The 56255-nt window shown below is 74.5% G+C and carries 50 protein-coding genes and 1 riboswitch (1 of these 51 running past the window's edge); of the genes, 24 read left to right on the top strand and 26 right to left on the bottom strand.

Annotated features, from left to right (window positions below):
- Window positions 1-1233: the 3' portion of a M18 family aminopeptidase gene (locus tag ACQZ2A_RS16155; protein ID WP_430213223.1), read on the top strand. Its footprint begins 45 nt before the window's first position; 1233 of the gene's 1278 nt are visible here — the last part of the coding sequence; the start codon falls outside the window, past its left edge; its stop codon occupies window positions 1231-1233.
- A gap of 19 nt (window positions 1234-1252) precedes the next feature.
- Here the strand turns inward: ACQZ2A_RS16155 and ACQZ2A_RS16150 are convergent, their stop codons facing one another.
- Both ACQZ2A_RS16150 and ACQZ2A_RS16145 read right to left on the bottom strand, forming a co-directional pair.
- Window positions 1253-2335, bottom strand: coding sequence for a lysylphosphatidylglycerol synthase transmembrane domain-containing protein (locus ACQZ2A_RS16150; protein ID WP_430213221.1), 1083 nt, complete (start codon window positions 2333-2335; stop codon window positions 1253-1255).
- The gene (locus ACQZ2A_RS16145) at window positions 2332-3180 is read right to left on the bottom strand and encodes a PIG-L deacetylase family protein (protein WP_430213219.1); all 849 of its coding nucleotides are present in this window, start codon (window positions 3178-3180) and stop codon (window positions 2332-2334) included. The genes ACQZ2A_RS16150 and ACQZ2A_RS16145 overlap by 4 nt, the downstream gene beginning before the upstream one ends.
- Before the next feature lie 18 nt (window positions 3181-3198).
- Here ACQZ2A_RS16145 and ACQZ2A_RS16140 point away from each other — a divergent pair, with 18 nt between their 5' ends.
- Window positions 3199-4347, top strand: coding sequence for a glycosyltransferase family 4 protein (locus ACQZ2A_RS16140; protein ID WP_430213217.1), 1149 nt, complete (start codon window positions 3199-3201; stop codon window positions 4345-4347).
- Entirely contained in the window at window positions 4344-5030 is a 687-nt protein-coding gene (locus ACQZ2A_RS16135; RefSeq protein WP_430213215.1) for an NUDIX hydrolase, read from the top strand. The genes ACQZ2A_RS16140 and ACQZ2A_RS16135 overlap by 4 nt, the downstream gene beginning before the upstream one ends.
- 7 nt (window positions 5031-5037) lie before the next feature.
- Here the strand turns inward: ACQZ2A_RS16135 and ACQZ2A_RS16130 are convergent, their stop codons facing one another.
- Both ACQZ2A_RS16130 and ACQZ2A_RS16125 read right to left on the bottom strand, forming a co-directional pair.
- On the bottom strand, window positions 5038-5376 hold the full coding sequence (locus tag ACQZ2A_RS16130; RefSeq protein WP_430213214.1) for a hypothetical protein: 339 nt from the start codon (window positions 5374-5376) through the stop codon (window positions 5038-5040).
- Between the two features lie 2 nt (window positions 5377-5378).
- Window positions 5379-6731: a PspC domain-containing protein gene (locus tag ACQZ2A_RS16125; protein WP_430213212.1), complete on the bottom strand. Its 1353-nt coding sequence runs from the start codon at window positions 6729-6731 to the stop codon at window positions 5379-5381.
- Window positions 6732-6847: 116 nt separating this feature from the next.
- Here ACQZ2A_RS16125 and ACQZ2A_RS16120 point away from each other — a divergent pair, with 116 nt between their 5' ends.
- The 3 genes from ACQZ2A_RS16120 to ACQZ2A_RS16110 are packed head-to-tail and all read left to right on the top strand — an operon-like array spanning window position 6848 to window position 9186.
- Window positions 6848-8095: an ATP-binding protein gene (locus tag ACQZ2A_RS16120; RefSeq protein WP_430213210.1), complete on the top strand. Its 1248-nt coding sequence runs from the start codon at window positions 6848-6850 to the stop codon at window positions 8093-8095.
- Complete coding sequence (locus ACQZ2A_RS16115) at window positions 8092-8805, top strand: LuxR C-terminal-related transcriptional regulator (protein ID WP_430213208.1); 714 nt, start codon at window positions 8092-8094, stop codon at window positions 8803-8805. The genes ACQZ2A_RS16120 and ACQZ2A_RS16115 overlap by 4 nt, the downstream gene beginning before the upstream one ends.
- A gap of 24 nt (window positions 8806-8829) precedes the next feature.
- Entirely contained in the window at window positions 8830-9186 is a 357-nt protein-coding gene (locus tag ACQZ2A_RS16110; protein WP_430213206.1) for a hypothetical protein, read from the top strand.
- A gap of 24 nt (window positions 9187-9210) precedes the next feature.
- Here the strand turns inward: ACQZ2A_RS16110 and ACQZ2A_RS16105 are convergent, their stop codons facing one another.
- Genes ACQZ2A_RS16105 through ACQZ2A_RS16095 form a run of 3 tightly spaced genes read right to left on the bottom strand, consistent with a single transcriptional unit; the run spans window position 9211 to window position 11661 of the window.
- Complete coding sequence (locus ACQZ2A_RS16105; protein ID WP_430213204.1) at window positions 9211-10194, bottom strand: quinone oxidoreductase family protein; 984 nt, start codon at window positions 10192-10194, stop codon at window positions 9211-9213.
- A 20-nt stretch (window positions 10195-10214) separates the two neighbouring features.
- Window positions 10215-10787, bottom strand: a complete 573-nt coding sequence (locus tag ACQZ2A_RS16100; protein ID WP_430213202.1) for a GNAT family N-acetyltransferase — start codon at window positions 10785-10787, stop codon at window positions 10215-10217.
- Between the two features lie 40 nt (window positions 10788-10827).
- Window positions 10828-11661, bottom strand: a complete 834-nt coding sequence (locus ACQZ2A_RS16095; RefSeq protein WP_430213200.1) for a uracil-DNA glycosylase — start codon at window positions 11659-11661, stop codon at window positions 10828-10830.
- Window positions 11662-11728: 67 nt separating this feature from the next.
- Here ACQZ2A_RS16095 and ACQZ2A_RS16090 point away from each other — a divergent pair, with 67 nt between their 5' ends.
- On the top strand, window positions 11729-12667 hold the full coding sequence (locus ACQZ2A_RS16090; RefSeq protein ID WP_430213198.1) for an NAD(P)/FAD-dependent oxidoreductase: 939 nt from the start codon (window positions 11729-11731) through the stop codon (window positions 12665-12667).
- A gap of 11 nt (window positions 12668-12678) precedes the next feature.
- Here ACQZ2A_RS16090 and ACQZ2A_RS16085 read toward each other — a convergent pair whose 3' ends face one another.
- The 5 genes from ACQZ2A_RS16085 to ligD form a co-directional block, all read right to left on the bottom strand.
- A complete protein-coding gene (locus ACQZ2A_RS16085) occupies window positions 12679-13953 on the bottom strand; it encodes a DUF1501 domain-containing protein (RefSeq protein ID WP_430213197.1) in 1275 nt (424 codons plus the stop codon).
- Window positions 13953-15245, bottom strand: coding sequence for a DUF1800 domain-containing protein (locus tag ACQZ2A_RS16080; protein WP_430213195.1), 1293 nt, complete (start codon window positions 15243-15245; stop codon window positions 13953-13955). Before ACQZ2A_RS16080 ends, ACQZ2A_RS16085 begins: the two co-directional genes overlap by 1 nt.
- Before the next feature lie 135 nt (window positions 15246-15380).
- Window positions 15381-16877, bottom strand: a complete 1497-nt coding sequence (locus ACQZ2A_RS16075; RefSeq protein ID WP_430213192.1) for a peptide MFS transporter — start codon at window positions 16875-16877, stop codon at window positions 15381-15383.
- A gap of 69 nt (window positions 16878-16946) precedes the next feature.
- The gene (gene arfB / locus ACQZ2A_RS16070; protein WP_430213189.1) at window positions 16947-17390 is read right to left on the bottom strand and encodes an alternative ribosome rescue aminoacyl-tRNA hydrolase ArfB; all 444 of its coding nucleotides are present in this window, start codon (window positions 17388-17390) and stop codon (window positions 16947-16949) included.
- Window positions 17390-18379, bottom strand: coding sequence for a non-homologous end-joining DNA ligase (gene ligD / locus ACQZ2A_RS16065; protein ID WP_430213186.1), 990 nt, complete (start codon window positions 18377-18379; stop codon window positions 17390-17392). Before ligD ends, arfB begins: the two co-directional genes overlap by 1 nt.
- A 113-nt stretch (window positions 18380-18492) precedes the next feature.
- Between ligD and ACQZ2A_RS16060 the strand changes: the two genes are divergently transcribed.
- Together ACQZ2A_RS16060 and ACQZ2A_RS16055 are read left to right on the top strand one after the other, a co-directional pair.
- On the top strand, window positions 18493-18837 hold the full coding sequence (locus ACQZ2A_RS16060) for a PadR family transcriptional regulator (protein ID WP_430213183.1): 345 nt from the start codon (window positions 18493-18495) through the stop codon (window positions 18835-18837).
- Window positions 18838-18847: 10 nt separating this feature from the next.
- Window positions 18848-19555 (top strand): hypothetical protein, encoded by a 708-nt coding sequence (locus ACQZ2A_RS16055; protein WP_430213180.1) that lies wholly within the window; start codon window positions 18848-18850, stop codon window positions 19553-19555.
- A gap of 6 nt (window positions 19556-19561) precedes the next feature.
- On the opposite strand, the gene ACQZ2A_RS16050 is transcribed toward ACQZ2A_RS16055, so the two are convergent.
- Window positions 19562-19870, bottom strand: a complete 309-nt coding sequence (locus tag ACQZ2A_RS16050) for a hypothetical protein (RefSeq protein WP_430213177.1) — start codon at window positions 19868-19870, stop codon at window positions 19562-19564.
- Between the two features lie 270 nt (window positions 19871-20140).
- On the opposite strand from ACQZ2A_RS16050, the gene pcrA reads away from it, so the two are divergent.
- Complete coding sequence (gene pcrA / locus ACQZ2A_RS16045; protein WP_430213175.1) at window positions 20141-22585, top strand: DNA helicase PcrA; 2445 nt, start codon at window positions 20141-20143, stop codon at window positions 22583-22585.
- Window positions 22586-22664: 79 nt separating this feature from the next.
- Here the strand turns inward: pcrA and ACQZ2A_RS16040 are convergent, their stop codons facing one another.
- Together ACQZ2A_RS16040 and ACQZ2A_RS16035 are read right to left on the bottom strand one after the other, a co-directional pair.
- The gene (locus ACQZ2A_RS16040) at window positions 22665-23444 is read right to left on the bottom strand and encodes a M23 family metallopeptidase (protein ID WP_430213172.1); all 780 of its coding nucleotides are present in this window, start codon (window positions 23442-23444) and stop codon (window positions 22665-22667) included.
- A gap of 252 nt (window positions 23445-23696) precedes the next feature.
- Window positions 23697-24626: an esterase/lipase family protein gene (locus ACQZ2A_RS16035; RefSeq protein ID WP_430213169.1), complete on the bottom strand. Its 930-nt coding sequence runs from the start codon at window positions 24624-24626 to the stop codon at window positions 23697-23699.
- A 195-nt stretch (window positions 24627-24821) separates the two neighbouring features.
- On the opposite strand from ACQZ2A_RS16035, the gene ACQZ2A_RS16030 reads away from it, so the two are divergent.
- The 9 genes from ACQZ2A_RS16030 to purH all read left to right on the top strand — a co-directional run bounded on the left by ACQZ2A_RS16030 (window position 24822) and on the right by purH (window position 36619).
- Window positions 24822-26870, top strand: a complete 2049-nt coding sequence (locus ACQZ2A_RS16030) for a M4 family metallopeptidase (RefSeq protein ID WP_430213167.1) — start codon at window positions 24822-24824, stop codon at window positions 26868-26870.
- 101 nt (window positions 26871-26971) lie between these two features.
- A complete protein-coding gene (locus tag ACQZ2A_RS16025) occupies window positions 26972-28441 on the top strand; it encodes a M28 family metallopeptidase (protein ID WP_430213164.1) in 1470 nt (489 codons plus the stop codon).
- 116 nt (window positions 28442-28557) lie between these two features.
- On the top strand, window positions 28558-30129 hold the full coding sequence (locus tag ACQZ2A_RS16020) for a M4 family metallopeptidase (RefSeq protein WP_430213160.1): 1572 nt from the start codon (window positions 28558-28560) through the stop codon (window positions 30127-30129).
- A gap of 176 nt (window positions 30130-30305) precedes the next feature.
- Complete coding sequence (gene sucC / locus ACQZ2A_RS16015; RefSeq protein WP_430213157.1) at window positions 30306-31484, top strand: ADP-forming succinate--CoA ligase subunit beta; 1179 nt, start codon at window positions 30306-30308, stop codon at window positions 31482-31484.
- A gap of 33 nt (window positions 31485-31517) precedes the next feature.
- Window positions 31518-32411 (top strand): succinate--CoA ligase subunit alpha, encoded by an 894-nt coding sequence (gene sucD / locus ACQZ2A_RS16010; protein ID WP_430213154.1) that lies wholly within the window; start codon window positions 31518-31520, stop codon window positions 32409-32411.
- 148 nt (window positions 32412-32559) lie between these two features.
- On the top strand, window positions 32560-33804 hold the full coding sequence (locus ACQZ2A_RS16005; RefSeq protein WP_430213151.1) for a cell division protein PerM: 1245 nt from the start codon (window positions 32560-32562) through the stop codon (window positions 33802-33804).
- Window positions 33801-34385, top strand: coding sequence for a phosphoribosylglycinamide formyltransferase (purN, locus tag ACQZ2A_RS16000; RefSeq protein ID WP_430213149.1), 585 nt, complete (start codon window positions 33801-33803; stop codon window positions 34383-34385). The genes ACQZ2A_RS16005 and purN overlap by 4 nt, the downstream gene beginning before the upstream one ends.
- A complete protein-coding gene (locus tag ACQZ2A_RS15995) occupies window positions 34376-34801 on the top strand; it encodes a pyridoxamine 5'-phosphate oxidase family protein (protein ID WP_430213146.1) in 426 nt (141 codons plus the stop codon). Before purN ends, ACQZ2A_RS15995 begins: the two co-directional genes overlap by 10 nt.
- A gap of 79 nt (window positions 34802-34880) precedes the next feature.
- A riboswitch (ZMP/ZTP riboswitch) is annotated at window positions 34881-34959 on the top strand.
- A gap of 31 nt (window positions 34960-34990) precedes the next feature.
- Window positions 34991-36619, top strand: a complete 1629-nt coding sequence (purH, locus tag ACQZ2A_RS15990) for a bifunctional phosphoribosylaminoimidazolecarboxamide formyltransferase/IMP cyclohydrolase (RefSeq protein WP_430213143.1) — start codon at window positions 34991-34993, stop codon at window positions 36617-36619.
- A 24-nt stretch (window positions 36620-36643) separates the two neighbouring features.
- Here the strand turns inward: purH and ACQZ2A_RS15985 are convergent, their stop codons facing one another.
- The 6 genes from ACQZ2A_RS15985 to ACQZ2A_RS15960 form a co-directional block, all read right to left on the bottom strand.
- Complete coding sequence (locus ACQZ2A_RS15985) at window positions 36644-37435, bottom strand: formate/nitrite transporter family protein (RefSeq protein ID WP_430213140.1); 792 nt, start codon at window positions 37433-37435, stop codon at window positions 36644-36646.
- Window positions 37436-37498: 63 nt separating this feature from the next.
- Window positions 37499-38083, bottom strand: coding sequence for a hypothetical protein (locus tag ACQZ2A_RS15980; protein ID WP_430213137.1), 585 nt, complete (start codon window positions 38081-38083; stop codon window positions 37499-37501).
- A 137-nt stretch (window positions 38084-38220) separates the two neighbouring features.
- Complete coding sequence (locus ACQZ2A_RS15975; protein ID WP_430213134.1) at window positions 38221-38892, bottom strand: DUF1989 domain-containing protein; 672 nt, start codon at window positions 38890-38892, stop codon at window positions 38221-38223.
- Window positions 38889-39659: a guanitoxin biosynthesis heme-dependent pre-guanitoxin N-hydroxylase GntA gene (gntA, locus tag ACQZ2A_RS15970; RefSeq protein WP_430213131.1), complete on the bottom strand. Its 771-nt coding sequence runs from the start codon at window positions 39657-39659 to the stop codon at window positions 38889-38891. Before gntA ends, ACQZ2A_RS15975 begins: the two co-directional genes overlap by 4 nt.
- Before the next feature lie 182 nt (window positions 39660-39841).
- Entirely contained in the window at window positions 39842-40969 is a 1128-nt protein-coding gene (locus tag ACQZ2A_RS15965) for a ring-opening amidohydrolase (RefSeq protein WP_430213128.1), read from the bottom strand.
- A gap of 2 nt (window positions 40970-40971) precedes the next feature.
- The gene (locus ACQZ2A_RS15960; RefSeq protein WP_430213125.1) at window positions 40972-41916 is read right to left on the bottom strand and encodes a carbamate kinase; all 945 of its coding nucleotides are present in this window, start codon (window positions 41914-41916) and stop codon (window positions 40972-40974) included.
- A gap of 173 nt (window positions 41917-42089) precedes the next feature.
- On the opposite strand from ACQZ2A_RS15960, the gene ACQZ2A_RS15955 reads away from it, so the two are divergent.
- The gene (locus tag ACQZ2A_RS15955) at window positions 42090-43022 is read left to right on the top strand and encodes a DMT family transporter (protein WP_430213122.1); all 933 of its coding nucleotides are present in this window, start codon (window positions 42090-42092) and stop codon (window positions 43020-43022) included.
- 10 nt (window positions 43023-43032) lie between these two features.
- Here the strand turns inward: ACQZ2A_RS15955 and ACQZ2A_RS15950 are convergent, their stop codons facing one another.
- Window positions 43033-44214, bottom strand: coding sequence for a CaiB/BaiF CoA transferase family protein (locus ACQZ2A_RS15950; protein WP_430213119.1), 1182 nt, complete (start codon window positions 44212-44214; stop codon window positions 43033-43035).
- Between the two features lie 97 nt (window positions 44215-44311).
- On the opposite strand from ACQZ2A_RS15950, the gene ACQZ2A_RS15945 reads away from it, so the two are divergent.
- The 4 genes from ACQZ2A_RS15945 to ACQZ2A_RS15930 all read left to right on the top strand — a co-directional run bounded on the left by ACQZ2A_RS15945 (window position 44312) and on the right by ACQZ2A_RS15930 (window position 50229).
- The gene (locus ACQZ2A_RS15945; RefSeq protein WP_430213116.1) at window positions 44312-45214 is read left to right on the top strand and encodes a hypothetical protein; all 903 of its coding nucleotides are present in this window, start codon (window positions 44312-44314) and stop codon (window positions 45212-45214) included.
- Between the two features lie 3 nt (window positions 45215-45217).
- A complete protein-coding gene (locus ACQZ2A_RS15940) occupies window positions 45218-46483 on the top strand; it encodes a methyltransferase (RefSeq protein ID WP_430213113.1) in 1266 nt (421 codons plus the stop codon).
- Window positions 46480-47109 (top strand): TetR/AcrR family transcriptional regulator, encoded by a 630-nt coding sequence (locus ACQZ2A_RS15935; RefSeq protein WP_430213110.1) that lies wholly within the window; start codon window positions 46480-46482, stop codon window positions 47107-47109. The genes ACQZ2A_RS15940 and ACQZ2A_RS15935 overlap by 4 nt, the downstream gene beginning before the upstream one ends.
- Window positions 47110-47316: 207 nt before the next feature.
- Window positions 47317-50229: a M36 family metallopeptidase gene (locus ACQZ2A_RS15930; protein ID WP_430213107.1), complete on the top strand. Its 2913-nt coding sequence runs from the start codon at window positions 47317-47319 to the stop codon at window positions 50227-50229.
- A gap of 151 nt (window positions 50230-50380) precedes the next feature.
- Here ACQZ2A_RS15930 and ACQZ2A_RS15925 read toward each other — a convergent pair whose 3' ends face one another.
- From ACQZ2A_RS15925 to ACQZ2A_RS15910, 4 genes are all read right to left on the bottom strand, one after another.
- Window positions 50381-51235, bottom strand: coding sequence for an SDR family oxidoreductase (locus ACQZ2A_RS15925; RefSeq protein ID WP_430213104.1), 855 nt, complete (start codon window positions 51233-51235; stop codon window positions 50381-50383).
- Window positions 51235-53235, bottom strand: a complete 2001-nt coding sequence (locus ACQZ2A_RS15920) for a hydantoinase B/oxoprolinase family protein (protein ID WP_430213102.1) — start codon at window positions 53233-53235, stop codon at window positions 51235-51237. Before ACQZ2A_RS15920 ends, ACQZ2A_RS15925 begins: the two co-directional genes overlap by 1 nt.
- Window positions 53232-55406 carry a hydantoinase/oxoprolinase family protein gene (locus tag ACQZ2A_RS15915; protein ID WP_430213099.1) on the bottom strand — a complete coding sequence of 725 codons (2175 nt, stop codon included), beginning with the start codon at window positions 55404-55406 and terminating at the stop codon, window positions 53232-53234. The genes ACQZ2A_RS15920 and ACQZ2A_RS15915 overlap by 4 nt, the downstream gene beginning before the upstream one ends.
- Before the next feature lie 91 nt (window positions 55407-55497).
- Entirely contained in the window at window positions 55498-56199 is a 702-nt protein-coding gene (locus ACQZ2A_RS15910) for a GH25 family lysozyme (protein ID WP_430213096.1), read from the bottom strand.
- Between the last annotated feature and the right edge of the window lie 56 nt (window positions 56200-56255).

The following is a 56255-nucleotide window of genomic DNA, read 5'->3' as shown; positions in this document are numbered from 1 at the left end:
GCGTTCGACGGGTACGTCACGGCCTCGCCCACGGCCTTCCACGCGGCGGCCGTGGCCCGCGACCACCTCGTCGCCGGCGGGTTCACCGAGCTCGACGAGACCGCCGCCTGGCCGAGCGAGCCCGGCGGCTACGCCGTCGTCCGGGACGGCGCGGTCATCGCCTGGCGGGTCCCCGCCGGTGCCTCCCCGACCACCCCGTTCCGCATCCTCGGCGCGCACACCGACAGCCCGACCTTCCGGCTCAAGCCGAACCCGGTGGTGCGCGAGCACGGCTGGGAGCGGCTCAACGTCGAGGTCTACGGCGGCCCGACCTTCCCGTCGTGGTTCGACCGCGACCTCGCCGTCGCCGGCCGGGTCGTCGACGCCGACGGCGGCACCCGGCTCGTGCGCTCCGGGCCCGTGGCCCGCATCCCGCACCTGGCCATCCACCTCGACCGTGCGGTCAACGACGGCTTCGCCCCGGACGTCCAGCGCCACCTGTCGCCGGTGGTGGGCGCCGCCGACGGCCCGGACGCCGGCGACCCCGCGCACTGGCTGCGCGAGCTGGTCGGCGACGCCGTGGCCTGGGACCTCTTCCTCGCCGACACCCAGGCGCCGGCGCGGATCGGGGCCCGCGAGGACCTGTTCGCCTCCTGGCGGATGGACAACCTCACGAGCGTCCACGCGGGCCTGCTCGGCCTGCTCGACGCCCCCGGAGACGCCGGCCACATCCCGGTCCTCGCCGCGTTCGACCACGAGGAGGTGGGCTCGGCGTCGGTGACCGGCGCGGGCGGCCCGTTCCTCGAGGACGTGCTCGGCCGGGTGCTCGAGGGCCTGGGCGCCTCCCGCTCCGACGCGGCCCGGGCCTTCCGCGCGTCCTGGCTGCTGTCGAGCGACGCCGGGCACCTCGTCCACCCCGGACACCCGGAGCGGCACGACCCGACGAACCGCCCGCGCCCCGGCGGCGGGCCGCTGCTCAAGGTCAACGCCCGCCAGCGGTACACCACCGAGGCCCGTGGCGAGGCGCTCTTCGCGGCGGCCTGCGAGGCGGCGGGCGTCCCGTTCCAGTACTACGTCAACCCGAACTCGATCCCGGGCGGCTCGACCATCGGCCCGATCGCGGCGACCCGGCTCGGCATCCCGACGGTGGACATCGGCGTGGGGCTGCTCTCGATGCACTCGACCCGCGAGCTCGTGCACCTCGACGACCTCGCGGCGCTGCACGGCGCGGTCGCCGCCTTCCTCGCCGGATGAACGGCCGGACCGGACGCCCTCAAGCCGGTCGGGCGAAGACGGGCTCCTCGCCCTCGGCGGGCGGCTCGGCCTTGGTGCTCAGCGACCACAGCAGCCAGCCGAGCCCGCCGAGCGGCACCTCCATGAGGTGGGTGATGATCGAGAAGAGGACCACCCCGGCGGTCGCCTCGGCGTTTCCGGCGCCCCACCCGACGAGCACGATGGTCGTCGCCGCCTCGGTGACCCCGACGCCCCCCGGCGTGATGCCGACCGCGGTGAGCAGCCGGCCGATGGCGTACGCGGCGAAGAGCAGGTTGAGCGGCAGCATGACGCCGGTCTCGCGCATGACGAGCACGAAGAGCACGTAGTACGCGCCGAAGAAGCCGACCATCCCCAGGGTCATCGACCACCAGCGCCAGCGCACGACGTCGATGATCCGGGCCCGCAGGTCGCCGACGACGTCCTCGACGCTCATCGTCGAGTCCGGGCGGCGCCGGCGCACGAGCGGCCCGACGACCCGGTCGACGAGCCGGCCCAGCCGCTGCGCCACCCGCTCGCTGGCGAGCATCCCGGCGACCGCGGCGATGATGCCCAGCCCGGTGATCGTGCCCGCGACGGCGAGGTCGGTGAGCGCCTTGGGCAGGGTGACCCCGCCGGCCATGAGCACGAGGATGGCCACGACCGGCAGCGCGATCCGGGCCAGCACGTTCCAGACGCCGGTGACGATGGCCGAGGTGGACGTCGCGCGGCGCGAGAAGCCCCACGAGCGGCACATCGCGTAGGTGGCGGCCAGCCCGACCGCGCCGCCACCCGGCAGCAGGTTGGAGACCGAGGACCCGCAGAGGTTGATGATGAGCGCCCGGCCGTGGGTCAGCCCGCGCAGCGAGCCGGTGAAGGTGAAGGTGTAGCAGTAGAGCCCGGCGAGCATGAGCAGCTGGAAGCCGACGACGTGCAGCGGCGGAACCCCGCGGATGACGTCCCAGATGTCGCCCCAGGAGGTCTTGGCGAAGTACGGCAGGCCCCAGACGAGGAGGACGACCGCGAGCCCCATCCCCAGCCCGAACTGGAGGAGCTGGCGGCGGTGCGTGGGCACCTGCACCCCGGCGGGACGGACGGGCGTCACGGCAGGCCCTCGAAGACGTCGGTGCTCACGGGACCCCCTGGCGTACGTGTCGGGTCGCGGAACCACTCCCGACCGAACACCAGATCGTAGAGGGGCCGGGGGATGCGCAGGAACGCCCCGAGGGTGCGGTCGCCCGTCTGGCCGCCCTCGCCGACCTCCGCGGCGCCCCCACCGGTGGCCTGCGAGGCGTGCGCGCGCATCGAGGCCCGCTTGGCCGCGACGTACCGCCGGACGTCGACGCGGTGGGTGATCTCGGCCCGCGCGGTGAAGGCGCGCTCGAAGCTCGTGGGGTCGAACTCGGCCGGGAAGCGGTAGACCCGGCCGACCAGCCGGATCGCCCGCACGATGGTGTCGCGCGGGACGGTGGCCTCGAGGACGCGCGGGGTGCCGGCGATGGCGGCGGCCCGGGCCGCGACCTCGTGGACGCGGCGGTGGTCGCGGTGCCCGTAGCCGCCGTTGGCGTCGTAGGAGAGGAGCACGTCGGCGCGCTCGGTGCGCAGCACGGCCGCGAGCCGCTCGGCGGCATCCTCGAGCGGCGCCCGGCAGAACCGCGCGGCCCCGGGGGCGTCCGGCTCGGGCTCCGGGCCGCTGCCGCTGTCGGCGTACCCCAGCCACTCGATCCGGGCGACGCCCAGGGCCGCGGCCGAGCGCTCGGCCTCGGCGAGCCGCCGGGTGCCGAGCGAACCGTCGCGCCGCAGGTCCTCGGCGGCGAGGCCGGCGCCGCCGTCGGTCGCGAGGACGAGGACGACGCGGTGCCCCTCGGCAGCGGCACGGGCCATCGTGCCGGCCGTGAGCAGGGCCTCGTCGTCGGGATGGGCGTGGAACGCCACGAGCGTGCGGGACATCGTCGACCATCCTCGCGCATGGCAGGGTGGACCCTCGTGAAGGTCGCCCTCCTGTCGGACTGCTACCCGCCGCGGCTGGGGGGCATCGAACGGCAGGTCCACGACCTCGCGCACCACCTCGCGGCCGCCGGGCACGAGGTCGAGGTCTTCACCGCCACCACCGGCCCGCACGACGAGCGGCACGGGGTGCGGACCGTCGAGGAGGACGGCGTCGTGGTGCACCGGATGGCCATCCCCCTGCCGATCGGGTTGCCGGTCAACCCGTTTGCGCCGAGGGAGGTGCGCCGGCGCCTCGAGGCGGGACGGTTCGACGTCGCCCACGCGCACCTCGGCGTCGTCAGCCCGTTCGCGACCGACCTCGTCCGGACGGCGCTGTCCGCCGGGCTGCCCGTGGCCGCCACGGTGCACTGCGTCATCGACCGCTCGGCGCCGCTGTTCCGGCTCGCCGGCCACCTCGGCCGCTGGGCGCGTCGCGGCGTGGCGCTCGGCGCCGTCTCGTCGATGGCGGCCGGGCGGGTGCGGGCCGCCGCGGGCGACGTCGAGGTCGGGGTGCTCAACAACGGCATCGACGCCGCGTGGTGGGCGCCCGGCCCGGACGTCGCGCCGCGGGACCCGGCGGCCGGCGTCCACGTCGTCACCGCGATGCGCCTGGTCCGCCGCAAGCGCCCGCTCGCGCTGCTCGGGGCCCTCCACGAGGCGCGCCGCCTGCTCGACCCCGCGGTGCCGCTGCGCGCCACGCTCGCGGGGGAGGGGCCGCAGCGCCGGGCGATGGAGGGCTACCTGCGGGCCCGCGGGATGGGCTGGGTCTCGATGCCCGGCCGGCTCGACCGCGAGGGGCTGCGGGCGCTGCACCACTCCGGCGACGTCTACGTCAGCACGGCCCGGCTCGAGGCCTTCGGCATCGCCGCCCTCGAGGCGCGGGCGGCCGGGGTGCCGGTCGTCGCGCCGCGCGGCACGGGGGTCGACGACGTCGTCACGGACGGTGTCGACGGCCTGCTCGCCGCCTCCGACGAAGGGGTCGCGGCCGCCGTCGCCCGGCTCGCCGCCGATGCCGACCTCCGCACGGGGATGCGCGAGCACCTTCGCACGCACCCGCCGCGCCAGGACTGGGCGGCCACGGTCGCCGCCACGCTCGCCGAGTACCGGAGGGCGGGGGCGCCGGGGTGATCGTCGTCCGGGGAGAGCGGGGCGGGACGGAGGTCGTCGACTTCCGGCTGGCCCACGGGGAGGACCCCGCGGCCGGGCTGGCCGCGCGGGGGTGGAACGGGCGCAGCACCGGCGTCGAGGGGGTGCTCGGCGACCTCGTGCTGCGCTACGAGGTGGTGCCGGTGACACCGCTGCGCTCGCGGCAGCGGCCCCACGGACCCGGCCTGGACGACGCCGAGCGGGCCCGGGTCCGGCCGCACCAGCGGGTGGCCGCCTACGCCGTGGTCGTCGCCGACGAGCGGCTGCTCCTCACCCAGCTGGCTCCCCGCACGGGGGCCGCCGGCCGCTGGAACCTGCCCGGCGGTGGCCTGGAGCCGGGAGAGTCCGCCACCGCGGCCGTCGTGCGGGAGGTGCTCGAGGAGACCGGCCAGGTCGTCGACACGGTGGACTTCGTCGACGTGATGACGCAGCACTGGCTCGGCCGGTCCGGGCGGGGTGCCGAGGACTACCACGCGGTGCGGCTCGTCCACACGGCCCGCTGCCCGCGGCCGACCCGCCCCGTCGTGCACGACGTGGGCGGGTCGACGTCCGACGCGCGGTGGGTGCCGCTCGCGGACCTGGGCTCGGTGCCCGTGGTGGCGAGCATCCCGTCGGCCCTGCGCGCCGCGGGGGTCCCGGTGCCGGGGACCTGGCCTCAGTCCTGAGCCCTGCTCAGTCGCGGGCGCGGCTGCCGCGCAGGCCCACGAGGCCGACGAGCAGCACGACCGCGCCGCCGCCGACGACGGTCCACGGGCCGAGGTCGTCCCACGGCACCGAGAGGTCGGTCAGCTCGGTGAGCAGCACGACGCCGGCGGTGACCAGGCCGAGGATGCCGAGCAGCAGGGCGAAGGGGGCCGGGCCGCTGCGGTAGCGCGGGCCCTCGGCGACCGTCGCCTCGGCCGTGGTGGTGGCGGGGGTGGTGGTGCTCGACGTCGCGTCCTGCGGGGCGTCGGGCTGCTCGCCGAGCCCGAGCCGGGTGTCGAGCGGGCGGGTGGTGTCGTCGCTGGTCATGGTCAGCTCTCCTCGATGATCGTGATGTCGCCGATGCCGACGTCGGTCGTGACGACGAGGGCCGGGGCGCCGTCGCCGACGGTCACCACCTGGCGGTAGTCGGTGCCGGAGCGGTTCTCGACCGTGGCGCGGCCGCCGGTGGGGTCCTCGATCTCGTGGGTGACGTCGCCGACCCCGACCTGGCTCTCGACCCGCACGGTGAGCCCCTCCGGGACGAGCACCTCCAGCCCACCGGCGCCGACGCTGACGTCGATGCTCGCCGGGCTCGGGGGAGCCGGCAGGCCGGCGAGGGCGCCCAGGTCGAGCGTGGCGTCGCCGACCCCGAGGTGGTAGGTGGCGGGGAGGGTGGTCGTCGTCGGTGACCAGACCCGGTCCCCGACGCCGTTGGTCGCGGGGCTGTGGGACGCGAGGGTCGCGAAGACCGTGCTCAGGCCGAGGACGATGACGAGGAAGCCGCTGAAGCCCGAGGCCCGACCCCGCAGGGCCAGCCCGAGGACGACGGCCGAGGCACCGGCCAGGGCGAGGGCGAGCCCGAGGACGGCCGGCTCGCCGGCGAACCCCATCGGGTCGGCGAGGGCCACGCCGAGGCCGACGAGGACGATGACCATCCCGAGCGTGGCGAGGCCGGTGAAGCCGCTGGGGCGCCGGCGCCGCGGGGCGGGCGGGGGCGGCGGGGCGAGCGGCCGCGGCGGGACGGGCGGCACCGGTGCACCGCCGTACGGACCGGGCGGGGGGCCGGCCGGCGGGGCCTGCGGGGGCCCGGCGACGGGGGCGCCGTAGGGCGCGGGCGGGTAGCGGTAGCCGGCGGCCGGACCGGTCGGGGAGGTGGGGGCGGCGGACATCGGGGCTCCTCCGGGCGGTGGGGGCGGGGGGTAGGCGGGGGCGCCCGGCCACGGGGCGGGGGCGCGGCTGCGCGTGGCGAGGAACCAGACGACGAGGGCGACCGGCAGGAGCAGCCAGAACGAGCCACCCCACGCGTCACCCCCGGTGCTGAGCGAGACGAGCCCGCCGAGGACGACGACGCCGGTGACGACGACGAGGACGATGGCCCACGCGTCGCCCTGGCGCAGGGCGCGCTCGGCGAGGATCTCGCCGCGGCCGTCCGGGAGGAGCAGCCACAGGGCGAGGTAGACCGGGATGCCGACGCCGCCGGCCACGGTGAGCGCGATCGCGGCGGCCCGGATGAGGAGGGGGTCGACGTCGAAGCGGGCGGCGAGGCCGGCGCAGACGCCGCCGAACCAGCGGCGGTCGCTGTCGCGCCGCACGCCGAGGCCGCGGAGCCGGGCGAGGTTCTCGTCGAGCAGGCCGGGGCCGCCGGGGGCGGGCGGCGGCTGGGAGGTGGAGGTGTCCGTCATGGCACACACTCTCGTGCCGGGCGGGCGGACCCCGCCATGAGGGTCGACCCTGAGCACCCCCTGACCGGACCCCGGGAGAGGGGTGCGCGCCGTCGTGCGTGCGTCAGGATGGGGGTGTGCCCACTCCCTACGAGCCCGCGACCCGCGTGCGCCCCGGCCCGCCGCCGACCCCGGCGTCCCTGCGGCCCGGGCTCGTCCGCGTGCGCGAGGCGGGATGGACCCCCGGGGTCTGCGACGCGGTGGCCCGCCACCTCGGGCTCTCGCGCCGGCTCGTGCGGCTGGCCTTCGTCGTGCTGGCCCTCTCGGGAGGGGCCGGCGTCGCCGCGTACGTGTTCCTCTGGGCGCTGACGCCGGAGGGGGAGGCGGGCGTCAGCCCCGTGCCGCCCCGGCCGTGGTCCGAGCGGCGGCGGTGGAGCGTCCTGCTCGTCGCCGGGTTCGTCCTCGTCCTCCTCGGCGGCTTCCTCCTCCTGCCGGGCATCGGTGTCTCGGTGCGCGGCTCGGTGCTGCTGCCGCTCTTCGTCATCGGCGTCGGCGCGGTCGTCGCCTGGTCCAACCTCGACCAGGCGCAGCGCTCGCGCTGGCTGACCGGCGGCCGGGACGGGATGGGCTGGGCGCGCGTCGCCATCGGCACCGTGCTGGCCCTCGTCGGCATCCTCGTCCTCGTCACCCGCGGCAGCTCGGTGAGCGTCCTCTGGGACGCCGTGCTCGCCGCGCTCGCCGTGCTCGTCGGGGCGCTCATCCTGGCCGCGCCGTGGGCCGTGCGGCTCTGGGCGGACTTCCGCCGCGAGCAGGTGGCGGCCGCGCGCGCGACCGAGCGGGCCGACATCGCCGCGCACCTCCACGACTCCGTCCTCCAGACCCTCGCCCTCATCCAGCGCCAGTCCGCCGACCCCGCCGCCGTCACCCGGCTGGCCCGGGCCCAGGAACGCGAGCTGCGCACCTGGCTCTACGACGGGCCGCAGGGCTCGCAGTCCTCGCTCGCCGCGGCCGTCACCGAGGTCGCCCACGAGGTCGAGGACCTGCACGGCGTGCCCGTCGACCTCGTCGTCACCGGGGACCGGCCCTTCGAGCAGCACGGGGCCGCGCTGTCCCGGGCGATGCGCGAGGCGCTGCTCAACGCCGTCCGGCACGGGGCCCCGCCCGTCACCGCCTACGTCGAGATCGGGCCGACCGGGGTCGAGGCGTTCGTCCGCGACCGCGGCGCCGGCTTCGACCCCGACACCGTCCCCGAGGACCGCCTCGGCGTCCGCCAGTCCGTCCTCGGCCGGATGGAGCGCCACGGCGGCGCGGCCCGCATCCGGCAGCGCGAGGACGGCACCGAGGTCGAGCTGCGCCTGCCGCCCATCGAAGGAGAAGCACCATGACCAGTCCCGGCACCCCGGCCACGCCGGCGCCCATCCGCGTCGTCCTCGTCGACGACCACCGGATGTTCCGCACCGGCGTGCGCGCCGAGCTCACCGAGGCGATGGCCGGCGGGGGAGCGGTGTGCGAGTTCGTCGGCGAGGCCCCCGACGTCGACAGCGCGATCGCCGTGATCCGCAAGGAGACCCCCGACGTCGTGCTCCTCGACGTGCACCTGCCCGGCGGCTCGGGCAACGGCGGGGGCGACGTCATCCGGGGATGCGCCGGGGTCGAGACGGCCTCCGGTGCGCCGGTGCGCTTCCTCGCGCTGTCGGTCTCCGACGCCGCGGAGGACGTCATCGCGGTCATCCGGGCCGGCGCGCGCGGCTACGTCACGAAGACCATCAACGCCCGCGACCTCGTGACCGCGATCCGGCGGGTGGCCGACGGCGACGCGGTCTTCTCGCCGCGGCTGGCCGGCTTCGTGCTCGACGCCTTCGGGGCGGCGGCCGGCGAGATCGCCGAGGTCGACGAGGAGCTCGACCGGCTCTCGGCGCGCGAGCGCGAGGTGATGCGCCTCATCGCCCGCGGCTTCCAGTACAAGGAGGTCGCCAAGGAGCTCTTCATCTCCGTCAAGACCGTCGAGACCCACGTGTCGTCGGTGCTGCGCAAGCTCCAGCTCTCCTCGCGCCACGAGCTGACCGCGTGGGCGATGGGCCGCCGGCTGGTCTGAGCGGGCTGCCCCTACGCTGTCGCCATGGAGTTCGTCGAGCACGTCCTCGTCCTGCTGCACCTCCTCGGGATGGCGGCCATCATCGGCAGCGCCGTGTTCGTGGCCCGCGGTGCGGCCACGCCGGCGCTCGTCTGGGGCGCCCGGGCCCAGCTCGTCACCGGGCTGCTCCTCGTGGGGATCCTGGAAGCCGGCGACGACCCGGTCAACCACGCGAAGATCGGCGTCAAGCTCGTCGTGGCGGTCGCCGTCGCGGCCTGCGCCGAGATCGCCGCCGGCAAGGCCCGCAAGGGGGAGGGCGAGCGCCCGCAGCTCGTCACGGCCGCCGGGGCGCTGGCCGTGCTCAACGCCGCCGTCGCCGTCCTCTGGACCAGCGGCAGCTGACCCCGCCAGAAGTGGAGCCCCGGGTCAGGGGAGGAGCAGGAGCTTGCCCTGGGTGCGCCGGCCCTCGAGGTCGCGATAGGCCTGCGCGGCCTCGGCCAGGGGGTACCGCCCGCCGACGCTCACCCGCAGCGAGCCGTCCGCGATCGCGCCGAGCACCTCGCGCGAGCGCCACGCGAGCTCGTCGCGGTCGGCCACGTGGTCGGCCAGCTTCGGGCGGGTGACGAACAGCGAGCCGCCGGCGTTGAGCCGCTGGAGGTCGAAGGGCGGCACCTGGCCGCTGGCCCCACCGAAGAGCACGAGGGTGCCGCGTCGGCGCAGCGCGGCGAGCGAGGCGTCGAAGGTGTCCTTGCCGACGCCGTCGTACGCGACGTCCACGCCCCGCCCGGCCGCCTCGCGCACGGCCGCGGCGAGGTCGTCGACGGCCCGGTAGTCGATGACGTGGTCCGCGCCCAGCGCGGCCGCGGTCCCGCACTTCTCGGGCCCACCGGCCGTCGCGACGACCACGCCGCCCCGGGACCGGACCATCTGGACGAGCAGCTGCCCCACGCCGCCGGCCGCGGCGTGCACCAGCGCCACCGTGCCCTCGGAGACGGCGAAGCTGCTGGTGACGAGGTAGTGCGCGGTGAGGCCCTGGAGCATCGCGGCGGCGGCGACGTCGAGGTCGACGTCGTCGGGCACGCGTACGAGCTCGTCGGCGGGCTGCTCCGAGAACGCGGCGGCGCTGCCGAGGCCCCCGCACCAGGCGACCCGGTCACCCACCGCGAGCCCCTCGACGCCCTCGCCGGTGGCCACGACCGTCCCGGCTCCCTCGTTGCCGGCGACGAAGGGGAGGTCCATCGGGTAGACGCCCTCGCGCTGGTAGACGTCGATGAAGTTGACGCCGGCGGCGGCCACCTCGACGAGCACCCGGCCGGGCCCGGGGTCGGGTGCCGGGCGGTCCTCGACGACGAGGACACCGGCGCCGCCGGTGGTGGGGACGACGAGGCTGGGGCCGTGGCGGTCGCTCATCCCGCCAGCCTAGGTCGGCCTCAGGGGCCGGCGGTGAGCCAGTAGCGGCGCTTGAGGTGCCGGACGTCCTCGAGCACGCCACCACACGCCTCGATGACCCGCCGCGACCCCTCGTTGTCGACGTCGCAGGTGAGCAGGACAGGGTCGATGCCGAGGGCCGCCGCCTCGGACAGGCCCAGGCGCAGTGCCGCGGTCGCGACACCGCGCCGGCGCGCGGACGGGCGTACCGAGTAGCCGATGTGCCCGCCGACCTCGAGGAGGAACGGCGTCATCCGCTGCCGGATCGAGAGCGAGCCGAGGTAGGTCGTGGGCTCGGCGTCGTCGACGACCCAGAAGAAGGTGCAGGGGACGTGGCCGGGCGTGCGGGGGGCGTCCTCGCGGGCCTGGTCGCGGCGGTGCGCGGCGAACCGCTCGAAGCCCTCCGGCGTCTCGAGCTCCTCGCGGGTGAACTCGACGCCGGCGTAGTCGCCCTCGGGCGCCTCGACCCACACGCCGTCCCCGTCGCGGTGGCCCTCGCCGACGGCCAGGAACTCGTCGTGCGCGTCGAGGTACGAGCGCTGCATCCGGGCGTGGGGTGTGGCGAGGGCGATCATCCGTCGACGGTAGCGACGCGAGCCGCTGCGGGCCAACGGGTTACGCGCGCAGGCCGACGAGCACCTCGTCGAGCATCGCCGGCGTCAGGCGTCCGGTGAAGGTGTTGTGGGGGCTGACGTGGTAGCAGCCGACGAGCCGGACCGACCGTCCGTCGGGCGTGGTCAGGGCGACCTCGGCGGCGTGCCCGAACCGCGGCTTCGGGCGAGGCACCTCCCACCCGAGGGCGCGGGCGGCGGCCAGGGCGGCGTCCCACCCGATCGAGCCGAGGCAGAGGACCGCCCGCAGCCGCGGGGCGGCGAGGGTGAGGTCGCGCTCCAGCCAGGGCGAGCAGGCGGCCCGCTCGGCCGGGGTCGGCTTGTTCGCCGGGGGTGCGCACCGGACGGCCGCGACGATGCGGAGCCCGGTCAGGGCCTGCCCGTCGCCGGCCGCCACCGAGGTCGGCAGCGCGGCGAAACCGGTGCGGTGCAGGGCGGCCCAGAGGAAGTCACCGGAGGAGTCGCCGGTGAACATCCGGCCGGTGCGGTTCGTGCCGTTGGCGGCGGGGGCGAGCCCCACGAGCAGCGCCTCGGCCTCTGGGTCCCCGAACGACGGGCCGGGGCGCCCCCAGTAGGGCTGGTCGGCGAACGACGCCCGGCGTCCCGTGCGCGCCACGTCCTCGCGCCAGCGGACGAGGCGGGGACAGGCCCGGCACACCGAGATCCGCGCCTGGAGCTCGGGGACGTCCGCCGCGCCCGCCGCCAGCCGGCGGACCCGGGCGGCGGTCGTCGCGACGGGGGTGTCCGCGTGGGCCGGGTCGCCGGGCCAGCCGGCCCCGGGCGGGACGGGGGAGGGGAGCGGCTCGCCGGTGACCGGGTGCGGGTCCAGGTGCTCCATGGGCCGACCCTACGGGCGCCCGGCGTGGCGAGCGCCGTCGCGGGCCCGCCGTGGCGACGATGGGCCCGTGGCACGGGTGACGGTGGTCGGTGGCGGCGTCGTGGGTCTGACCTCGGCGCTGCGGCTCGCCGAGTCCGGGCACGACGTGCGGTGCGTGCGCGACGTCCCGGCCGCGGGCACGGTCTCGGCGGTCGCCGGTGGCCTGTGGTTCCCGTACCACGTCGAGCCGCGCGAGCGGGTCGTCGCGTGGGGCCTGGTCTCGCTCGAGCGGTTCACGGCGCTCGCCGACGACCCCGGCAGCGGGGTGGCGCTGCGCGAGGGCGTGCTGGTCGAGCGCACCGGCCCCGACCGCTGGTGGACCGAGGGGGTGCGCGGGTGGCGCGACGCCCGGCCCGACGAGCTGCCCGCGGGTGCGCCGTCCGGTGTCGTGGCGCGGCTGCCGCTCGTCGCCATGCCGGTCCACCTCGACTGGCTCGAGAAGCGCTGCGCCGCAGCCGGAGTCGACGTGGTGACGGGCAGGGTCGGCGACCTCGACGAGCTCGAGGACGACGTCCTGGTCCTCGCCACCGGGCTGCGCGCCGCCGAGCTGCTGCCGGGCCTGGACGTGACGCCCTCCCGCGGTCAGGTGGCGCTGCTCGCCAACCCCGGGGTCGACCGCTGGCTGGTCGACGACGACGCCCGCGGCGGGATGACCTACGTCCTCCCGCACCCCGGCTGGGTGGTCTGTGGCGGGACGGACGTGCCGGACGCGTCCGACGAGCCCGACCCCGCGGTCCACGCCGCGATCGTCGCGCGCTGCCGGGAGGCCGTCCCCGCGCTGCGCGACGCCGAGGTGCTCGGGTCCCGGGTGGGGCTGCGTCCCGTGGCCGCGGCGGTGGACCTGCGGGTGCGTGAGCACCACGGTCGCCCCGTCGTGACGAACGTCGGCCACGGCGGCGCCGGCGTCACCCTCTCGTGGGGCTGCGCCGAGGAGGTTCTGCGGCTGGTGGACGGCATCCCCGCCTGAGTCCCTGCGAGTCAGACGAGGATGCCGAGGGCCGGCTTCGGCTCCGGGACGACCCGTGCGGGATCCACCCGGAGGACCTTCTCGGCCACCTCCGCGTAGATCGAGCGGAAGTCGGTGCTCGCCCGCAGGTCGCCGTCGTCCAGGTCCGTGAGCGAGGGCGGCTCGCCGTGGTGGCCGCCGTTCACCCCGGACCCGAGGACGAGCACGACCGAGGCGGTGCCGTGGTCGGTCCCCTCGCTGGCGTTGGCTCGCACGCGACGCCCGAACTCGGAGTGGACCACGACGACCACGTCGTCACGGCGTGGGTGGTCGGCCAGGGCCCGGCGGAAGCCACCGAGCGCGGTGTCGAGCCGACCGAGCAGGAACTCCTGCTGGTTGCGCAGCTGCGTGTGTGCGTCGTACCCGGCGTCCGACACCGCGTAGGCGCGGGTCGGGACCCCGGCGCGGATGCAGCGGGCCACGAGGTCGAGCTGGGTCCCGACCGACGAGCCGTTGCCCCCGGTGCCCGTCGCCGGGGTCTCGCCCGCATCGGGCTCCTCCTCGTCGCCGGCGGTCGAGCGGATGCGGGAGAAGGCCTCCTCGCACCGCCCGAGCGCACTCCACGCCGCGGCCGCCTCGGCCGCCGCGGGTGGGTCGCCGGGGTCGGCCGGGGCGAAGCCGCGCACCACCGGGCCGACCCCGCCCGGTGCGCGCCCGGTGCGCAGGCTCAGCGCTGCTGCGGTCGAGCGCGCACCGACGGCCAGTGGGGGCAGGGTCTCGCCGAGGCTGACGGCGAGCATCGGGTCGCCGTCCTCCGCGTCGAGCCATCGGCCCAGCCACCCTTGCGTCGAGGGTGACTCCGGGGTGGCCGTCTGCCAGATGTCCATGGAGCGGAAGTGGCTGCGGTCGGGCCGCGGGTAGCCGACGCCGTGGACGATCGCGAGGTCCTCCTGGCCCCAGGCCTCGGCCAGTCCCTTCAGGGCGGGGTTGAGACCGAACCGGTCGTCGAGCCGGAGCACGTCCTCGGCACCGTAGGCCAGCTCGGGTCGCGCGGCCCGGTAGGCGGGGTCGGCGTAGGGCACCACGGTGTTCAGGCCGTCGTTGCCGCCGTACAGCGTGACGAGCACGAGGATCGGGGTGCCCCGGGGGCCGCCGTCCTCGGAGCCCCGGGCCAGGAGCTGGTGCAGGCCCACTCCGGCTCCACCGGCGAGCAGTGCGCCGGTGCCGACGACTCCCGACGCGCGGAGCAGGGACCGCCGGGTGAGCCCGTCGAGCGGCTTGGACGGGTCGTACGGAGGGCGAGGCATCAGATCACCAGGTTCTCGGGAGAGACGAGGGCCGCCGCGACGAGGGCGCGGGGGTCGTCGACGAGGGTGGACAGGTGGTCGGTCGTCCTTGGGGCGACCTCGGCGAGGCCGAGCATCCTCACCACGGCCTCCACGCGGTTCGCCCGCGTCGTCGAGGTCACCGGCGCGAGGTCCGCTCGGTCGGCGAGGACGCGCGCTAGGGTCGCTCGCTGGGTCAGGCCGCTGGTGCTCAGCCAGGCCCGCCCCCGGGGCCACCCGCCGACGCTCGGCGGACGGAAGGGCTGCTGGCCCAGCCGGGTGAGGGCGGGGACCACCCGGGCGAGCAGGTCCTCGTCCGGCTCGATGGCCAGGCACCGGAGGGCGGTGACGGTCCACGGGACCGGCTCGGCGACGAGGGTTCCGCGGGAGGAGGCGAAGGCCTCCTCCGTCACCATCGCGGCGAGCATGGCTGCGGTGTCGCGGGCCTCCCCGGCTGCGGTCAGCACCCGGTCGAGGGCTGCGGCGTCGGGCGGCTCGGGTGAGACCACGCGACCCCACCACCGCGTGGCGACGAAGGGCGCGGACTCCGGCCGGGCGAGGACGGCATCGACGAAGCCCGTCGTGTCCAGTCGCGCCGTGCGCCCGAACAGCGTGACCGGGTCGTCGGCGTGCCGGTCGGGCGACCACGTCACCTGCCCGGAGCGTCGCGCGTACACCCACCCCGTGAGCGCTCGGGCGCCGGCCTTGACGTCGGACTCCGTGTAGCCCCCGCCGAGGCAGAACAGCTCCATCAGCTCACGCGCGAGGTTCTCGTTGGGTGCCTTCGCGGTGTTGCGCACGCCGTCGAGCCACACGAGCATGGCGGGGTCCACCGCCATGGCGTGGGCGAGGTCGCCGAAGGCCCCGAGGGCCAGCCGCCGGAGGGTCTCGTTCTGCCGGAGGACGAACGAGGGGTCCCGGACCTTCACGGCGGAGGTGGCGAAGTGGTCGTGCCAGCCGAAGGTCACCCTCTCGAGCACGGGGTGCGGTGTGGTCGCCATCTCGGTGAGCCACCACCGCACGAGGGCCGACACCTCCTCGCGCTGCTCCTTCCGGACGGCCCGGCGCTCCTCGCGGTCGGCGCCCTGTGGGAGCTGCTCCGAGCCGCCGACCGACGGCGGTGCCGCGCGGGGCCCCTGGGCGCGCGCCGCGGCCAGCGAGGACTCGGCCCAGTCGGGGACGCCGGCCCGGACGACCTCGTCGACGACCTCGGCGGGGCCGCCGAACCCGAGGGCACGCAGGGCCCGGGACGCACTCGCTCGGTCGCTCGCCATGGCCCCCACCCTGCGGGCCGACCTTCGGGATCTCCTGGAGAGAAGGTCAGGGTCCGGTCAGGACTGTGCCGAGGAGGTCGTCGGGCCGGTCGGGCCCCTCGGTCGATGGACCCCGCGCGCGGTCCCCTGCAGGGCTCAGCGGGCGGCGGTGACCTCGGCGGTCGCCATCCGCCTGCGGACCCACGGCACCAGGGCGAGCATCACGGCCGCCACGGCGAGGGTGATCGCGGCGTTCACCAGGTAGTAGGCGGTGTCGCCGAGCCCGCTCATCGCGGTGATGAGCTGCGCGGCCACGGCCTGGCCGGCCGCCGTCGCGAGGAACCACAGCGCCATCGCCTGGCTCGCGAACGCGGTCGGGGCGAGGCGGGTCGTCGCGGAGAGCCCGACGGGGGAGAGGAACAGCTCGGCCACGGTCTGCAGCACGAAGACACCGCCGAGGACCCACACCGGCGAGGTGTTGCCCTCGTACGTGGCGAACGCCCACGCCATCGCGAGCGCCGAGACGCCGATGAGGGTGACACCGATGGTGAACTTCATCGGGGTCGAGGGGAAGCGCCCGGCCCGCTTCACCCAGAGCAGCCCGAAGAGCGGCGCGAGCGCGATGATCGCGAGCGGGTTGACCGACTGGAACCACTCCGGGTTCACCTGCACGCCACCGACGGAGGTGACGGTGCGCTCCTGCGCGAAGAGCGCCATCTTGCCCGCGGCCTGCTCGAAGATCATCCAGAAGACGACGGCGCCGACCCACAGCGGGATGTACGCCGCGAGGTGCGTGCGCTCCTGCGCGTCGACCTTGCGGCTGCGGAACATCACGACGAAGTACGCGACCGGGGTCGCGATCGCGAGGATCGAGATGGCGTCGATGACGGCCAGCAGCACGCTGTCGCGCCAGGTCGAGGCCAGGGCGACGAGGACGGCGACGGCCACGACCGCGCCGAGCGCGAGCAGGGGAAGCCGCCGGCGGTCGTCGGCGCCGAGCGGGTTGGGCACGTCGTCACCGGCACCGCGCAGGGTGCGCCGGCCGATCACGAACCAGACGAGCGCGACCCCCATCCCGACGGCCGCGGCCGAGAAGCCGGCGTGGTACCCGTAGCGGTCGCGCAGGAAGGCGACGACGAGCGGCGAGAAGAGCGCGCCGAGGTTGATGGACATGTAGAAGATCGAGAAGCCGGCGTCGCGGCGCGGGTCGTCGGTGGCGTAGAGGCGCCCGACGATGGCCGAGATGTTCGGCTTGAGCAGACCGGTGCCCAGCGCGACGAGGGCGATGCCCAGCCACGCGGTCGGCGTCGCGGGCACGGCGAGGCAGACGTGGCCGGCCATGATGACGACGCCGCCGTACAGGGTCGAGCGCCGGGCACCGACGAGCCGGTCGGCCGCGTAGCCGCCGAGGACCGAGAGCAGGTAGACGGCCGAGCCGTAGATCGCCACGACCGAGGTGCCCGTGGCCTCGTCGATGCCGAGCCCGCCGTTGGCGGCGGTGTCGACGAGGAAGTACAGGAGGATCGCCCGCATGCCGTAGTAGCTGAAGCGCTCCCACAGCTCGACGAAGAACAGGGTCGAGAGCCCCGTCGGGTGGCCGAGGAAGCCGCGATCGGCGCGGCTGCTCTCGGCGGTGCGGGTGGTCACGGACATCGGGGGCCTTCCTCTGGACAAACCCGTCGACCGTAACCCCGGGCCCGCCGGATGGCCGAATCGCGCAGGTCAGGCCTCGGGGGACGGGCGCCCGCGCGCGGCCTTGGTCTCCCCGCGCCGGCGCTTGGCGTCGAGCCGTCGGCGCACCGAGCCGCGGGTCGGCCGGGTGGCCCGCCGGGCGGGCGGCGGCGGGGCCAGCGCCTCACGCAGCAGCGCCGCCATCCGGTCGCGGGCCGCGACGCGGTTGCGGCGCTGCTGGCGGTGCTCGGAGGCGGCGACGACGAGCCGGCCGTCGACGAGCCGCGTCCCGAGGGCGGTGAGCGCCCGCCGCCGTTGCGCCTCGGTGAGGTGCGGGGTGGCCGCGAGGTCGAGCTCGAGCTCGACCCGGCTGTCGGCGGTGTTGACGCCCTGGCCGCCCGGCCCGGAGGAGCGGGAGAAGCGCTCGACGAGGTCGGCGGCCGGGATCGTGATGCCCTGCGGCACACCGGGTCCCGGCGGGATGACGAGGTCCATCAGGGCTTCCCGGTGTCGTCCTCGGGCTCGGGCGGAACCTCGGCGCCCTCCGCCTCGTCGCGCTCGGCCCACTCGAGCAGCGGCGCGATGTCGAAGACGGCGTCGTCGATGCCGGCGTGGAGGTCGCCGAGCTCGGCGTAGCGGGCGGGCATCGTCGCGATGGTGAAGTCGTTGGGTTCGGCGTCGTCGACCTCGTCCCAGCGCAGCGGGGCCGAGACGGTGCCGATCTCGTTGCCGCGCACCGAGTACGCGGCCGCGATCGTGTGGTCGCGGGCGTTCTGGTTGTAGTCGACGAACACGGCCGCGGGGTCGCGGTCCTTGCGCCACCACGTGGTGGTGACGTCGTCGGGCAGCCGCCGCTCGACCTCGCGGGCGAAGGCCAGGGCGGCACGCCGGACGTCGGGGAAGCCGTGGACGGGGGCGATGCGGACGTAGACGTGCAGGCCGTGGCCGCCGCTGGTCTTCGGCCAGCCGACCGCCCCCAGCTCGTCGAGGACCTCGTGCGCCACGTGCGCGGCCCGCCGCACGCGCGAGAAGGGGGCGTCGGGCATCGGGTCGAGGTCGATGCGCCACTCGTCGGGCTGCTCGGTGTCGGCGCGCCGGCTGTTCCACGGGTGGAACTCGACGGTGCTCATCTGGCAGGCCCAGGCGACGTCGGCGAGCCGGGTGACGCACAGCTCGTCGGCGTGAAGGCCGTAGCGCGGGAAGTGCAGGCGGACGGTCTCGACCCAGGGCGGCGCGCCCCGCGGGAGCCGCTTCTGGTGCACCTTGTTCCCCGCGATGCCGTCGGGGAAGCGGTGCAGCATGCACGGTCGCTCGCGCAGGGCGTTCACGATGCCGTCGCCGACCGACAGGTAGTACTGCACGAGGTCGAGCTTGGTCTCGCCGCGCGCCGGGAAGTAGACCCGCTCGGGGCTGGAGACGCGCACGTCGAAGCCGTCGACGTCGAGGACGACGGGCTCCCCGAACTCACCCTTGCGCGAGGCCATGGCCCCACCGTAGGGGGCCGGGCCGACGGCCGGGTGGTGTCATGCCGCAGCGCGGCAGTGGATGGCATCGCCGACTAGTTGACATTCCGATCTAGTGGGGCGATGCTTCCCCCGTGTCCCGTCCCGTGCCGCGCGCCGACCGCGAGAGCCAGTGGCTCAAGGGGGTCCTCGACCTCGCGGTCCTCGCGGCGCTGGCCCGCGAGGGGTCCGCGTACGGGTACGGGCTGCTGGGGTCGCTGGCCGAGGCCGGGCTGGCGGGGCTCAAGGGGGGCACCGTCTACCCCGTGCTCGGCCGGCTCGAGGACGAGGGCCTCGTCCGCAGCGAGTGGGTCGTCGGGGGCGCCGGCCCGGCCCGGCGCTACTTCTTCCTCACGGCCGCCGGCCGTGCGGCGCTCGACGAGGGACGCACCGGGTGGACGGCCTTCGCCGGCCGGATGACCACGGCACTGGAGGGGTGACATGGAGGGGATGAGACCGCTGGACCCGATGCGCGTGGACGCCGGCGTCTACTGCGGGCTGCTCGCCCAGCAGCTCCGCCTGGCCGGGCTGGCCGAGGCGCGCGTGGTCGAGGTCGTCCACGACGTCATGAGCCACGGGCGCGTCACCGGCGAGGATCCGGTCGAGGCCTTCGGCCAGCCGGCCGACTACGCCGCCCAGTGGGCCGCTCCGCCCTCGATGGGCTCGATCCTCCTGCGGCTCCTCGTGCGCCTGGTCGCCGCCACCGCGCTCGTCGTCGGCATCACGGCCCTCCTGGCGGGCGGCGCGTGGACGCACGACGTGGGCATGACGCTCGAGGACGCGCCCGGCGTGGTCCCCTTCGTCGTCGTCGTGGCCGTCCTGCCCTGGACCCTCGAGCTGTGGCTGGTCCGTCGCGCCGGACGGTCGGTGGGCCGGGGCAACCGGGTGCCCGACTGGGTGGTCCGAGGGCTGGTCGTCGGCGCGCTGATGGTCCTCTTCGGCGGGGCGGCTGCCCTCCTCCCGGACCCGGGGGCCGGCCGGGCGAGCATCCTCGACGCACCCCGGTGGCTGCTCGTCCTCGTCGGGTCGGCGGGAGCGGTCGTGGTTCTCCGGCAGGACGTGGGTCAGAACGCAGGGGTGCCGAAGCCGCCGGGGTCCCGACCCACCCTGTGGTCCCGGGTCCGGGGCCTGGGGTGGACCCCGGGGCGGCGGCCCTGAGGTAGGTCAGCCCGTGGAGAGCGCGGCGCCGATGCCGACCGCCGCGATGCCGGCGACGAGCAGGCCGAGCAGGCTGAAGCGCTGCCAGGCCGTGGGTGCCGGCAGCTCGCCGTTCCCCAGGGTCAGCGCCTGCTCCGGGCTCAGGTCGCGGTACGACACCGAGCCGTCCTCCTGCACCCGGGCCAGCGCGTACTTCGCGCCCCAGGTGACGGTGAAGACGAAGAACAGGCTGAAGTAGGCGAAGTTCACGAGCAGCGCCTGCGCCGCGTCGACCTGCCGGCTGCGGGACTTGCGTCCCCATCCCCAGATGAGCATGTGGTTCCCCTCCGTGTGACGCCCCCGGCTCCGGGGGCCGGGGCGACGCTAGCAGCGGCCCGGCCGGGCCACGGGGGAATGGGCGGGGAGCACTCCCCGGGCGACCGGAGATCACCTAGACAAACCCTAGACACGGCCTCGTCGGAGCGCTACATTCTCCGGTGACGCCCCCCGTGGCCCCGACCGGACCCCCCTGCACCGGTCAGCGGCCCGGGGGGCTTTCCACGGGTCGGAGGGCCGTCGGGGCCGGGACGTAGGGTGGACCCCGAGATGAGCACCCTCTTCGACGGCCTCGACTTCGGTACCGGCCAGCCCCCGCACGTCGACCCCGCCACCCACACGAGCGCCCACGCGGCCCTCGTCAACGCGGCGGGTGTCCCGACGTGGGCGGAGGCGGCGGCCGAGGGGCGTGGGCCCGAGGGCGGGCCGGGTGCGCGCCCCCGGCTCGACACCGGCGAGCTCCTCGCCGGCCTGAACCCGCAGCAGCGCGAGGCCGTCCTCCACGAGGGTCCGCCGCTGCTCATCGTCGCCGGTGCCGGCTCCGGCAAGACGCGCGTGCTCACGGTCCGCATCGCCCACCTGCTCGCCGACCGCGGGGTCCAGCCCGGCCAGGTGCTGGCCATCACCTTCACGAACAAGGCCGCCGCCGAGATGCGCGAGCGGGTCGCCGACCTCGTGGGTCCGCGCGCCAAGGCGATGTGGGTGATGACCTTCCACAGCGCCTGCGTGCGCATCCTGAGGCGGGAGGCCGACAAGGTCGGGCTGCGCTCGCAGTTCTCCATCTACGACGCCGCCGACAGCCAGCGGCTGATGGCGATGGTCCTGCGCGACATGGACCTCGACCCCAAGCGCTACAACCCGCGCGCCTTCGGCCACCAGGTGTCCAACCTGAAGAACGAGCTCGTCGACGAGGAGACCTTCGCGCGGCGCATCTCCGAAGAGGGGACGCACCAGGAGCAGGTGCTCAGCGAGGCCTACACCGAGTACCAGCGCCGGCTGCGCCAGGCCAACGCCATGGACTTCGACGACCTCATCATGACGACGGTCCACATGTTCCAGGCCTTCCCCGACGTCGCCGAGCACTACCGGCGCCGCTTCCGGCACGTGATGGTCGACGAGTACCAGGACACCAACCACGCGCAGTACCAGCTGGTCAAGGAGCTCGTCGGCTCCGACGAGACGCGGACCGAGCACGGCGTCGAGCCCAGCGAGCTCGTCGTCGTCGGTGACGCCGACCAGTCGATCTACGCGTTCCGCGGCGCCACGATCCGCAACATCGAGGAGTTCGAGGAGGACTACCCGCAGGCGCGGACCATCCTCCTCGAGCAGAACTACCGCTCCACGCAGACCATCCTGCGGGCGGCCAACGCGGTCATCGCCCGCAACGAGGGCCGGCGCGCCAAGAACCTCTGGACCGACAGCGGCGACGGCTCGCGGATCATCGGGTACGTCGCCGACAACGAGCACGACGAGGCCTCGTTCGTGGCCCGCGCCATCGACCGCCTCGGCGACGACCACGGTGTGCGTCCCGGCGACGTCGCGGTGTTCTACCGCACCAACGCCCAGAGCCGTGCGCTGGAGGAGGTGTTCGTGCGGGTCGGGTTGCCCTACAAGGTGGTCGGCGGCACGCGCTTCTACGAGCGCCGCGAGGTCAAGGACGCCCTGGCCTACCTGCGGGTGCTCTCCAACCCCACCGACACCGTCAACCTGCGGCGCATCCTCAACGTGCCGAAGCGCGGCATCGGCGACCGGGCCGAGGCCTGCGTCGCGGCGCTGGCCGACCGCGAGCGCATCCCCTTCGTCGCCGCGCTCGGCCGGGCCGAGGACGCCCCGGGCATCGCCACCCGGTCGGTCGCCGCCATCGCCGGCTTCACCGCCATCCTCGAGGACCTCGGGAAGGTCCGCGACGACGAGGAGGCCGGCGTCTCCGACCTCCTCGAGGCCATCCTCGACCGCAGCGGCTACCTCGCCGAGCTCCGCGACAGCCGCGACCCCCAGGACGAGACGCGCGTCGAGAACCTCGCCGAGCTCGTCGCCGTGGCCCGCGAGTTCGACGACGCCCGCCGCGAGACCGGCGAGGTCATCGCCCTCGAGGACTTCCTCGAGCAGGTCTCGCTCGTCGCCGACGCCGACGAGATCCCCGACACCGAGGAGGCCGAGCAGGCCGGGGTCGTCACGCTCATGACGCTGCACACCGCCAAGGGCCTGGAGTTCCCCGTCGTGTTCCTCACCGGGATGGAGGACGGCACCTTCCCGCACCTGCGCAGCCTCGGCGACGCCAAGGAGCTCGAGGAGGAGCGCCGGCTCGCCTACGTCGGCATCACGCGCGCGCGCGAGCGGCTGCACCTGTCCCGCGCTGCCGTCCGATCGGCCTGGGGCTCACCGCAGTACAACCCGCCGTCGCGCTTCCTCGACGAGATCCCCGCCGAGCTCGTCGAGTGGGAGCGTGAGCTCTCCGGCGCCGCGGCGGTCGGCCGGCGCGACCAGCGCCCCGCGGTCGCCACGCTCGCCGCGCGCCCCGGAGTGCGCTCGCCCGGCAACCGCCCGATCATCCAGCTCGCGCCCGGTGACCGCGTCACCCACGACACCTACGGCCTCGGCTCGGTCGTGCGGACGATGGGGGAGGGCGACAAGACCCAGGCCGAGGTCGACTTCGGCGGCGAGCTCGGGGTCAAGCGCTTCGTGCTGCGCTTCGCGCCGCTCGAGAAGCTCTAGCCGCCCGGGAGACGACGAGACCCCGGCGTGGTGCGCCGGGGTCGTCCGTCGGGTGGGGGTGCGGTGCGCACCCCGGGGCTCACCAGAGCCCGTGGTCCTTGAGCCAGGGCACGGGGTCGAGGGGGCTGTCGCTGGCGGTCGTGCGCTGGAACTCGAGGTGCAGGTGCGAGCCGAAGCTGTGGCCGGTGTTGCCGACGAGCCCGACCTGGGTGCCCGGGAGGACCTCCTCGCCGGACTGGACGTCGATGCGGCTCATGTGGCCGTACCAGGAGATGCTGCCGTCCCAGTAGAGGATCTCGACCTTGTAGCCGAAGCTGTCCTCCCAGCCCGCCTTGATGACGGTGCCCTTGGACATCGCGTAGAGCGGGGTGCCGGTGGGGGCGCCGAGGTCGATGCCGTCGTGCGTCTTGCCCCAGCGCCAGCCGTAGCCGGAGGTGATGTTCCAGGTGTGGATCGGGCGGACCCACTTCTTGGCGCGCTTGGCGGCCTCCGCCTTGGCCTTGGCCTCGGCGTCGGCCTTGCGCTGCGCGGCGCGGGCCGCGCGGACCTGGGCCTCGACCCGGCCCTGGAGCGCCGCGGACTGCATCGCGGCGTCCTGGCGGCGGGAGGCGATCTCGGTGACGGCCTGGTCGGCGGCAGCCTCCTGGGTGCGCGCCATGGCGGTCTGCTGGCCGGTGAGGTCGAAGGGCTGCGGGGCCGACTCGGCGACGGTGGCGCCGGTGGCGGTCACGACGAGGGCTGCGGCGGCGGTCGTCGGCAGGACGAAGCCGGAGCTCAGTGCTCGGGGGAGACGCGCACGACGCTGCTGGACGCGGTGGCGTCCGGCGTAGTGGCGCCCGGTGTAGTTCCGGGAACTCACGACGAGGTGGACCTTCGGGTGGGGGCAGGGGACCTGGCGGGGCCGGTACACCGTACCGTGACCATTCCGTGACACAAACCCGTGTCCACAGGGACGGGCGGGACGGGCGAGGTGTCGAACCCCTGACCCCCCGCCTGACCTGCGCAAACGCTCTCGCGACGTGGTGCAGGTCACCTGAGAGCCGCTCTCAGGAATTTTCCACAGCGTGGATATCCGGGGGTGTCGCCGGCTCCGACGGCACCGCCCGAGGCGTCAGCGACGCCGGCCGAGCGGGGTGACGCCGCGTCGCAGCGTGGCGCCGTCGACGTCGAGCTGCGCCAGGGCGGCCGAGATGCCGTGGACGACGTCCCCGAGCATCGGCAGGGTCAGGTGGCCCGCGCCGTGCAGCCGGACCGTGCGCGCCGCGAGGTCGGGGTGGCGCAGCGCCGCCGACTCCCGCGGCACGATCGCCACGTCGCTGTCGGACCAGTAGGCGACGAACCGGGTGCGGCAGCCGCGCACCGGCCGGGCCAGCTCGCGCATCAGCCCGCTGCCGGGTCGCATCTGGCGCATCAGCCGGGTGGGGACGGCGTAGGCCGCCCAGGTGCCCTCGTGCGGGGTGCCGAGGGTGACGAGGGTGTGCACGCGCGCGTCCCCGCCGAGGCGGGTCACGTAGTACCGCGCGATGAGGCCCCCGAGGCTGTGGCCGATGACGTGGATCCGCTCGAAGCCGGTCTCCGCGCAGACGGCCTCGACCTCCTCGGCGAGGCGCAGGGCCGCGGTCCGGACGTCGGTGGCCAGGGTGGCGTAGTTCATCGCGTAGACGTTGGAGAACCCGCGTCGGGTGAGGCCGCGGCGCAGCACGGTGAAGATCGAGCGGTTGCTGACGATGCCGTGCACGAGCAGGATCGGCGTCCCCGCCGCCTCGACGTCGGAGACGAGCAGGCCGCGCTGCACCGGCGGCAGGTGCTCGAGGCGGTAGGCGGGTCGCCCGCGGTCGGGCCCGCCCTGCACCAGGCCGACGGGCCAGGTGAGCAGGTGGGCGCCGAGCCAGACCGCCTCCACGGCGGCCCCGGCCAGCACGGCCGGGTCGGCGAGGTCCCGGACCGCGCGGCCCAGGCGTGCGGGCAGCCGGGCCGGCGGGTCCGCGACCGCACGGGTCACGGACCCGACGTCACGATTCTCCTGCGCGGCACCGGGCATGGCGGGTTCACTGTAGGTGTGCCACGACGGGTCCGGTAGAGCCGGTCCGTAGGTCAAGGTCTCGTCGGGCAGCAGTAAAGAGTTCCGTCGCCGGGGTCAATTCTTCGCAAGAAGTGTTGTCCTGGAGCCTGTCGCAGGACGAGGTTTCCCCTCGTGCCCGGACCCGGGCGCACTACCCGAAGGAGAACCCCGACCGTGAGACGACTCACCACCGGCCTTGCCCTGGGCGCGGCCCTCACGACCCTCGTCGCCGGCGTGCCCGCCGCGACGGCCGTCGGCACCACCCCTGCCGCGGCGCGCCCGGCGGCCGCCACCCCCGGCCCCGACCACGCCGCCCTCGGCCTCGCCTCGGGCGAGAAGCTCGTCCCCCGAGCGGTCCTCACCGACCGCGACGGCACCACCCACACCCGGTACGACCGCACCTGGAACGGCCTGCGCGTCCTCGGCGGCGACCTCGTCGTCGAGAAGAGCAAGGCCGGCGCGCTCGAGGAGGTCCGCTACAACGCGGGCCGCAAGAGCGTCGCGGCGAAGACCACGACGCCGACGGTCTCCCGCACGACCGCCGTCGCGGCCGGCACGGAGCGCTCGAAGGCCCGCGGCGAGAAGAGCCAGGGCGAGCTCGTCGTCTGGGCCGGCACGGGCACCCCGCGCCTCGCCTACGACGTCGTGACCACGGGCGTCAAGGCCGACCAGACCCCCAGCCGCCTGCACACGGTCGTCGACGCCGGCTCCGGCGCGGTCATCACGAGCTGGGACGAGATCGTCAACGGCACGGGCAACTCCCAGTACTCCGGCACGGTCACCCTCAACACGATCCAGAGCGGCACCACCTGGCAGCTCAAGGACAGCCGCGGCAACTACACGACCGACCTCAACGGCTCGACGAGCGCGACGGCCGCCGGCACGCTCTTCACCGACGCGGACAACGTCTGGGGCAACGGCACGACGACGAACCGGCAGACCGCCGGGGTCGACGCGCAGTACGGCGCCGAGAAGACGTACGACTACTACAACACCGTCCTCGGGCGCGCCGGCATCTGGAACAACGGCACCGGCGCCCGCAGCCGGGTCCACTACGGCAACGGCTACGTCAACGCCTTCTGGGACGGCACCCAGATGACCTACGGCGACGGCGCGGGCAACACCAAGCCGCTGACCTCGATCGACGTCGCCGCCCACGAGATGAGCCACGGCGTCACCGAGAACACCGCCGGTCTGGTCTACTCCGGTGACGCGGGCGGCCTCAACGAGGCGACGTCCGACATCTTCGGCACGGCCGTGGAGTTCTACGCCAACAGCACCGCCGACCCGGGCGACTACCTCATCGGCGAGAAGATCAACATCAACGGCAACGGCACCCCGCTGCGCTACATGGACAAGCCGTCCAAGGACGGCGCGAGCCAGGACTGCTGGACCACGGGCACGAAGAACCTCGACCCGCACTACTCCTCGGGCCCGCTGAACCACTGGTTCTACCTGGCCTCCGAGGGCTCGGGTGCCAAGACGGTCAACGGTGTCTCGTACAACAGCCCCACCTGCAACGCCTCCACCGTCGTCGGCGCGGGCCGCGCGAACATCGAGAAGGTCTGGTACCGCACCCTCTCGACCAAGCTGACGTCGACGAGCAACTACCAGGCCGCCCGTGAGGGCGCGATCGCCTCGGCCAAGGAGCTCTTCCCGACCAACGCCGCGGTCTGCACCGCTGTCCAGGGTGCGTTCGACGCGATCTCGGTCCCGGCCGGCACGCAGTCCTGCTCCGGCGGCACGACCCCGCCGCCCACCGGTGGGAACCTCCTCCAGAACGCGGGCTTCGAGTCCGGCGCGACGGTCTGGTCCGGTACCGCCGGTCCGATCACGAACAACACCGGCCGCCCGGCGCGCTCGGGCACCTGGAAGATGTGGCTCGGCGGCAACGGCTCGGCGACCACCGAGACCGAGAGCCAGACGGTGACCATCCCGGCGAGCGCCACCTCGGCGGCGCTGACCTTCTGGGTGCGCATCGACACGGCGGAGACGACCACGTCCTCGGCGTACGACACGATGAAGGCGCAGGTCGTCGTGAACGGCACGACGACGACCCTCGGCACGTACAGCAACCTCAACAAGAACGCCTCGTACGTGCAGAAGTCCTTCAACCTGACGGCCTACAAGGGCCAGGCGGTCACGGTGCGCTTCACGAGCACCGAGGACGTCACGCTCCAGACGTCGTTCGTCGTCGACGACACGGCGCTCACGGTGAGCTGACCGACCCACCACCACCGCTCCACGACGGGCCGGCGCGCCACCGCGCGCCGGCCCGTCGCCACACCCGCGCCCACCCGGCGCCCCCAGCCGAAGGACTCCCCATGCCCGCACGCCCCCACGCCCCGGCCCTGATGGCCGCCGCCGGCCTCGCCGCAGCCCTCGTCGTGGCACCACTCACCGCGGCCGCCGCCGCACCCACCGACCGGGCGGCTGCGCCCGCCGCGGCACCCGCCGCCGCGCTCGCCGACCCCGACATCGACGTCGCGAAGGTCCGCGCCCACCTCGACCGGCTCTCGGCCATCGCCGCCGCCAACGGCGGCAACCGCGCCACCGGCCGGTCGGGCTACCAGGCCTCGGTCGACTACGTGAAGGCCACGCTCGACGCGGCCGGCTACACGACCCAGGTGCAGTCGTTCTCGACGTCGTCGGGCACGTCGTACAACGTCGTCGCCACCCTCGCCGGCACCGACCCCAGCCGGGTCGTGATGGCCGGTGCCCACCTCGACAGCGTCAGCGCCGGCCCGGGCATCAACGACAACGGCAGCGGCACGGCCGGCGTGCTCGAGACGGCGGTGCAGTACGCGGCCTCCGGGCAGAGGCCCCGCAACACCCTGCGCTTCGGGTTCTGGGGCGCCGAGGAGCAGGGCCTGCTCGGGTCCAAGGCGTACGTCGCGAGCCTCTCGGCCGCCGAGAAGGCGAAGATCGCGCTGTACCTCAACATCGACATGATCGGCTCGCCCAACCCCGGCTACTTCGTCTACGACGACAACGCCGCCGGCAACGCGGTGCGCGACGAGATCACCGCCTGGTACACGGCCAAGGGCATCCCGTCGGAGTACATCGACGTCCAGGGCCGCAGCGACCACGCCGCCTTCCGGGCCGCCGGTCTCCCGACGGCGGGCATCTTCAGCGGTGCCGAGACCCTCAAGACCACCGCCCAGGCGCAGAAGTGGGGAGGGACGGCCGGGCGCGCGTTCGACCCCTGCTACCACCGCTCCTGCGACACCCTCGCCAACCTCGACACCACGTCCCTGGACCGCGGTGCCGACCTCGTCGGGGCGATCGTCACGCGGTACGCCGCGAAGGACTACGGCACGACGATTCCGCCGACCGTCGGCAACCTCCTCCAGAACGCCGGGTTCGAGTCCGGCGCCACCGTCTGGACCGGCACGGCGGGGCCGATCACGAACAGCGCGTCGCGCCCGGCCCGCACCGGCAGCTGGAAGCTGTGGCTCGGAGGCAACGGCTCGGCCGGTACCGAGACGGTGAACCAGACCGTCACCGTCCCGTCGACCGCCACGGCGGCGGCCCTCACCTTCTGGCTGCGCACCGACACCGCCGAGACGGGCACCACCGTCTACGACACGATGCGCGCCCAGGTCGTCGACGGCTCCACGGTGACGACCCTCGGCACGTTCTCCAACGTCGCGCCCAACGCGACGTACACGCAGAAGTCCTTCAGCCTGCTGCCGTGGAAGGGCCGCGCGGTCACCATCCGGTTCACCGCCACCGAGGACTCCTCGGCGCAGACCTCCTTCGTCGTCGACGACACGGCGGTGACCGTCGGCTGACGCCGCACACCCGAGGACTTCCTGAGAAGCCTTCAGCCGCACCGGATGCGGATGCCCACACCCCGATTCACGATGAACCGCGTCGCGACCCGCGACCCCCACCCACAGGAGAGTCCATGAGTTCTCGCCTCGTCACCGGTTCCGTCCTCGCCGCGGCGGTCGCCGCCGCCGTCGTCGGATCCGTCCCCACGGCCGCTGCCGCCCCGAGCCCGCGCCCGGACACCGCCCGGGCCGCCGAGCAGCAGGACGCGCCCGCCACCGGCCGCGCCCTCGGCCTCGGTGCAGACCAGCGCCTCACGGTGCGCTCGGTGCTCACCGACGCCGACGGCACGCGGCACGTCCGCTACGACCGCACGGTCGACGGCCTGCGCGTCGTCGGTGGCGACCTCGTCGTCGACAAGGACCGCGCGGGCACGGTCCGCTCCGAGCGCCTCGCCGCCGGACGGTCGGTCGCCCCGGCGAGCACGACCCCCACGGTCGCGGCGAGCGCAGCGGAGGCGACGGCCCGCAAGGGCGCGGGCTACCGCGTCGACGGCGCGAGCAGCGAGCTCGTCGTCCACGCCGCCTCGGGTGCACCGCGGCTCGCCTGGGAGGTGACGACGACCGGCGTGCGCGCCAGCCAGACGCCCAGCCGCCTCCGCACCTGGGTCGACGCCCGGACCGGTGCCGTCATCGACAGCGCCGAGACCATCGTCGAGGGCACCGGCAACACGCAGTACAGCGGCACGGTCACCCTCAACACGACCGGAACCGCCGGCGCGTACAAGCTGCGCGACACCCACGGCAACTACACGACGGACCTCAACGGCGCGACGACCGGGACCGGCACCGAGTTCACCGACGCCGACGACGTCTGGGGCACCGGCAGCGTGAGCAGCCGTCAGACCGCCGCCGCCGACGCCCAGTGGGGTGCGCAGGAGACGTACGACTACTACAGCTCGGTCCTCGGCCGGGCCGGCATCTGGAACAACGGGACCGGTGCCCGTAGCCGGGTCCACTACGGCAACGCCTACGTCAACGCCTTCTGGGACGGCACCCAGATGACCTACGGCGACGGCCAGGGCAACGTCAAGCCGCTGACGTCGATCGACGTCGCGGGGCACGAGATGAGCCACGGCGTCACCGAGAACACGGCGGGCCTGAACTACCGCGGTGAGTCCGGCGGCCTCAACGAGGCGACCTCGGACATCTTCGGCACCGCCGTCGAGTTCCACGCGGCGAGCGCCGCCGACCCGGGCGACTACCTCATCGGCGAGAAGATCGACATCAACGGCAACGGCACCCCGCTGCGCTACATGGACAAGCCGAGCCGTGACGGCCGCAGCGCCGACTGCTGGAGCAAGTCGGTCGGCCGGCTCGACGTCCACTACTCCTCGGGCCCGCTGAACCACTGGTTCTACCTCGTCTCCGAGGGCTCGGGCGCCAAGACCGTGAACGGCGTGGCCTACAACAGCCCGACGTGCGACGGCTCGACGATGGCGGGCGTCGGCCACGACGTCGCCGAGAAGGTCTGGTACCGCACGCTGAGCACCAAGCTCGTGTCGTCCAGCAACTACGCGTCGGCGCGCGAGGGCGCGATCGCCTCGGCCAAGGAGCTCTACGGCCGCGGCAGCGCCCAGTGCCTCGCCGTGGAGAAGGGCTTCTCGGCGATCGCCGTCAAGGCGGGGTCGCAGACCTGCAGCAGCTGACCCGTCCACCCCGCCGGCCGGCGCGTCCTCCTCGGAGGGCGCGCCGGTCGCCGCGTGAGGGAGCCGCCCGGCGTGAGATCGGCCCCATCGGGCTCCCCGGGTCGGCCCCGTGGCCCGGGCCGCACTAGAGTCCCCTGTCGGACCACCCACCGCCGACAGTGAGGACGGATCGCCTCGTGGACCTCTTCGAGTACCAGGCCCGTGACATGTTCGAGAAGCACGGTGTGCCCGTGCTCGCCGGGGCCGTCGCCACGACGCCCGAGGAGGCGAGGGAGGCGGCCGAGCGCATCGGCACCGCGAGCGGCGGCGTCACCGTCGTCAAGGCCCAGGTGAAGACCGGTGGGCGCGGCAAGGCCGGTGGCGTGAAGGTCGCGAAGTCCACCGACGAGGCGGAGGAGCACGCGCGCGCCATCCTCGGCATGGACATCAAGGGCCACACCGTGCACCGCGTGATGATCGCTCAGGGCGCCCGCATCGCCGAGGAGTACTACTTCTCGATCCTGCTCGACCGCGCGAACCGCACCTACCTCGCGATGTGCAGCAAGGAGGGCGGGATGGAGATCGAGCAGCTCGCCGTCGAGCGCCCCGAGGCCCTCGCGCGCGTCGTCGTCGACCCCAACACCGGCATCGACGACGCCAAGGCCCGCGAGATCGTGGAGGCCGCCGGCTTCGAGGGCGACGTCGCCGCGAAGATCGAGCCGGTCCTCAAGACCCTGTGGACCGTCTACCGCGACGAGGACGCCACGCTCGTCGAGGTCAACCCGCTCGTGAAGACCGAGGACGGCGAGATCGTCGCCCTCGACGGCAAGGTCTCGCTCGACGCGAACGCCGACTTCCGCCACCCCGACCACGAGGCCCTCGAGGACTCCGCCGCCGCCGACCCGCTCGAGGCCGCGGCCAAGGAGAAGGGCCTCAACTACGTCAAGCTCGACGGCTCGGTCGGCATCATCGGCAACGGCGCCGGGCTCGTGATGAGCACCCTCGACGTCGTCGCGTACGCCGGCGAGGAGTTCGGCGGCCAGAAGCCGGCCAACTTCCTCGACATCGGCGGCGGCGCCTCCGCCGAGGTGATGGCCAACGGGCTGCACATCATCCTCGGCGACGAGCAGGTGAAGTCGGTGTTCGTCAACGTCTTCGGCGGCATCACCTCGTGCGACGCGGTGGCCAACGGCATCGTCGGTGCGCTCGACGCCCTCGGCGACGAGGCGACCAAGCCGCTCGTCGTCCGGCTCGACGGCAACAACGTCGAGGAGGGCCGCCGCATCCTCGCCGAGCGCGACCACCCGCTCGTCACCATCGAGGCGACGATGGACGGCGCCGCGCGCAAGGCCGCCGAGCTGGCCTCCCAGAACTGACCCCGAGCGAGCGAGAAGAGAGAACAGACACCCATGGCCATCTTCCTCACCGCGGACTCCAAGGTCATCGTCCAGGGCATGACCGGCTCCGAGGGCATGAAGCACACGCAGCGGATGCTGCGCTCCGGCACCGCGATCGTCGGCGGCGTCAACCCCCGCAAGGCCGGCACCGACGTCGAGTTCGAGGGCGGCGTGTCCGTCCCGGTCTTCGGCACGGTCGCCGAGGCGATGGAGAAGACGGGTGCCGACGTCAGCGTCGCGTTCGTCCCCGCCGCCTTCACCAAGGCCGCCGCCGTCGAGGCGATCGACGCGGGCATCCCGCTGCTCGTCGTCATCACCGAGGGCGTCGCCGTCAAGGACACCGCCGAGTTCTACAACTACGCGCAGGAGAAGGGCGGCACCCGGATCATCGGCCCGAACTGTCCCGGCCTGATCAGCCCCGGTGCGTCGAACGCCGGGATCATCCCCGCCGACATCTCCGGCTCGGGCCGCATCGGCCTGGTCTCGAAGTCCGGCACGCTGACCTACCAGATGATGTACGAGCTGCGGGACTTCGGCTTCTCCTCGGCCGTCGGCATCGGTGGCGACCCGGTCATCGGGACGACGCACATCGACTGCCTCGAGGCCTTCGAGAACGACCCCGAGACCGACGCCATCGTCATGATCGGCGAGATCGGCGGCGACGCCGAGGAGCGCGCGGCGGCCTACATCAAGGACCACGTGACCAAGCCGGTCGTCGGTTACGTCGCCGGCTTCACCGCCCCCGAGGGCAAGACGATGGGCCACGCCGGCGCCATCGTCTCCGGCTCGTCGGGCACCGCGCAGGCCAAGAAGGAGGCCCTCGAGGCCGCCGGGGTCAAGGTCGGCAAGACGCCGTCGGAGACCGCGGGCCTGATGCGCGAGATCATGCAGGGGCTCGGCGCCTGACGCCGCCCCACCCGGCGGACGAACCCGTCGAGAGTACAGAACACGCCGTGTGCGCCGAGGTGCATGCGGCGTGTTCCGTACTCTCGACGGGTGGGGTCGCGGCGCGGCTCCGACGCGGCGCGGGGCCGGTGTCGCAGACTGGTGCGCGATGACCGTGACCGACCGCCTGCGTGCCGCCCTGCCGGGGTCCGACGACCCGCCGGAGGGCTCCGGCTCCCCGTGGGGGCCCGGCTGGCGACGGTCGGGCCTCATCGGCGTCCTCACCGGTCTGGTCAGCGCCCTCGTCGTGGTCGGGCCGGTGCTCCTCGCGTGGAGCACCGACCCGCGCTCGGCCGCCTCCGCGGGTGACGCCGCGGCCGTGGGCTGGGCCCTCTGGCTGCTCGCCGGCGGTGCCCATCTCGGCGTCGGGGGAGCGACCGTCTCGATGGTCCCGCTGCTCGCCCTCGGCGTGCTCGTGCTCCTGGCGCGGTTCGGCGCCCGCGAGGCGATGGTGCAGGTGAGCACGGAGGGCGAGCACTGGGCGGGGGTGCTGCCGCGCCCGCTCGCCGCCTCCGTCTCCGCCTGGTGGGCGGGGTACGCGCTCGTCGTGGCGGCGGGGTGGCTGCTGGCCGCCCAGGGCCCGTTCGTGCCGCGGCCGTGGAGCGTGCTCCTGCCGCTCGTGGGGGTGCCCGCGCTCGCCCTGGCGGTGGCGCTGCGGGCCGTGGGGCGTGACGACCCGGACGTCCTCGGCCCGCGCCTCGTGCCGGTGCTCCCCGACACCGTCCGCCGCGCGGTCGGCCCGGGGCTCGCCGGCGCAACCCTCCTCGTCTCCGTCGGGATGCTCGTCGTCCTCGGCGCCACCGCCCTCGCGTGGCCGCAGGTGGCCGCCGTCCAGGCCGAGCTCGGCGCCACCGGCGGCGGGTCGGCGGTGCTCCTCGGCGCGCAGGCGGCCGGCCTCGCGAACCTCGGCACGTGGGTCGTCTCGTTCGTGGCCGGACCCGGGTTCTCCGTCGTCGACGGCGCGAGCGTGTCGTGGGACGGCAGCGAGGGCGGCCTGCTCCCGATGCTCCCCGTCCTCGCCGCACTGCCGCAGCCGGGACGCTTCCCGGGCATCGTCGGCGTGGTGTGCGTGCTCCTCGTGGTGGCGGCCGGGGTGTGGGTCGGGCGGCGCGCGGTCGCCACCGTGGCCCGCCTGTCGCGGCTGCGCACCAAGGTCGCCGTCGCGACGTCGGCCTGCCTGGTGACCGCCGGGGCCATCGGGGTCCTCGACGCCGTCGGCGGGGGTTCGCTCGGGCAGTTCCGCCTGTCCTCCATCGGTGCCCCGGGTGGTGAGCTGGCGCTCGTGCTCTTCGCCGAGCTGCTCGTCGGGGCGCTCGCCTACGTCGCGCGCGACGCCTGGAGGCTGCGCCGGTGAGCGCCGGGCCGCTGCGCCTCGCGGTCCTCGTCTCCGGTTCCGGGACCAACCTGCAGGCCCTCCTCGACGGGGTCGCCGGTGGCGACGCCCCGTTCTCGGTGGTCGTCGTCGGGGCCGACCGGGACGGCACGGGGGGCGCCGAGCGCGCCGAGGGTGCGGGCATCCCGACCTTCGTCTGCCCCGTGGCGGACTTCGACGCGCGCTCGGAGTGGGATGCCGCGCTCGCCCGGCTGCTGGCGGAGCACGCGCCCGACCTCGTGGTCTCGGCCGGGTTCATGAAGGTCCTCGGGCCGGCGGTGCTCGATGCCTTCCGCGTGGTCAACACGCACCCGGCGCTCCTGCCGAGCTTCCCCGGCGCGCACGGGGTGCGCGACGCCCTGGCCCACGGGGTGCGCGTGACCGGGTGCACCTGCCACTGGGTCGACGCCGGTGTCGACACCGGGCCGATCATCGACCAGCGGGCGGTACGGGTCGAGGACGGCGACGACGTCGGGTCGCTGCACGAGCGGATCAAGGTGGAGGAGCGGGCGATGCTCGTCGAGGTCCTGACGGCGCTGGCGCGGGACCGGTCGTGGCGCTGACTCCCGCCGAGCTGCCCTCCGCGGCAGTCGAGTTCATGCGTGAGCGGCACCTCGCGACGCTGACGACACTCCGCCGCGACGGCAGCCCGCACGTCGTGCCGGTCGGGTTCACCTGGGATGCGGAGGCCCTCGTCGCCCGGGTCATCACGAGCCGGACGAGCGCGAAGGCGGTCCAGGCCCGCGCGGGTCGGCGGGCCGCGATCTCGCAGGTCGACCGGCGTCGCTGGCTCACCCTCGAGGGCGTCACGCGCGTGCTCGAGGACGCCGAGGCCGTGCGGGACGCCGAGGAGCGCTACGCCGTGCGCTACCGGCAGCCCCGGCCGAACCCGGAGCGGGTGGTCGTCGTGCTCGAGGTGGACCGGGTCCTCGGTGCCTCCTGGCCGGACCCGCTGCCCCCGTCCCCGTACGCCCGCTGACCCACACCCTCCCCGGAGTCGAGTGCGGAGGTGGCTGCCGGGGCGACCACGTCCGCACTCGACTCCGGGGATGGCTAGACTCTCGCTCGACGACTGGCGCGGGTGGGTCACCACCGGGGAGTTGAGCTGTCGGGGCATCGCCCGCCTGGGTGCCCCGGGCCGACCGCCCGACCCCGCAAGGAGCACACCATGTCCGCCGCCGTCTCAGCCCCCTGCCCCTCTGAGGACGTCCGTCCCGTCCGCCGCGCGCTCGTCTCCGTCTACGACAAGACCGGCCTGGAGGACCTCGTCCGCGGCCTGCACGACGCCGGGGTCGCCCTCGTCTCGACCGGCGGGAGCGCCGCGCTCATCGAGTCCCTCGGCCTGCCGGTCACCCGCGTCGAGGAGCTCACCGGCTTCCCCGAGTGCCTCGAGGGCCGGGTCAAGACCCTCCACCCGATGGTGCACGCCGGCCTGCTCGCCGACACCCGCAAGCCCGACCACCTCGCCCAGCTCGAGGACCTCGGTGTCGAGGCCTTCGAGCTCGTCGTCGTCAACCTCTACCCGTTCGCCGCGACCGTCGCCTCGGGAGCGGGCCCGGACGAGGTCGTCGAGCAGATCGACATCGGCGGCCCGTCGATGGTGCGCGCCGCCGCCAAGAACCACCCGAGCGTCGCCGTCGTCACCGACCCGTCCACCTACGGCGCCGTCCTCGACGCCGTGCGCGGTGGCGGCTTCACGCTCGAGCAGCGCAAGCGCCTCGCGGCCGAGGCCTTCGTGCACACCGCGACGTACGACGTCCACGTCGCCTCGTGGATGGGCAACGCCTACGTCGACACGAGCGACGGCACCGGCTTCCCGGCCTGGATGGGCGCGACGTGGAGCAAGTCGGCGACGCTGCGCTACGGCGAGAACCCGCACCAGCGAGCCGCCCTCTACACCAACGGTTTTCAACCGCAGCCGGCCCTCGCGCAGGCGAACCAGCTGCACGGCAAGGAGATGTCGTACAACAACTACCTCGACGCCGACGCCGCCGTGCGTGCCGCGTACGACCAGGGCGACCAGCCGACCGTGGCCGTCATCAAGCACGCCAACCCGTGCGGCATCGCCGTCGGCACGGACGTCGCCGACGCGCACCGCAGGGCCCACGCCTGCGACCCGGTGAGCGCCTTCGGCGGCATCATCGCGACCAACCGCCCGGTGACCGCCGAGATGGCGCGCACGGTCGCCGACATCTTCACCGAGGTCGTCGTCGCCCCCGGGTTCGAGCCCGAGGCGCTCGAGGTGCTCACGGCGAAGAAGAACATCCGGCTGCTCGAGTGCCCGGCGCCCGTGCGGGGCGGCGCCGAGGTCCGTCCCGTCTCCGGGGGACTGCTCGTCCAGCAGCGCGACACGGTCGAGGCCGAGGTCCGCGACGAGGACGGTGCGGTGACCGGCGGTGACGACGCCGCCCACTGGCGGCTGGTGGCCGGCGACGCGGCCGACGACGCCACCCTCGCCGACCTCCAGTTCGCCTGGCGCGCAGTCCGGGCCGTGAAGTCCAACGCCATCCTGCTGGCCCGCGACGGCGGCTCGGTCGGCATCGGCATGGGTCAGGTCAACCGCGTCGACTCCTGCCACCTCGCCGTGTCGCGCGCGGGGGAGGAGCGGGCCCGGGGCTCGGTCGCCGCCTCCGACGCGTTCTTCCCGTTCGCCGACGGGCTGCAGGTGCTGCTCGACGCCGGGGTGCGCGCGGTCGTGGCGCCGGGTGGCTCGATGCGTGACGCCGAGGTCGTCGAGGCGGCGCAGGCGGCCGGCATCACCCTCTACTTCACCGGGACCCGGCACTTCGCGCACTGACCCCGGTGCCGGGACGGGCGCGGGTCAGGTCGCCGTCGACCGCTCGCGCTCGTCCTCGACCCGCGGGGCGGAGCGCACGAGCCGCAGGAAGGTCACGAGGCCGACCCCGCCGGCGATGTTGCCGAGGCTCGCCCAGACGAGGGCGCCGGCGAACTGGGCGAGCGTGATGTCGGAGCCGGCGATGGCGGCGCCGATGATGAGGATCTGGTCGAGGACGGCGTGGAACAGCTCGGCGCCGACGAGCACGGCGCTGAAGAGCACGGCCGGCACGATCTTCACGCCCAGGCTGTCGGTGCCGTTCTGCATCCGCGTCATCAGCGTGATGACGAGGCCGCCGAGCACGGCGAGCATGAAGCTCTGCGCGGTGATGCCCAGCTCCGCGTAGTGCTCGCCGGTCTCGCGCGCGACCTCGGCGAGGTCGGGGCGCGCGACGAGGATGATCCACATGACGAGTGCGCCCCCGGCGATGTTCGTCACGAGCGTGACGGCCCACAGCCGCAGCAGGCGACCCCAGTTGCCCTTCTCCGCGACGGCGGTCGTCACGGGCACGAGGAAGTTCTCGGTGAAGAGCTCGCTGCGGGCGAGCAGCAGCGCGACGAACCCGACGGAGAAGGCGAGGGCGGCGAGCAGCTGGTTGCGGGTCTCGTGCTTGACCACGAGGTAGGCCAGGATGCCGACGCCGACGTCGATGCCCCCGAGCAGGCCGGTCGGGAGCAGCGTCCACAGGGGACGCTCGAGCCGGTCCCGGCCCTCGTCGAGGAGGCGCTCGAAGGCCTCGTCGATCTCCTCGTCCGGTTGCTCCTCGTCGACGTGCACCAGCGGAATGTAGCGCGCCGGGAGCGTGCCGACGAGCGACGACACCGCTGAGGACCGCGACGGTCAGTGCGGGAGCAGGCCGTCCGTGCGGGCCCCGAGCAGGCCGCTCCACTGGCAGCCGGTCCACAGCTCGAGCCGGGCGGGGTCGCGGGGTGACGGGTACCAGCCCGGGGGGTGCGGTGTGGGCAGGGGCGCGGCCCGGACCTCGCCGGAGGGCCGAAGGAACCAGAGCCCCGAAAGGTCCCAGACGACGGAGTGCCCGCGCTTCGGGCCGTTGCGCAGCCACCACGACGCGGTCCGCGGTCGCGAGGTCGTGTAGCCGAGCTCGATCTCGGTGACGAGCAGCCGGCCCCACCGGCGCAGGAGCAGGACGATCCCGGCCGCCGCCAGGACGAACCCGGGCAGCACGAGGGCGACGGCCGAGCCGGCCGACACCGTGGTCCGGCCCATCGCCTGCAGCCCCACGACGAACAGGACGAAGAAGGTGACCACCGCGAGCCCCACGTGGCGCAGGGCCGAGGCCGACGCCGGGCGCACGGTCACGGCCGGTGGCGTCGTCGGGACGCGGGGCGCGGTGGGGATGCGGGTGGGCGCGCCGGCTCCGGCCGGTCGGTGCGGGTCGGGCTGCGGGCCCAGGGTGGTGGTCACCGGCAGATCATCACCGGTGCCTGCCCATCCCGCAGGTGGTTCGGCGCGAGGCGGGCCGTTCAGCCGTCGAGTGCGGACGTGGCTGCCCCGGCGACCGCGTCCGCACTCACCACGTCAGCCGGCGCGCTCGACCCGCGTCAGCCGGCGCGCTCGACCCGCAGGTCGATGGGCGTGCAGGTCCCGTTGTTGGACTTCTCGGCCGAGCACGCGGTGACGCCGGCGACGAGGGGCACCCGGGCCTCGATGGTGAAGCGGTCGCCGGGGCGGGTCGGCGGCGGGTCGATGTGCAGCTCGCCACGCTCGTCGGTCCAGACGTCCATGAACACGTTGAGCGTCACCCCGATCCGGTCCGGGTCGACGCCGTACGGCTCGAGCGCGCCGACGAGGTTGGCGAAGCAGCTGGGGTGCGGGGCGCCGCCGAGGTCGGGGTAGAGGACGTCGAAGGTCGCCTGGCTGCAGGGGGTGAGCGTCAGGTCGTGGACGCCCACGGTGTCGTCGACGACCTCGGCGAGCCGTGTGCTGCGGTTGCTCCACAGCACCGACCCCGTCGAGACGTAGACCGAGTTGCCGAAGTCGGTCGTGCGGCCGGAGGAGAACTGCTCGGCGACGTCGTCGGCGGCCACCAGGTAGAGGTCGCTCACCTGCTCGCCGCACGGGTCGAGCAGGGTGAGCCGGTCCCCGGGCGCGAGCTCGACCGCCAGCCCGGTCTGCGGGGGGATGCGCCACCAGCCGTCGGCGGGACCGTCGGGCCCGCCGGCGTAGGGCGGCGCCTGCTCGGCGCGGGGGTACCGGGTGCGGGCGGGGTTCATGCGGGCTCCTCGTCGAGGGTGCGGGGGTGGAACGGCGGCGTCCAGCCGGCCGGGACCTGGCGGCCGGAGTACTGGAGCGCCTCGGACGACAGGCCGTGGTCGGCGACCATCGGGTTGATGCTGCCCTGGAGGTCGGTGTCCCGCCGGCGGATGGTGTCGCGCATCCGGGCGTAGCGGCCGTCGGCGCGCATCCGCTCGAACTGCTCGTGGAGGTTGAAGACGAGGGTCGGGACCGGCGCGCGCCGGGCGATGCGGGAGGCGTCCGGGTGCAGGCCGACGACGAAGAACGGGGTGCCGCCGACGCTGAACGCGAAGTGCGGGTCGACGGGGTCGTCGGCGACGGAGCCCGGCCACGGGGAGTCGTCGTGCTCGTGGAGGTGGCGCAGGGCCGCCCAGAGGTGGGTCTCGAAGGCGCGCTCTCCGGCCGGCGCCGGACCCCGGAAGCAGGCGACGAACGAGACGAGGTCGCCGGTGGGGTCGGCGGACGCTGCGAAGGCCCGGAGCCGGTCGCCGAGGACGTCGAGCGAGCCGCCGGGGGTGGTGTCCGTGAGGTCGTCGAGGACGACGGAGGTCACCGCGGATCGGCGGAAGACCGACCGCGCGCCGAGGCAGGGGTACTCGGGGTGGGCGACCATGGCCGCGAGGGACGAGACGACGCCGTCGGCGGGCGCCTCCTCGAGGTGCTCGAGGCGACGGTCGGCGAGCACCTGCTCGAGCGGAACGGGGGGCGGGGCGGGGAGGGGGACGGCGTCGGGGAGGGCTGGCACCCCAACGTCCTACCCACGGGTATCGCCGCTCATGCGGGCGTCGCCGCAGGTCAGGACCGCGACGGGCGGTCAGGCCCCCGCCTCGCCACCAGGCAGGCCTCCTGGCAGCCGAGGTGGGGTGATCGCCCCCAGCAGGCCACCAGGAAGGCTTCCTGGAGAGGGAGGGTGCCGCGCGCCGGCGGTCAGGGGCGGTAGCCGGTGGGGTCCTCGCCGAGGTCGACGATGGCCGCCACCGGCCCACCGCCGTCGGGGCCTTGGTGGGCCGCCGACACCGAGACGAACACCGCCGGGTCACCGGTCACCGCGGCCGTGACGCCACCGACCGCGGCCTTGATCTGCCGGTGCCAGTGCACGTCGGAGTCGTCGAGCATCGCGTTGCGCCGCCCGCGGACCCGCCCGTCCTGGCTGGCCTCGCACTTGAGGAAGAGGTTGACCAGCCGGCCGTCGAGGTCCGAGTGGTGCGGGCGCTCCGGCAGGTCGAGCCCGGCGTCGCGGATGGCCGCCCACAGCCCGTCCTGGTCGAGCGCGTCGGTCATCACCGAGTGCCCGATGCGGTACCGCCCCCCGACCCCGCGCGCGTTGCCCACGACGACGACCTGCGCGCGGTCCAGCTCGACGCCCGACGAGCACGACGCCACCGACGAGTACAGCGACCGGTCGCGCAGCACGTCCTCGTCGCGCGGCATCTCGATCTCGCCGAGCGCGACGGCGATCCCGAGCGCGGTGCCGCCGTTGGAGACGTCCATCGAGGTCAGCGTGTCCTCCGTGAAGACGTCGTGGCCGCGCTCCTTGGCGTCGCGGATGGTGTCGATGGTGAGCAGCGGCGTCTTGGTCTGCACGTAGTGCACGTCGGCGGCGTCGGTGATGCCGGCCCGCTCCATCGCGACCTTCACGGCGTCGGCCACCTTCGAGACCATCGCGGTGCGGCCGATGTCCTCGGGCAGCAGCTGCTCGCTCATCGCGAAGCCGACGGTCAGCCGGGGCTCGTCGGTCTGCTCGGCCCGGTCGGCGGGCACGGTCGCGAAGATCGTGGCGTGCGGGCTGATGACGCCGTCGGTGCCACCGGACCAGACGATCGGCACGTCCTTGACCCGCTCGGGGTCGGCGCCCTTGCTGACGAGCAGCTCGCGGAAGGCGCGGTCGGCGATGATGCGGGTGTAGTCGTTGACCCCGCCGTTGCCCTCGGTCTTGCCGATGACGGCGATGACCCGATCGGCCTCCAGCACACCGGCGTCGATGAGGGCGCCGAGCTCGGAGGCATCGGAGACGGAGTGCAGCGGGACCTTGCGGACCTCGATGGCGTCGGGCACGGTCATTCCTCTCGGTCGGGCTCGACGACGGTGCCGAACGCACCGTCGACGGCGTCGGTGATGTGGGTGAGCGAGGTGATGACGCCGCGCGGACCCCCGGCGGCGACGAAGCGGCGGACGGCCTCGACCTTGGGGCCCATCGAGCCGGAGGCGAACTCACCGGCGTCGGCGAGCGCGTGCAGCTCGGCGAGGCCGACCCGTCCGAGGTCGCGCTGCGCAGGAGTGCCGAACCCGACGGCGGCGTGGTCGACGTCGGTGGCGATGACGAGGACGTCGGCGTGCAGCGCCCGGGCCAGCAGCGCGGCGGTCAGGTCCTTGTCGATGACCGCCTCGACGCCACGCAGCGTGCCGTCGGCGTCACGGACGACCGGGATGCCCCCGCCACCGGCCGTGACGACGACGTGGCCGGCGTCAAGCAGCGTGCGGGCCGGGCCGACGTCGAGCACCTCGAGCGGCTCGGGGCTGGCCACGACCCGGCGCCAGCCCTTGGCGCCGCGGTCCTCCCACACCTGGCCGTGCTCGACCATCCGGCGGGCCTGGTCCTCGGGCAGGTAGCGGCCGACCGGCTTGCTCGGGTGGGTGAACCCGGGGTCGTCGCGGTCGACGAGGGTGCGGGTGACGAGGGCCGCGACCGGCCGGGGCGCCCCGACGGCAGCGAGGGCGCCGTCGAGCGCGTCGAGGATCGTGAACCCGAGGGTTCCCTGCGTCTGGGCGCCGCACCAGTCCAGCGGCACGGGCGGGACGACGTGCGCGGCGAGCTCGTTCTTCACGAGGAGGTTGCCGACCTGCGGGCCGTTGCCGTGGGTGACGACGAGCTCGTGGCCGGCGGCGACGAGCCGCGCCGCGGCCGCCATCGCGCCGGTGACGGCGGCGATCTGCGCGCCGGGGGTGGCGCTGCCGTCGGGGCCGGTCATCGCGTTGCCCCCCAGGGCCAGCAGGACCCGCATGCCACCTCGCCTCCGCCGTCGCCCGGGCGCCGTGCCCGGGACTCGACCCTAGGGACGCGGGCGCGGCGCCCGCGTTGTCAGGTTCTGCCCAACCCGCGCCCCTGCGTTGGCACCGGTCCGACGTGCGGGGAGGGGGTGTCGGGGAACGGCATCCGTGGGGGATGCTGTGCCCCATGCCCCGGACCGGATCTGACCGCACCTGGCTCGTCGCCCTCGCCGCCTCGCTGTGGGGGCTCTCCTCCCTCTGGCGCGGCCCGCTCTCCCAGGAGTACCCGGCGCTGGCCGTCGTCTTCTGGGAGCACCTCGTCCTCGTCGTGCTGACCCTCCCGTGGCTCGTACCCGCCGCGCGCCGGGTGATGGCCACCAGCACCCGGACCAAGGTGAGCGTCCTCGTCATCGGCGCCGGCTCCTCCGCGCTCGCGACCACGCTGTTCACCGCGGCCTTCCGCACCGGCGACCCCATCACTCCCCAGGTGCTCCAGAAGCTGCAGCCGGTCATCGCCATCGCGCTCGCGGCCGTCGTCCTCGGCGAACGGCTGCGCCGCAGCTTCCTCTGGTTCGCGGTGCCGGCGCTGGTCGGTGCGTGGCTGCTCGCCTTCCCCGACCCGCTGGGCGTCACCCTCTCCAGCGCCACCGCCGCGCTGCTGGCCATCGGGGCCGCCGCGCTCTGGGCCGCCGGCACCGTCCTCGGCCGGGCGGCCTCGGCCGAGCTGCGCTTCTCCGACCTCACCGCGCTCCGCTTCGGGGTGGGGCTGGTGACGCTGGCGGTCATCGCTGCCGTCACCTCGACGCCGCTCGCGCTGGGTACCGACGCGATCGGGAACATCCTGCTCCTCGCCCTCGTGCCGGGTCTGCTGGCCCTCGTCCTCTACTACCGGGCGCTCGGGCGCACGCCGGCGTCGCGGGCCACGCTCGCCGAGCTCGCCTTCCCGCTGTCGGCGGCCGTCGTCGGCGTCACCGCCCTCGGGGCGCGGCCGAGCGCGACGCAGTGGGTCGGCTTCGCGGTGGTGCTCGTCGCGGTCGTCGGGCTGGCGCTGCACGAGCAGCGTGGCCGGCGCCCCGCCGTCGTCGCGCCGGTGCGGGCCGAGGAGGCCGTGGCCCGGTAGCCGGTCCGCGTCAGGCCGGCCCGGCGGCGTCCTGCTCGTCGAGCCAGGCGCGCACGGCGGCGCCGTGCTCGTCGAGGGCCGGGGGAGGCGAATGTGTCTCGCGGCCGCCGGCGAAGGCGTTGTCGTCGAACCGGATCGGCGGCCCGGGCAGCTCGATGGTGCCCAGCACGGGATGCTCGACCTCGATGACGAGCCCCTGCGAGCGGGTCTGGTCCCAGTCGTAGACCTCGTCGATGGTGCGCACCTTGCCGGCCGGGATGCCGAGCTCGGCCAGGCGGGCGAGCAGGTCCTCGGCGGCCCACGCCGCGAAGGCGCCGTCGATGACCTCGACGAGGTGGTCCCGGTGGGTGACCCGGGCGCCGTTCGTGGCGAGCAGCGGGTCGGCGGGGTCGATGCCGAACGCCTCGGCGAAGCGCACCCAGAGGCCCTGTGAGCCGACGGCCACCTGCACCGGCCCGTCGGCGGCGTGGAACAGGCCGTACGGCGCGAGCGCCGGGTGGTGGTTCCCCTGCGCCCGGCCGACCTGCCCGGCCACGGTGTACGCGCTGCCCTGGAAGGCGTGGACCCCGACGACCGAGGCCAGCAGCGAGGTGCGCACGACCCGGCCGCGGCCAGTGACCTCGCGCTCGCGCAGGGCCGCCGTGACGCCGAGCGCCCCGTGGAGACCGGCGAGGAGGTCGGCGACCGGGACGCCGACGCGCTGCGGCTCGTCCGCCGTCGGGCCGGTGACCGACATCAGCCCGGCCTCGCCCTGGGCGATCTGGTCGTAGCCGGGGCGCCCGCCCTCGGGACCGTCGTGGCCGAACCCGCTGATGGCGAGGACGACGAGGCCGGGGTTGAGCGCGTGCAGGTGCTCGATGCCGAAGCCGAGCCGGTCCATGACCCCGGGCCGGAAGTTCTCGACGAGCACGTCGGCGTGCCGGACGAGCCGGGTGAGGGTCTCGCGGCCGTCGTCGGACTTCAGGTCCAGGACGACCGACTCCTTGTTCCGGTTCGCCGCCAGGAAGTACGTCGAGACCGGGTCGTCCTCGGGGCCGACGAAGGGCGGCCCCCATCCCCGGGTGTCGTCACCCCCGGCCGACTCGACCTTGACCACGCGGGCGCCGAGGTCGCCGAGGACCATCGTCGCGTGCGGGCCGGCGAGGGCGCGGGAGAGGTCGACGACGGTGATGCCGTCGAGCGGTCCGGTCACGGGCGGTCCTTCCTCGGGGGCGGGCTGGCGCCACCCTAGCCACCGGGTCGCGGCGTCGGGTTGAGCATCTGCTCAAGTTGAGCGTATGCTCAAATCCATGAACGATGCCTGGCCGTCTCCACTCCCGCCGCAGCCCGACCCGCCGGTGCCGGCGCAGCCCGGTCGCGGGCGCACCCTGGCGCTGTCGGCGGTGGTGGTGGCGGTGGGGCTCGCCGGTGTCGGCATCGCGGCGGTGACCGACCGACTCGACACCGCTGTGCTCTTCGTCGGGGTGCCGTGCCTGCTCGCCTTCGCGATCGGGTCGGTGCGCGGGAAGGGCGGAGGGGGCCAGCTCTTCCAGGTGCTCACCGTGGTGCTCCTCTTGGCGGCCGCGCTGCTGCAGGAGGGCGCCATCTGCGTGCTGCTCACCGCCCCGCTCGTCTACGGCATCGCCGGGCTGGTCTACGCGGGGGTGGCCTACGAGCGGCGGAGCAGCGGTTCGCTCGTCCTCCTCCCCGTCGTCGCCCTCGTCCTCGTCGAGGGAGTCCTGCCCGGCACCCGCATCCACCCCGACCAGCAGGCCGGGGCCGAGCGGGTCGTGGCCGCCCGGTGCACCGACTTCGAGGCGGCGCTGGCACGCGGGCCGCGCATCGACCCGGGCACCGATCGCCCGCTCCTCCTGCGGGTCCTGCGCTACCCGACGCCCACCGCGGCGCACGGTGCGGGCCTGGCCCCGGGCGACCGCTGGACCTTCACCCTCGCCGACGGCGAGGTGCGCACGCGGGTGACGGCCCGGGATGCCTCGAGCCTGAACTTCGCCCTGGAGGAGGACACCACCAAGCTGAAGCGCTGGGCAGCCGTGCGCGGAGGCGCGCTCGCGTGGCGGGAGGGCCCCGACGGCTGCCGAGCCACGCTGACCATCGACTACGAGCGCCGTCTCGACCCCGCCTTCTGGTTCGGCCCGGTCACCGCCGCGTTCATGGACGCCGGGGCATCGACGCTCCTCGCCGGGCTGGACTGACCCGTGGGAGCCGCGGCCCTGCGCAACCTCACCCTGCTCGTCCCGGTCCTCGCCGTCGTCGGTGCCGCGGTCCTCCGGCACGGGCGCGGCGACCTGCGCCCGCGCGTGCCGGCGGCGGTGCTCGCGACCCTGCTGGCGTGGGTGGGGGTCCTCGCCGTCGAGGCCGCCGGTGCGTGGTGGATCTTCGCCCCGGCGCCGACGACGGTGCTCGGGATGCCGGTCGAGACCAGCCTCGGCTGGGCCCTGGTCTGGGGCGCGCTGCCGGTGCTCGCGGGCGGCCGCCCGGTGCTCTGGTGGCTCGGGCTGGCGTGGGTCGACGTGCTCGTCGTCCCGCAGCTGGACCCGCTCGTGGCCCTGGGCGACGGGTGGCTCGTCGGCGAGGCCGTGCTCCTGCTCGCCGTCGCCGCACCGGCTCTCGTGCTGGGGTGGGCCACGTTCGAGCGGCGGTGGCTCGGTGCCCGGGTCGTGCTCCAGGGGCTGGTCTTCACGGGTCTCTTCGGCTGGGTCGCCCCCACCCTCGCCCTCGCCCGGGACGGCCTCGTGTGGCGCGACGTCCTGGACCACCCGATGCCGGTCCGGGTCGTGCTGCTCGTGGCCCTCGTGGCGTTCGGCGTGCCCACCCTCGCCGCGGTCGCCGAGCTGTGGCGGGTCGGGCGCGGCACACCGTTCCCCTGGGACCCACCGGCCCGGCTCGTGACCACCGGGCCGTACGCGTACCTCCACAACCCGATGCAGGCCGGCACCGTGGCGCTCCTCGGGGTGCTCGCGGCCGCCGCGGGATCGGTGGCCCTCGCGCTCGGCGTCCTCGTCGCGCTGGTGTTCTCGGTCGCGGTCGCCGAGCCGCACGAGCGGTCGGGCCTCGCTGCCCGATGGCCGGGGCACGCCGCCTACCGGGCCTCGGTCCGCGGATGGCTGCCGCGGTGGCGGCCCGTCGTCACGACCCCGGCGACGCTCTGGGTGTCCCGCTCGTGCGGGCTGTGCCGCAGCACCGGTGACGCGGTCCGGGGGCTCGGCCCGCGCGGGGTCGTCCTCGGGCCTGCCGAGGAGGCGCCGGTCCGGCTCACCCGGATGCGGTTCAGCGAGGAGGGTTTCGAGGACCGCGGTGTCGCGGCACTGGCCCGGGCGCTCGAGCGCGTGTCGTTGCCGTGGGCGTGGGTCGGGTGGCTCGTCCGGCTGCCCATGCTCGACCGGGCGGTGCAGGTGGTCGCCGACGCCTGCGGCCTCGGCCCGCGGGACCTGCCGGCGCCGGTGCGTACGGTGGCCCCGTGAGCAGCACGACGAAGCAGGACCTCCTCGACGCCGTGGTCCGCCTCACCGCCACCGCCGGGGCGCGAGGGCTCACGGCGCGGGCCATCGGGGCGGAGGCGGGCGTCAACCAGGCGCTGATCTTCTACCACTTCGAGTCGGTCGAGAACCTCCTGCGCGTCGCCTACGCCGAGGCCACCGCGGCCATGGTGCGCGACTACGCGACGGCGCTCGGCGCGGCCCGGACCTTCGAGGACCTCTACGCCGTCGGGGAGCGGCTCGGCGCGAGCTCGCGCGAGGACGGCAGCGCGGCCCTGCTCACCCACGTGATGGCCGCCGCCCACCACGACGAGCAGATGGCCGCGGCCCTCGCGGCCTCCCTCGGCACGTGGCGCGAGGTCGTCACCGACGCGGTCCGGCGGGTGGTGGTCCACCACGGGCTCGACGGCGTCGTCGATGCCGACGCCCTCGCCGCGGCGCTGGCCGCCTCGACCATCGGGATGGTCGCCGTCGACGCCCTCCCGGGGGCGCCGCTCGGCGCGACGATGCGCTCGATCGAGCCGCTGCCGCGGGTCGTCGACACCCTCGCCGCCCGCTTCCCGCGGGCGCTCGCCCGGCGCATCGCCCGGTCGCTCGGTCCGCGACCCTGAGCCGCGAGGACGCTGCGCCGCAGGTCAGGAGCCTTTGCCGAGAATTGACCAAGTCCTTGCTCTTCTCAGGTTCTTCTCAGGGAGCCGAGCGGGTTGGGTGGACGGATGCGACGGGGCCGGGGGCCCACCACACCGTCGGGGCCGGGTGACCGGCCGCCGACCTCCCGGCGCCTCCCGTCGTGCCACCCACACGGAGGAGCACCCGGGATGAGACCCATCAACCGCGCCAGGAGGGCGACCGCCCTCGGCGCGACCGCCGCCGTCGCCCTGAGCATGGCGGTCGCCGTGCAGCAGTCGGCCACCGCCGCACCCGCCCCCGCAGCCGGCGGCCACGAGTCGCAGGCACCGGGCGACCACGAGCACGGCCTGCCCGACCTCGACGTCCGGCGCGGCACCGCGGCACCGGCCGCCGAGCAGCGCACGGCCGCCCAGCGCTCGACCACGACGGGCCGCGCATCCGGCGCGAAGACGGTGTCCTGGAACCGGTTCGGTGGCCCCGCCAGCTACGTGCTCGACGGCGTCTCGCCGGTCGCCCGCGGCCTGGCCAAGGACCCCGAGCGGGCGGCCCTGGACTTCGTCGCCGGCGAGCGGGCCACCTTCGGCCTGAGCGCCGCCCAGGCCGAGGCCGTCGAGGTCATCGGCACCAACCGCATCGGCGACGCCACCGTCGTGTTGCTGCGCCAGACCTTCGGCGGCGTGCCCGCGGGGCTCGACGGCACCGCCGCCGTCGCCGTCCAGGACGGCGCCGTCCGCTACGTCAGCTCGACGCTCACGCCCGATGCCCAGGCGCCGGCCGCCGCGACCGTCGGCAAGGACGCCGCCGTCGCCGCCGCGGCCCGCAGCGTCGAGGCCGACGCCGGCAAGCTCGTGTCGGTGCGGACCGACGAGGTCGCCGTGCCCTTCCCGGGCGAGGCCCCCCGCCGCGCCTGGCGGGTCGAGATGCAGGTCGACGCGGAGACCGCGTACACGGTGCACGTCGACGCGCGCTCGGGCGAGGTCATCGCCCGCGAGAACCTCGTCGACGCCGACAGCGACAACCCGCGCTGGAAGGTGTTCACCGGCACGCCGAGCACCGACCGGTCCTCGACCGACACCCGCGTGACGTTCTGCTGGGTCGCGGCCGACGGCTGCGACGAGGTCGTCGGCAGCCCGGCGTCCCCGAAGGCGTGGGACGTCGACCCCGCGACCGACCTCAGCACCTTCACGACCAACGGCAACAACGCCCTGACCTACGAGCAGTGGCGCACGACGCCCGGCCCCACGGCGTCGCCGCGTTCGGACCGGAACTACGTCTACCCGTGGACCAACGTCTGGCAGACGAGCAAGTGCGACCCCGCCGCGTACACGAGCCCGACCCGCAACGACATCGACGCGGCGACGGCCAACCTCTTCGCGATGCACAACCGGATGCACGACTGGTCCTACCGGCTCGGGTTCACCGAGTCGGCGTGGAACCTCCAGCGCGACAACTACGGCAAGGGCGGCGTCGGTGGTGACCCGGAGCAGGGCCGCGCCCAGTCCGGTGCCCAGGTCGGCCTGCGCAACAACGCGAACCAGCTGACCCTCGGTGACGGCGGCACGGTCTCCAGCAACATGTACATGTGGCAGCCGGTCGCCGGTGCGTTCTACGCGCCGTGCGTCGACGGGTCCTTCGACATGTCGGTCATCGGTCACGAGTACGGCCACGCCATCAGCAACCGGATGGCCGGCGGCCCGGCGATGGGTCTCTCCGGGCTCCAGGCCGGGGCGATGGGCGAGAGCTGGTCGGACCTCATGGCGATGGAGTACCTGCAGGAGAACGGCTACGCGCCGCTCGGCGGTGAGGCGACCCCGATGGGCGCCTACGTCACCGGCAACCCGCAGCAGGGCATCCGCAACTACAACATGGGGCAGAGCCCGCTCAACTACTCCAACGTCGGCTACGACCTCACCGGCCCGCAGGTGCACGCGGACGGCGAGATCTGGTCGGCCACGAACAACGACATCCGCGCGGCCCTCATCGGGCGCTACGGCCTCGGTGACGCCGCGACGCAGAAGGCCTGCGCGAACGGCACGACCCCGGTGGCGCAGTGCCCGGGCAACCGGCGCTGGATCCAGCTCGTCTTCGACGCCTGGCTGCTCATGCCGAGCGGCTCGGTCTCGATGGTCGACGCGCGCGACCGGATGCTCGCCGCCGACCTGCTCCGCTTCGGCGGCCGCAACCAGGACCTGCTGTGGAACGCCTTCGCGAACCGCGGTCTCGGACAGGGTGCCTCGTCGACGAGCTCGTCGGACTCCACGCCGGTGCCGAGCTTCTCCTCGGCCTACGCGGGAGACGCCACGCTGCGCTTCTCGCCGACCGACGAGGAGGGCCGCCCGGTCGTCGGCGCGAAGCTGTACGTCGGTGAGTACACGGCGCGCTCGCGCCCCGTGGCCGACACCGACCCGGCGACCGACCTGCCCGACACCTTCGCGATCGTGCCGGGGGAGCGCACCTACACGGCCGCGGCTCCCGGCCACGGCCAGGCCCGCGTCACCCTGACGGCCAAGCCGCGCCAGACCCGCGACCTCCCGGTCCGGCTGCGCGACAACCTCGCCAGCACCACGCGGGGCGCGACGATCAACGGTGAGGGTGTCGGCCTGACCAAGCTGGTCGACGACAACGAGGGCACGACCGGCACGACGGTCGACCAGCCGAGCGCGGCGCAGAAGGTGTTCACCGTCGACCTCGCCGGCGGCCGCCAGGTCGTCCGACGGGTCCAGGTGAGCGCGCTGCCCGAGCCCGGGGCGGTGGCCCGCTTCCAGGCCCTGCGCCAGTTCCGGGTCTGGGCGTGCGACGCCAAGGGCCGGGTCGACTGCTCGCAGGACGCCGACTACCGCGCGGTGTACACCTCGCCGGCCGACGCGTTCCCCGCCGGGGTCCCGCGGCCGACGGCACCGACCCTCAAGATGCGCTCGTTCGACATCCCGCAGACGGCGGCGACGCACCTGCGGCTCGAGGTCGTGGCGAACCAGTGCCAGGGCGGCCCGCTGTACACCGGGGACCAGGACCAGGACCCCGCCAACAACAGCGACTGCGTGACCGGCTACTCGGGCGCGCAGAAGGTGGGCATCACGGAGGTGCAGGTCTTCCGCCGCTGACGCCTCATCGCACGACCCGCGGGTGCGGGCGTGGCCGGTCCGCCGGTCGCGTCCGCACCCGCGGCCGTGCGTGCCCCCGACCTCCCGGTGTCGAGTGCGGACGTGGTTCCCGGGGCAGCCGTGTCCGCACTCGACCCGGACGCGGGTGGGGTCAGGGGGCCGGAGCGGCTGCGGCAGCCGTGAGCGTCTCGGCCCACGACGTGGGGCGCCGGCCGAGCAGCGCCGTGAGGTCGGCCGGGTCGCCGACGAGGCCGTCCTCGTCGTAGGCCGCGAACATCGCCGCCAGCGCCTCGCGGGCGGGGGCGGGCAGCCCGGCGCCGGGGCCGTCCGCCCATGCGCCCGGGGTGCCGACGTCGAGCCGCACCGGCCGGCCGAGCACCTGCTCGGCCCGCGCCACCATCTGGCGGGTGGTCAGCACGTCCGGGCCGACGAGGTCGTGCACCTCGCCGTCGCGCGCCGGGTCGAGCAGTGCTCCGGCCGCGGCCTCGGCGACGTCGGTCAGCGCGACGGTCGTGAAGGGCGTGTCGGCCGAGTAGGGCAGCGTGACGGCGCCGGCCAGCACCTGGGGGAGGAGGTTCTCGTGGTACGCCGACGGTCGCAGCACGACGAGCGATGCCGGGACGCGCCGGCGCAGAACGGCTTCGGCCGCGCCCTTGCGCAGGTGGTGGGGCATCCGGGCGTCGTCCGGGTGGAGCACCGAGTGGAAGACCAGGTGCGGCAGGCCCGTGCAGCGCGCGGCGTCGCCGACCCGCCCGGCGATGCCGACCTCGTCCGGGTGGACGTTGGGCGCCAGGTGGTAGGCGGCCGCGCACCCGTCGAGCGCCGCGTCGAGCCCGCGGCCGTCGACGAGGTCGACCGCGACGGCCCGGGTGCCCGTGGGGGCCGAGGCCTCACGTCCGGGTCGGACGGCCGCCCGCACCGTGGCCCCGCGGGCGAGCAGGGCCGCGCACACGGCCCGGCCCGTCTTGCCGGCGGAGCCGACGACGAGGACCGGGCCCGTGGGCATCAGAGCCAGTCGACGTCGGCGGAGGTGGCGCCACCGGCGAGGCGGGCGTACCCGGGGCCGCGGTCGAAGAACGGCTCCTCGCCGCGGGCCGAGCGGCGTCCGGCGCGCAGCGCGTCCGACGCGGCGACGTCGAGCACCGGCTCGTCCTTCGTGCCGGTCGCGAGCACGCCGTAGTCGCGCTCGGCGCCCTCGAACGACACCTTTCCCCAGCGCAGGTCGCGCTCGACCTCGTCGTAGGGGCGCTCCAGCGGGTCGCCCCAGCCGCCGCCGCCGGTGGTGCGGATGCGGATGAGCTGGCCGGCGCGCACCGGCTCGGCGTCGGCGAGGGCGTCGACGACCCGCTCGTCCGGGCCGCCGAGGTCGACGGTGACCTCGAACGGACGGCCGGCCTTCCCGCCCTTGACGCCCCAGCAGGCGAGGATCGAGCGGTCGGCGATGGACATGAAGTGCGCGTCCTCGAGCATCCGGAGGTGCTTCTCGTAGCCCAGGCCGCCGCGGTACCGGCCGGCGCCGCCGGAGTCGACGGCCAGCCCGAGCCGCTCGACGCGGAACGGAAAACGGCTCTCGGTGAACTCGGTCGGCAGGTTCCTGCTGTCCGGCACCACGTGGATGGTGTCCTCGCCGTCGGCGTAGTAGCGCCCGCCGGAGCCGCCGCCGAGCACCTCGCGCATCAGGTAGTCCTCGCCGTCGGCGTCCTTGCCGTACACGCCGGTGTAGCGGATGGTCTCCTGGTCGGCAGGCATCCGGCCGTCGACCGCCTTGGCGACCACGCCGGCCAGCACCCCCAGCAGCCGGAGGATGACGAAGGTGCGCGCGTTGGTCGGTGCGGGGTAGACCGGCGTGAGCAGGGTCCCCTTCTCCGGGAAGCGCATCTCGATGAGCGGCACGACGCCCTCATTGACGTCGAGCTCGGCCATCCGCTCGGGGGAGTCGGCGAGGTTGCGCAGGACGGGTGCCAGCCACTTGACGAGGAAGTTGCCGCCGACGTAGTCGCCGCAGTGGTTGATCGGGCCCTTGGCCTGCGGGCCGGTGCCGGTGAAGTCGATGACGAGCCGCGGGCCGCCGTCCCCCGGGCCGGGGCCGCCGGTGCTGGTCTTGGTCAGGGTGATCCGCTGCGTGTGGAGCATCGGCTCGTCGACGCCGTCGTGCTCGGCGTAGTCCTCCCAGACGTAGGTGCCGTCGGGGATGCGGTCGAGGACCTCGCGCCGGTAGGTCTCGGTCGTGGCGTCGAGGATGGCGTCGAACGCGGCCTCGACGGTGTCGCGGCCGTAGCGGGCGAACAGCTCGCCGAGGCGGCGGGCGCCCATCAGGCAGGCCGAGCACTCGGCGTCGAGGTCGGCAGCGAGGCTGTCGGGCATCCGGCTGTTGCGGGTCATGATGCGCAGGGCCGCGCGGTTTGGTACTCCGCTGTCCCAGAGCTTGATCGGCGGGACCGAGAGGCCCTCCTCGAACACAGTGCGGGCGTTGCTGGGCATCGACCCGGGCACGGCGCCGCCGATGTCGTCGTGGTGCCCGAAGGCCTGGACGAAGGCGACGACCTCGCCGTCGTGGAACACCGGCACGGTGACGCAGAGGTCGGGGAGGTGGCCGATGCCGCCCTCGGACTCGTAGACGTCGTTGTGGAAGAAGACGTCGCCCTCGTGCATCTCGTCGATGGGGAAGTCGCGCACGATCGGGTGCACGAGAGCCGAGTACGAGCGGCCGGTCAGCTTGCGCAGCTGCCGGTCGTGGATGCCCGCCCGGAAGTCGTGGGCGTCGCGGATCATCGGGGAGCGGGACGTGCGCGCGATGGCCGTCTCGACCTCCATCTCGACGCTGGCCAGCGTGCCCTGGACGATCTCGACGAGGATCGGGTCGACGGCGGTGCCCGGTGCGGTGAGCCGCCCGCCGTGCTCGTAGGCGGTGGGCAGGCCGGCGGGGTTCGCCGGGGCGCTCGCGAGGTAGGCCGCGGTCTCCTCGGGGGTGCGCGGGGTGCTGGGCGTGGTCGGTGCGGGGCTCATCGGGTCTCCTCCTTCGTGACGACGAGGTTGCCCCACCCGTCGACGCGCACCGCGAAGCCGGGGTGGACGGGGACGGTCGAGCCGAACTCCTCGACGACCGCCGGGCCGGCGAAGGTGTCGCCGGCGCGCAGGTCGGGCCGCCAGAGGATCGGGGTGTCGACGTAGCCGTCGTCGGGGTCGAAGCAGACCGGCCGCACCGACCGCTGCCCCGGCAGCCCGTTACCGGCGACATCTTTCGACGAATGTGTCACTTGTTGTACGCCACCGGCGACGGGAAGTGACACATTCGTCGATTGTTGACGCTCGGGGAGGGGCTGGAGCTCGGGTCGGGTGATCGGGCCGACGCCGGTGACGCGCAGGTTGACCCACTCGACACGCTGGCTGGGGTCGTCGCGGAAGTCGTACCCGTAGAGCTGGCGGTGCTCGTCGTGGAAGCGGGCCGCCACCTCGGCCGCCCAGGCCTCGTCGACCACCCCCGAGCCGGCGGGTACCCGCACCTCGTAGGCCTGCCCGAAGTAGCGCAGGTCGACGGTGCGGACGAACTCGTGCTGCTCCGGCGCGAACCCCTCGGCCGAGAGGGCCGCGGCGCCCTTGGCGGTCAGGGCCTCGAGGACCTCCCGCACCTCGTCGAGGTCGAGCGACTCGTGCCGGGCGACGTGCGTCTGCACGTAGTCGTTGCGGACGTCGACGGTGAGCAGCCCGAAGGCGCTGAGGTTGCCCGGGTTCTGCGGCACGACGACCCCGGCGAGGTCGAGCACGTCGACGAGCCGGCAGGCCAGCAGCGACCCCGACCCCCCGAACGTCGTCAGCATGAAGTCCCGGACGTCGAGCCCGCGCTTCACCGACACCTGGCGCAGCGCGTTCGCCTGGTTCCACGCCGAGATCTCGAGCACGCCTGTCGCGCAACGCTGGAGGTCGAGACCCAGCCGCTCGGCCAGCGCCTCCAGGCCGACGCGGGCGGCATCGACGTCCAGCGGGATCTCGCCGCCCAGTAGGTGCGGGGGGATGCGGCCGAGGACGATATGCGCGTCGGTGATGGTCGGCTCGGTGCCGCCGCGGCCGTAGCAGAGCGGCCCGGGGTCGGCGCCCGCCGACTGCGGTCCGACCTTGAGCATCCCCTCGGGCGAGACCCAGGCGATGGACCCGCCGCCGGCGCCCACCGTGACGACGTCGATCATCGGGATCTTGCTCGGGTAGGCCCCGACCGACCCCTCCGTCGTCAGCGTCGGCTCGCCGTCGAGCACGACCGAGACGTCGGTGGAGGTGCCGCCGCCGTCGCACGTCAGCACCTTCGGGAAGCCGGCCCGCTCGGCGATGAGCGCCGCCCCGAGGGCCCCGGCCGCCGGGCCCGACAGCACCGTGGTGATCGGCTGGTGCACGACCTCGTCGGCCGACAGCACACCGCCGTTGGACTTCATGACGTAGAACGGCACCGGCCGACCGCCGGTGAACCCGTCGAGCCGCTCGTGGATGTTGCGCACGTAGCGGCTGACGTTCGGCTTGACGGCGGCGTCGACGAGCGTGGTCATCGCCCGCTCGTACTCGCGGTACTCGCGCAGCACCTCGCTGCTGATCGACACGACCGCCTCGGGGTGCTCGCGCCGCAGCACCTCGCGCATCGCCAGCTCGTGCGCGTCGTTCGCGTAGGAGTGCAGGAAGCAGACGCCGATGGTCGTGATGCCCCGGTCGCGGAAGAACTGCGCGGCGGCGACGGCATCCTCCTCGGAGAACGGCCGCACCTCGGCACCGGTGACGTCGAGGCGCCCGCGCACGGTGCGCACGGCGTCGGCGGGCACGATGCGCGGCGGCTTGACCCAGAAGTAGGAGTTGCCGTAGCCGTCGGGCACCGCCTGCCGGGCGATCTCGAGCATGAACTCGTAGCCCTCGGTCGTGACGAACCCCAGCCGCTCGACCTTGCCCTCGAGCAGCTTGTTCGTCGCGACGGTCGTGCCGTGCGAGACCGCCGTGAGGTCGTGACCGCTCGCGCCCATGAGCCCGAGGATCTTCTCGATACCGGCGATGAAGCCGTCCGCCGGGTTGGCCGGCGTGCTGGGGGTCTTGGTCGTGACGACCTCGCCGGACTCCTCGTCGACGGCGACCACATCGGTGAAGGTGCCCCCGGTGTCGATGCCCACCCGGATCCGTCGCCGCTCGGCGCTGCGCTCGGTCATGCGCACGATCCAACCGTCCCGGCGCGGACGCCCGCGTTGGCAGATGGTGCCGACGGACCGCCCACCCGACGGCGATCCTCGCCCAGCGGGCTCAGGAGCCGGAGACGACGTCCAGGTCCACCGGACCCTCGATGCCGTCGACGGCCGCCCGGCTGCTCACCTGCCACCACGCCCAGCCGTCGTCGGCCGGGCGGAGGAGGAGGCGGCGCACCCAGCGGTCGCGGTCGGCCAGGCCGTCCGGGAGGGGGTACGGCTCCGCGAAGTCGTCGAGCAGGTAGAGCCGGACCGGTTGGCCCGTCTCCTCCTCGACGGCGGCGACGAACGCCGTCAGCCGCTGCTGCACCACCTCGACGGGCGGGCGGTCCGCGCAGTTGCCGCTCAGCTCGAGGTCGACGACGGGTGGCAGGGCCGAGGCCTCGGCGCCGACCGCGCGCAGCCGCCCGAGGAGGTTGGCGGCCTGCTCCTCACCCTCCTTGCACAGCGTGAAGAAGTGGTAGGCGCCGACCTCCAGGCCGGCCGCGCGTGCCCCGCGCCAGTTGTCGGCGAAGCGGTCGTCCTCGAACGTCGCGCCCTCCGAGGCCTTGAGGTAGGCGACCTCGATGCCGTCGGCGGCCACGGCGTCCCAGTCGATGGCTCCCTGGTGCGCGGAGACGTCGATGCCGTAGGACTCGCCCGCCTCAAGGGTGGGCCGGTAGGTGGGGAGGACGTGGGTCCAGGCCAGCCAGCCGCCCCCGGCCACGAGCACCGCCACGACGAGAAGACCCGTCCCCCACCGCACCACGCCCCGGACCATCGCAGCAGGCTAGTGGGACCGGCCGTGGGGGGGGGGGGGGGGGGGGGGGGGGGGGG

It is taken from the genome of Phycicoccus avicenniae (assembly GCF_050496545.1).
Taxonomy (GTDB): Bacteria; Actinomycetota; Actinomycetes; order Actinomycetales; family Dermatophilaceae; genus Phycicoccus; species Phycicoccus avicenniae_A.
The sequence above is the reverse complement of the archived record's forward strand: the minus strand, read 5'-3'. Positions and strand labels throughout refer to the sequence as shown.

Coding starts and splice junctions, on each gene's coding strand:
- ACQZ2A_RS16145 (WP_430213219.1), bottom strand. CDS start 3,180: ATGTCCCGCACGCTCGTGGCGTTCCACGCCCATCCCGACGACGAGGCC.
- ACQZ2A_RS16140 (WP_430213217.1), top strand. CDS start 3,199: ATGGCAGGGTGGACCCTCGTGAAGGTCGCCCTCCTGTCGGACTGCTAC.
- ACQZ2A_RS16130 (WP_430213214.1), bottom strand. CDS start 5,376: ATGACCAGCGACGACACCACCCGCCCGCTCGACACCCGGCTCGGGCTC.
- ACQZ2A_RS16125 (WP_430213212.1), bottom strand. CDS start 6,731: ATGACGGACACCTCCACCTCCCAGCCGCCGCCCGCCCCCGGCGGCCCC.
- ACQZ2A_RS16115 (WP_430213208.1), top strand. CDS start 8,092: ATGACCAGTCCCGGCACCCCGGCCACGCCGGCGCCCATCCGCGTCGTC.
- ACQZ2A_RS16110 (WP_430213206.1), top strand. CDS start 8,830: ATGGAGTTCGTCGAGCACGTCCTCGTCCTGCTGCACCTCCTCGGGATG.
- ACQZ2A_RS16105 (WP_430213204.1), bottom strand. CDS start 10,194: ATGAGCGACCGCCACGGCCCCAGCCTCGTCGTCCCCACCACCGGCGGC.
- ACQZ2A_RS16100 (WP_430213202.1), bottom strand. CDS start 10,787: ATGATCGCCCTCGCCACACCCCACGCCCGGATGCAGCGCTCGTACCTC.
- ACQZ2A_RS16095 (WP_430213200.1), bottom strand. CDS start 11,661: ATGGAGCACCTGGACCCGCACCCGGTCACCGGCGAGCCGCTCCCCTCC.
- ACQZ2A_RS16085 (WP_430213197.1), bottom strand. CDS start 13,953: ATGCCTCGCCCTCCGTACGACCCGTCCAAGCCGCTCGACGGGCTCACC.
- ACQZ2A_RS16080 (WP_430213195.1), bottom strand. CDS start 15,245: ATGGCGAGCGACCGAGCGAGTGCGTCCCGGGCCCTGCGTGCCCTCGGG.
- ACQZ2A_RS16075 (WP_430213192.1), bottom strand. CDS start 16,877: ATGTCCGTGACCACCCGCACCGCCGAGAGCAGCCGCGCCGATCGCGGC.
- arfB (WP_430213189.1), bottom strand. CDS start 17,390: ATGGACCTCGTCATCCCGCCGGGACCCGGTGTGCCGCAGGGCATCACG.
- ligD (WP_430213186.1), bottom strand. CDS start 18,379: ATGGCCTCGCGCAAGGGTGAGTTCGGGGAGCCCGTCGTCCTCGACGTC.
- ACQZ2A_RS16055 (WP_430213180.1), top strand. CDS start 18,848: ATGAGACCGCTGGACCCGATGCGCGTGGACGCCGGCGTCTACTGCGGG.
- ACQZ2A_RS16050 (WP_430213177.1), bottom strand. CDS start 19,870: ATGCTCATCTGGGGATGGGGACGCAAGTCCCGCAGCCGGCAGGTCGAC.
- pcrA (WP_430213175.1), top strand. CDS start 20,141: ATGAGCACCCTCTTCGACGGCCTCGACTTCGGTACCGGCCAGCCCCCG.
- ACQZ2A_RS16035 (WP_430213169.1), bottom strand. CDS start 24,626: ATGCCCGGTGCCGCGCAGGAGAATCGTGACGTCGGGTCCGTGACCCGT.
- ACQZ2A_RS16025 (WP_430213164.1), top strand. CDS start 26,972: ATGCCCGCACGCCCCCACGCCCCGGCCCTGATGGCCGCCGCCGGCCTC.
- ACQZ2A_RS16020 (WP_430213160.1), top strand. CDS start 28,558: ATGAGTTCTCGCCTCGTCACCGGTTCCGTCCTCGCCGCGGCGGTCGCC.
- sucD (WP_430213154.1), top strand. CDS start 31,518: ATGGCCATCTTCCTCACCGCGGACTCCAAGGTCATCGTCCAGGGCATG.
- ACQZ2A_RS16005 (WP_430213151.1), top strand. CDS start 32,560: ATGACCGTGACCGACCGCCTGCGTGCCGCCCTGCCGGGGTCCGACGAC.
- purH (WP_430213143.1), top strand. CDS start 34,991: ATGTCCGCCGCCGTCTCAGCCCCCTGCCCCTCTGAGGACGTCCGTCCC.
- ACQZ2A_RS15975 (WP_430213134.1), bottom strand. CDS start 38,892: ATGAACCCCGCCCGCACCCGGTACCCCCGCGCCGAGCAGGCGCCGCCC.
- ACQZ2A_RS15960 (WP_430213125.1), bottom strand. CDS start 41,916: ATGCGGGTCCTGCTGGCCCTGGGGGGCAACGCGATGACCGGCCCCGAC.
- ACQZ2A_RS15955 (WP_430213122.1), top strand. CDS start 42,090: ATGCCCCGGACCGGATCTGACCGCACCTGGCTCGTCGCCCTCGCCGCC.
- ACQZ2A_RS15945 (WP_430213116.1), top strand. CDS start 44,312: ATGAACGATGCCTGGCCGTCTCCACTCCCGCCGCAGCCCGACCCGCCG.
- ACQZ2A_RS15930 (WP_430213107.1), top strand. CDS start 47,317: ATGAGACCCATCAACCGCGCCAGGAGGGCGACCGCCCTCGGCGCGACC.
- ACQZ2A_RS15925 (WP_430213104.1), bottom strand. CDS start 51,235: ATGCCCACGGGCCCGGTCCTCGTCGTCGGCTCCGCCGGCAAGACGGGC.
- ACQZ2A_RS15920 (WP_430213102.1), bottom strand. CDS start 53,235: ATGAGCCCCGCACCGACCACGCCCAGCACCCCGCGCACCCCCGAGGAG.
- ACQZ2A_RS15915 (WP_430213099.1), bottom strand. CDS start 55,406: ATGACCGAGCGCAGCGCCGAGCGGCGACGGATCCGGGTGGGCATCGAC.
- ACQZ2A_RS15910 (WP_430213096.1), bottom strand. CDS start 56,199: ATGGTCCGGGGCGTGGTGCGGTGGGGGACGGGTCTTCTCGTCGTGGCG.